The sequence below is a fragment of the Paenibacillus sp. CR_12 genome, assembly GCF_041953985.1.
Taxonomy (GTDB): Bacteria; Bacillota; Bacilli; order Paenibacillales; family Paenibacillaceae; genus Paenibacillus_AQ; species Paenibacillus_AQ lautus_A.
This window is the reverse complement of record NZ_JAVFHO010000001.1, coordinates 806,974-854,858: the sequence shown is the minus strand read 5'-3', so window position 1 is coordinate 854,858 and position 47,885 is coordinate 806,974. Positions and strand designations below refer to the sequence as shown.

Genomic DNA, 47,885 nt, shown 5'->3' with positions numbered 1-47,885 from the left:
AATGATTCCCGAGAATCTGATCCTTACGCTGACGGAGTCCAGAAGCAAAGTGCCGTTTCCTCCCATTTTCGAAGCGCTGCTCATGGAGACGACGATCGAGCTGCTACGGGAGGCCGGGGCCAGGCTGCCTACCAAGATTGGGCAGACTATCGGTATCGTAGGCGGCATCGTCATCGGCCAGGCGGCAGTGCAAGCCGGATTAACCAGTAATATTCTGATCATCTCCGTCGCCTCTTCGGCCATCGCTTCCTTTGTCATCCCGAACTATGTTATGAGCGCATCTTTTCGATTGTTCCGTTTCGGGCTTATCGTAATGGCCGGTTTGTGGGGGAATATGGGACTAGCGCTTGGCTTGGCCTATATGGTCATTCACTTAAGCGGCTTGACGAGTGTCGGCTCCTCCTATCTAACACCCATCGCACCATTCGAGCCGTATGACTGGAAAGACGTATTTCTAAGACTTCCCTTTTCCACGTTGGCCAAGCGGCCTACCCAAGTCAAAGCCAAAAACAAGGTCAAATTAAAAATGAAAAGGTGAGGCAACTTGAAGGAAAAACTATCCCAATTTCACACTGCGATCCTCATCTACATGATTCAAACGGGGGTCTACGTATTCAGCATTACGCAGGTGGAGGCCCAATATTTTGGCACAAACGGATGGCTCATTACGATCCCGGCATCCATCCTGGTCTGTCTGAACATTTATCAGATGTACTGGGTGTACCGGCTGGGCGAAGGACAGTCGATATTCGACATATTGGAGAAAAGCATCCCCAAATTCATACTAGCCCCCTTCTATCTGGCGATCAGTACGGTATGGGCTTTGATCGGCTGCCTCGTCGCCAAGCAGTACGTGCTGATCTTTCAGATGTTTGCGTTCCCGACAACGAACCCGATGGTATTTAAGATAGCGATAGATGTCCTTGCTTTCATGCTGCTGACCAAGGGATTGTACAATATCTCCAAAGCTTCCACGGTCTTTTTTTGGTGTACCATTTGGATGAGTTTGCTTCTGCTGTATTATGCAGGGGAGTTTCGAATCGAAAGGTTAACGCCCTATATATTTAAAGACAGTTCTAACATGTTGGAAGGATTCTTTCAAATCTATTTGGCATACTTGGGTTATGAGTTATGCATACTCTTGTTTCCCTATACCGATAAGAAAACCAAGTTGTTCAGGGCTGTCATCTACGGGAATTTGATACGCACGGTATCCTATACCATCTTGGGTTTTGTTTCGTTCGGCGTCGTTGGCACCGATATGTTGAAGATCATGCTGTTCCCGTTACTGGATTTGCTGGCGTATATCAAACTTCCGTTTATCGAGCGAATCGAGAATCTATTCTACGGTTTCTTCCTGTTTACGACCCTCATTACGCTGGTGCTTTATTTCTGGGCAGCGGGCGAAAGCACCCAAAGAGTCTTTCCGAAGATCAAGATCAATGTCCACTATTTCTTTATCATTCTTGCAGCACTGCTGATATCCTACATACCCTCCGTATTGAATCGAATCCGGGAGTGGCTTCTGATTCTGGGTTACATCCAAATCGGGTTTGCTTACATCATGCCGTTGATACTAATTATGCTACTGCTGTGGCAGCGCAGAAAAAGGCAGCGTGATGCGCAATGTTAAAAAAATATGCATGCTTGTTCCTACTCTTATGCATCCTTCCTCTAGCAGGCTGCGGCGATCAACGCATCCTGGAAGATCTGGGGTTCATCCAGACGACCAGTTATGACTTGCTGCCGGATGGCAATTTATCGATATCGGTCTCCATTCCGCAAGCGGACCCGGAAACTACCTCTAAGCGGGAAGTGCTGACGGCAACGGCCAAGAGCAGCAAAGAAGCGAAGATGATTATGTCCAGACAAACCGGCATGCTGCTGGTAAGCGGGCAATTGCGGAACGTCATGTTCGGACTTTCGATGGCGGAACAGGGGCTGCACGGACATCTGGATACCTTGTACAGGGATCCTTCCATATCATCTCAAGTAAAAATAAGCGTGGTTGAAGGAAATGCCGGCGAACTGTTAATAGACGATTACAAGCAGCATCCGCGAACAGGGCGGTATATCGACATGCTGCTTGAAAAGGAGGCGCTCGGTCAGACCATTCCCAAGGTAACGCTGTTCAACTTTGCCAGGGATTATTTCGATCAGGGCGTAGATCCGGTTGCTCCAATAATTAAGAAGCATGACAAGAACTACATTACGACGAACGGAATTGCTTTATTTAAAGATGATCGCTATGTTGCTAAGATCGAGCCGCAGGATGCATTGATTTTCTCCTTTCTGAAGGGTAAGTTCAGAGAAGGTCAACTTAACATTGATCTATCGGAGGATCCAAAAGACAAGAAAGAAGTCGTCATGTTCAGTTCATTGATCAGCTCACGAAAAGTCAAGGTCGTGCACGGAGACCAGGGCATTGACAAAGTGATGTTTTACGTCAAGGTTTCCGGGTCCGTACTGGAATACATCGGCGATGCCAGGTTAAGCAATGACCGCGAACGGCATGAGCTGGAGCAGCGAATCAGCCAATATATCACGAAAAAAGGAAATGCCATGATCTCGATCATGAAACAGCATCAGATAGACAGCCTCGGAATCGGCAGGTACGTCCGTAACCGGATTGGCTATGAGCAATGGAAAAAGATGGACTGGCGGCAAGAATTGCAAAAGCTGCAGGTCGAATGCGTGATTGACGTTCATATCAAAGATTACGGGAAATTTAGATAAAACTTGGAAAGACCCCAATCGGGGTCTTTTTGTTGCCTAAAGTAATCGATTCCTTATGAGGTTTCGTTAAAACTCGTGAGCTATATGTTATGTATTATAACATTAATATTGACTATTTCTTTTTCTAATGCTACATTTATCCAAAATAAACACCTTTGCGCAGCAAGTCAATCGATGTCAAACCTTATTTATGTTATGAATATTAACACATCTGAATGCAAAAGGAGTGGCTAAGATGCATTTAACTTACCAGGAGAGAGACAAATTAATGCTTTTTCTGGCAATGGAATTAGCGCAAAAACGACTAGCCCGCGGGTTGAAATTAAACTACCCGGAGGCGGCCGCACTCATTTCAGGTTTTGTTGTCGAAGGTGCTCGTGATGGTAAGTCCGTAGCCGAATTAATGGAGGAAGCCCGCCATGTGCTGTCAGCGGATCAAGTGATGGACGGCGTCGCCCATCTCCTCAGGGAAGTTCAAGTCGAAGCTACCTTCGTGGATGGCACCAAGCTGGTCAGCGTTCATGACCCGATTCAAGGCGCTCCGGCCCCTTCAGGCATTGTTGCAGGTGAATACGACCTGCGAGACGAGCCGATTCAGCTGGTGCCGGACCGGCCCCGCATTACGCGTGAGGTTACAAATAGCGGCGACCGTCCGATTCAAGTAGGATCGCACTTCCATTTTTACGAATGCAATCCCGCCTTGTTATTCGACCGGAACGGAACGCAAGGATACAGGCTCGATATCGCCTCCGGTTTGTCGACAAGATTCGAGCCCGGGGAAATCACGAAGGTGACACTTGTTCAAATTGGCGGGAGCCAGGAGATTCATGGTTTTGCAGGTCTGACGAACGGAAAAACCAATGGGATGGTGAGCTTATGACAACAATCGATCGCGCGACCTATGCCAGCATGTATGGACCTACGACAGGGGATCGGGTAAGGCTTGCCGACACCTCCCTCTGGCTTGAGATAGAGAAGGATTATACCGTTTATGGGGATGAATGCGTCTTCGGCGGCGGTAAAGTGATACGTGACGGCATGGGACAGCATCCGCTCGCGACCCGCGCGGAAGGGGCACTGGATCTGGTCATTACGAATGCCATCATTGTGGATACCTGGGGAATCGTGAAAGCGGACATCGGGATTAAGGACGGGTACATCAGCGGCATCGGAAAAGCAGGTAATCCGCTTATGATGGATGGTGTCACCGACGGCATGATCATCGGCGTGGGCACGGAAGTCATCTCCGGAGAGAACTTGATCGTAACGGCCGGCGGCGTGGATTCGCATGTGCATTTCATCAGTCCGCAGCAAGTCGAAATCGCGCTCCAGAGCGGAATCACTACATTCGTTGGGGGAGGCACCGGTCCCGCAACGGGCACATTGGCAACCAATTGTACGTCGGGGGTATGGAATCTGCAGCGAATGCTGCAAGCGACCGATGCACTGCCGATCAATATGGTATTTCTGGGACGAGGAAACAGCAGTCGTCCGGAAGCGCTGGCCGAACAAGTCCATGCCGGGGCGGCTGGACTCAAAATCCACGAAGATTGGGGCAGCACGCCCTACGTCATCGACAAGTGCCTGAGCGTTGCCGAAGAACTGGATGTGCAGGTCAACATCCATACCGACACGTTGAACGAAGCAGGTTATGTTGAAGACAGCCTGCGCTCCTTTAACGACCGGGCGATTCATACCTACCATACCGAAGGTGCGGGAGGCGGTCATGCACCGGATCTGCTGCGGGTTGCCTCCATGCCGAATGTCCTCCCCTCCTCGACCAGTCCAACCATGCCATATACAGTGAATACGGTTGACGAGCATCTGGATATGCTGATGATCTGCCATCATCTGGATTCGCGTATTCCCGAGGATGTTGCCTTCGCCGCGTCACGGATTCGTGCGGAGACGATCGGGGCGGAAGATATTTTGCATGACATCGGGGCGATCAGCATGACCAGTTCCGATTCGCAGGCAATGGGACGGGTTGGTGAGGTCGCTATCCGTACATGGCAAACGGCCGACAAAATGAAACAGCAGCGCGGTCCGCTCGGGCCGGATTCCAAATCGGACAATTTCCGCATCAAGCGATATATCGCCAAATATACCATTAACCCGGCCATGACGCATGGGATATCCGATTATGTCGGTTCCGTCGAGGTAGGAAAAATGGCCGATCTCGTACTTTGGAAACCCGCCTTCTTCGGAGCTAAACCGGAGATCGTGCTGAAGAGCGGCATGATTGTCCATGCCGTCATGGGAGATCCCAACGCTTCCATCGCTACACCGCAGCCGTATATGTATCGGCCGATGTTCGGCAGCTATGGCGGCGCTCAGGCAGCGCTATGCGCCACCTTCGTTTCCCAAGCGTCCCTGCAATTAGGGACGCTGGATCCATTAGGATTGCGTAAGCAGCTCCTGCCTGTAAGGAACTGCCGAACCGTGAGAAAGGCGGATCTTGTCCACAATGGAGAGACGCCGGAAATCATGGTCGATCCGGCGACCTACGCCGTAACCGTTAACGGCGAGAAGCTGACAAGCGCCCCATCGTCTCATCTGCCGTTATCCCAACGTTATTTCCTGGTATAATGGCCAAAGATCCATGCAAGCGTAATTAAGTATACCTGCGATAATCCACATATAAACGAACAACCATGAGCAGCTCGGCTTGCCGCTCATGGTTGTTCGTTTTATTCATAGCTTCTCAGCAGCGCATGCGAGCATGCCGTCTGAAGATCCCTCCAGCAGCGATTGATTTCGGAATCTTCCATGGCAGCAGATAAACCGAACAGCGGAAACAGCTGTTGGCCGCAGAATAACGCAGCTTGGGCTGTTTCGATGCTTTGGGCCGTTACATGTGCCTCCGTGGCATCCGATAAGGCACCGTTAGCCATCAGCTCTGCCCACGACTTTTCTACCCACTTATAAAAATCAGCAATCGATAGATGCAATGCCGCTTTATTCTCATTCAGCTTTCCGATCACATGGGAGGAACTCCCCCGCTTGACCGCAAGCGATTCCGCAGCTTCAAGGAAATGCTCCGCGATCCCGACTGCAACACCGGCAAAGGATGCTTGAGCAAACGGAAGAAACGGATAACGATAAATCGGCTCGTTCTCATACCCTTTCGTTTCCGTAAGCGAGAATGTCATCTCATACGGAACGAATGCCTCAACAGCGGATATGGTGTGGCTCCCTGTTGCCCGAAGGCCAAAGGCATTCCAATCCTGCTGGATTTCGATCTGGTCAGGATTCATGATAAAGGACCGGATCTCGGGTTCGACTGGATCCGCAGTCGGCTCGCCAGGGGCATCTTGTAGCGTGGAATCCTGTTCGACAACTGCGTTGGCCGTAAAGGTCGTGGCATAGGTAGACCCGCTGCAATACTTCCAGCTGCCAGTCACGATATAACCGCCGTCCACCTGTCTGGCGGTACCTGTCGGCATGCCGCTGCCCGCAATCACCGCTTCACGGCGCGCAAACACTCGGCGGCTGATATCCGAGCTCATCAGCGCGGCAAAGAATCCTCCGCCTGCTCCTATCGTAACCAGCCATCCCAGGTTGCCGTCGATGCGGGCACTTTCTTGGAAGATGCGCGTTGCATCCGGCAGAGGGGTCATCCTTCCTTCCAGCTCGTCGGGAACAAACAGGTGAAACAAACGATGATCATATATGGTTTTCAGCACGTCGGGAGTTACTTGTCTATGCTTGTCCATCCCAAGCGCTTGTTCTCTTATGGTTTGAATCTCTTGCTCCGTAAATACCATGTCTCCACCGCTTTCCGTGATCATTTCTCTTTCAGAATGATCGTCTGCTCTTTATGAAATCATAATCTATGAATGTATTAATCTATTCTTTAGGAGCCGTTTCCTCGATCTGGATTAACGCCTTTTCAAGGGAGCGCATCAAAGACACTCGTTGTATCCTATGATCCTCATAAGTGCTCAACAGTTGATCGATTTCAGTTTGCATGCTGCCCTTTACGGCATCCGAGCCGGACAATTCAGATAATCCTAGGCTTTCTGCATCTAACTGCCGCAATTCCTCCATGAAGCCTGTCTCCGTAAGATTCATTTCCATCATCTCACTTAACAGCGACTTCAGCTTCGCAGCCTTAGCCAGGCGTTGTTCATGACTCCACTGCTCCTTTGGACTCGATGCATCCACAAGCGAGACGCTGTAGTGCCGCATGGCATCCAGCTCGTCTGTGTAAGCTAAAGCACCTGTCTGAATCAGATGACGTATGCGGTACTCGATGAAAAAGTCGGAAACGGTTAATTCCCCCTGTCCGATGACCTCGCCAATGACCCGAGCGGATTTCTTGAAGAATCCATGCCTGGCTTCAAGGCGGTATACGGTTTTCAGAATTTCTTCATCGTAGTACGACTCTGGAACGGTGCACAGCATATCACCTTGAAGCACCCGAAGGAACCCGCCTTCGCTCAAAAGGCGCTCCCAGTCTGCGCGATAACCAGCCTGCTCTTGCAGCGACAATGGGACCAGCTCGGCTGCGTCCAGAACATGCTGAAGCTGATTCGCGTTCATTTCAAATGTTCCTTTGAACCATTGATTTGGATTTTGCTGATGAAGCACGCTTGTCGCATTCACCAATCTTACCTCAGAATGATCCGGCATTAAGGTCAACAATCTTCGCAGGCCCAGCTGTTCCGCCGCGGAATCGCCGGCCCAGATCAGGCATGGCATTTCTTTCATCTGCTGAGGCAAGGTCAGCCACGCGAACGCTGCCTGCAGCATCGTTAATTTCCTGTCTTCCGCATGCGCGGTGCTATAACGTTCCTCAAACCACTGCTTTCGGACGGAGAACGAACGGGCGAAAGCATGATCGTTCGGAAGCGGTCCGGCCATGAGATTATCGCCTAATGTCACTACGATTTCACCGGGTTTCGACAGCAGCATGATCCTGAGCGATCCGGCCGTCGACTCATCAAAGGCAATATGGATTCGCGATACGTTCCCTCGATGAATCGGTGATTCCCGCAGGTAGGCTTCATTCCCCATCGCCCATTCTTTATCGAACGCCTCAAGGAAGAGCTCCAGACTTTGATGCTTACCATCTGCAAGCAGCTTGGCCGATTCGGTATTCATCCGGTCCTTCAGCTTCAAGAGCTTTTCAGAGAAATGGTTAATGGCCGTGCTCTTTCCCTTTCGATATTCCTTCAGGGTCATATGCTCGCGGAGTGGAACAGACGGATCGTACATACTCTGTCCTTTCCATCCGGAATATGCGAAAGTACGAGCGATTCCGATAACCCCCATCGCATCAAGCCGATCCGCATCTTGGACAATTTGGCCTTCCAACGTTTGCATAGCACTCCCTGTTCCGCCTGAGAATGACATCGTACCGATGATCCCCAGCACACGCTCCTGATCAGATGCTTCTACGCCGGCTTGCTCCAACCAATGGCGAACCCGCTCGTATCCTGCTTCTTTTGATTCGTTCAATTTCTCGTCGGCTACGTCGTGGAGGACTGCCGATAACTCACATATGTATACGTTGGCGCCTTCAAGATGAGCCAGTATCCGGGCGATGCGGGTGACACGCTGAACGTGCCACCAGTCGTGGCCGCTTGCATCCCCTTCGTGTACGGCGCGAGCAAAGTCTTGGGCTTGCCGAATGATATGACTCTGAGTCGATTTCATTTGATTCTATCTCTCCTATCCCGGGTTCCGGTCTATAAGCTCTATTATTCCCGATTTAACTAAACGCCGCAACATGGAGTAAGTTATCGGCATTTGTATCCCCCATGCCAATGGGGGCATATGATAAACAGAACTGTGTTGATGACCCATTACAACCGTATAGAGTCACCTTCGGTTAGGATACAGAAAGGAACATGATAGCCATGCTGGTGTTTATTCTACCTGGATTATATCCTCATTTAAGCGAGAACACCGTATCCTCGGTTTTGCGTGTTTTTTCAAATGCCCGTCCTATCGTGATTCAAAACGAACGGGAGTCCGCAGCAATAATGAACGAATCGCTGTCCGATAACCTGAATACGCCATGGTTCATGACGCTCTGTGCCGGAGATACTGTACAGCCTATGGCGAAGAACGAAATCGAACGATGGCTGCAAACTTGCGCTGACGGCTCCGCTGGCTTTATACTGACTTCCGCAACCAAAACAGACCAGCCAATAGCATTACACAAAAGACCTGATCCAAACTTCCATACTCCCCGCGGCCCCCTGTTATGGCGTACGAGCATCGTGATGAATGGACAGACACCGGGTTTTTCGAGCAATGATCAGCTGCCGTTCCAGAAATACGTGTTGATCGATAAGCAGATCCAGCTAACCAGCCACCATGAATGGAAGGAAGTAGATTCGGACGGGATCTTATACTATCATCGCGCTGCCCCTCCCTGGATGAAGGAAGCAGAGGAATGGAACGCAATCTCTCCGCTTCTTCATGCTCCATCCCGCGTTCAGGCTATAAATGAAAACCAAATCCCTCCTATAGTTACCATTGCGCTGTGCACATTTAACGATGGTGAATACTTGCCGTGGGCTATTCGCTCCGTATTGTCACAGACGATCACAGATTGGGAGCTGATCATAGTTGATGATCATTCAAGTGATGATACTCCAAGCATCCTGGCGGGATTACCGATAGATAAGCGTATAAATAAAGTGAGACTACATCAAAATCTGGGTAAGGCTCATGCCCTGAACTTAGCGCTTCAATTGGCAAGGGGGGCCTGGTTTCTTGAGCTGGATGCCGATGATTGGCTGTCGCCAGATATTCTGGAAGTTCTTCTACATGAAGCAAACAGGGAACCGAATGTTGGTGTATTGTATGCGAATCATTTTGAATGGGTCGAGCGTTTGAATAAACAGCTCATTTACCAGGGGGTCCGAACTGGACCTTCCCGTTTGTCCGCGGAGCGACTCCTCGTAGAAGCTATGGCAGTAGCCCCAAGAATGTTCAATATCTCTGTAATCAAGCAGCTAGGAGGATGGAACACCTCAGTCCCGTTCGAAGGGCGTCTATACGAAGATATCGAGATGTTATCCAAGGTTTCAAGCTTCCATCCGGTTTACATTCCTCAACCGCTGTATCATAGAAGAATTAGGAGCTCAAGCATGACGCATCGGCATCTTAATCACTATGAGAAATGGAAGAACTCGATGAGCGATGTTTTGAAATAGTTATTGCAAAGTTCCCAATCTCAAATAAAAACTAAGGAAGTATGCGAACTAATGAAATATTATCATTGATGATGGTGACCTGCCTTGATGCTGGCAAATAGTTTGAGCTTACAACCTGAACTGTGATCAACCCGCCTGCTGCCGATAATAACTGTCCTTGAAGGAACTGATTGGCCTGGATAACCTCCACTGTCCTGCCAAGGAAAGTTGCCAGTATTTCCGAAAAATCCATCCACTCTTCCCTCCCTGTCCATCATTATTCAATAGATAAAACACTGCTCAACGGTATTATGGCAATACTTCCGTTAGGCTCCGAGATTTGAATATAATTGTCTCCAATAGACACCAATGAACCGAAAATCGAACCAGCCGGAGTTTCGATGGTTATTCGAGTATTCAGACGCGATCTTAAATAAGCAATGACATTATTCCAATCCGCATACCCATAATCCTCCACTTGTTTCTGAAGAGCGTTTACCCGTATGGTAAGTCGTCTGAGCTGTAATTTGATTTGAGATATGCTATGAATCAATCTTCGACGCAACCGGTTTAGCTTGCTCAGAACCGTTATCGGCTTTTTAGCACGCTTATGTTTTCTCTTGCCAACAATGAATTTGCAATCTTTTTGATGGCTTCGGTTCCAATATCTCCTCACACTAGCTGCCTCCCTCCATATAGTCACTGGTACAATATGTATAAATCCATCCAATGGAAACCTGAATAGCCAAAGATAAGAAAAGGGCCTACAACTATAGATCCGTATAAATTGTTGCAAGATATTTCAATGCGGGAATCATACATACCCATTTTGATAAAACCAATGCCGGATGGTGTTCTGCCCATACAGATACATGGGGTGATACATACTTTGTTAAAGAGACAATCACACACGAGAGAGGAGGCTACTCTTGAATAAAATCACAAACAACCGGCGCAGATCTTCCACGAATCGCACGAGTCCCCGTCAGATTAAGCTTCGTAAATCAAACTATAAATTGTACAAAAAGAAACGGTCAGTTCAGCCGGTACCTCCGATTTTCCTATCACATACAACTCATCAACAATCCGTCACCCCTTTTGAATACGAGGCTGCCCCTGTCCATGCTGGGCCCCGGGTAACGGAGATTTTTGCACCCGGGATAGCGCCGTTATACGACATTATTCGTTTTCCCGTCATTGATTGGCAATTCAGATGGCAGCGGCCGCAGCAATTATCCGAACAGTTCGCTCAACAGGGACATCGTGTTTTCTATGTAACCACGGAGATCATCGGTTTGCGCAAGGAAGAGGCTTCCAAAGAAGAGGTAGGACGTTTTGTCTCGATTAAGAACATCGATCGAAACGTATGGCTCGTTACTTTGTGCGCGCATAAACCTCTAAATCTATATAAAGATGAGATGAGCAGCTGGGATATCCAGTACCTAAAATGGTCTATAGAGCACGTACGAGACAAATTCGGGATATCCCAAGTGGTATCGATTGTCGATTTACCGTTCTGGACTCCTCTTGTCACGGCCATGGAGCAACATCATATCGTGTATGATTGCATGGATCATCATGCGGGTTTCTCGACCAATGATCCTGCCATGCTCCATCAGGAGGAACGCCTGCTTCGGGTGGCCGGGCTTGTCGTAACGTCCTCACAGCATTTGTACGATTGGGCTATGGAACATAATCCATCCACGGTCCTTATCCGCAATGCCGCTGATATCTCTCATTTTTTAAAACCGCCTGAACAATCGTTGACGGAGCTGAAGTCCTTAAAGCAGCCGATTATCGGTTATTACGGGGCGATATCCGACTGGTTCGATATACGCCTGATCGAAACAGTGGCCAGAAACAGACCCGAATGGACATTCGTTCTGATTGGACACACCTTTGGTTGTGATACCACTGACGTCGAGAAGCTGGACAACGTCGTACTTTTGGGCGAGAAGCCCTATCATGAGCTGCCAATCTATTTACATCGATTCCAAGTTGCATTAATTCCTTTCATGAAGAATATGCTCACCAAGGCTACAAATCCTGTCAAACTGTACGAATATCTTGCGGCTGGAAAACCAGTCGTATCTACCGACCTGCCAGAGGTTGAAGCCGTTGCTTCCGATATGGTCTCCATTGCAGATACGCCGGATAAATTCGAACGGGCAATTCATGAAGCACTTCAGGAATCCGGTACCGAGCAGATCAAACGAAGGCAAGAATTCGCCCGTCATAATAACTGGGTTCAAAGATACCAGGTTCTAAACGACTACATTACACAGCATCTGTTTCCTAAGGTTAGCGTCATTATTGTCGTTCACAATAAATGGTCTTACACCGAGCAATGTCTCCGCAGTTTGCTGCAAAAGGGACATTATCCAAACCTGGAAGTTGTTGTCGTCGATAATGCCTCGACGGATCAAACTTCTTTTCACCTTAAAGCTCTTAACAACCCGCTGGTTAAAGTTATTTCGTCTCCGGAAAATCTTGGTTTTTCCGCAGGGAACACACTCGGATGCCTGGAATCAACAGGTGAGTATATGATTTTGCTTAACAACGATACGCTAGTACCTGATGGCAGCTGGATTACCCGATTGCTCCGGCCATTTCACGAAGACCCGCAAATCGGAATGACGGGCCCGATGTCCAATTATGTGGGTAATGATCAAGCGTTGGATCATTTCATCGGCGACGCGGTATACGGTGCCGATGTTCGTTGGTTGCATGATTTCTATGAGCTGTACCATGAGAAAATCAGATATACCGATTTGCTTGGATTCTTCTGTGTTGCCATGAAGCGTAGTGTATGGGATAAGGTTGGTTCCCTTGATCCGGCCTATGGAATTGGCATGTTCGAGGATGATGATTACTGTGAACGGGTGCGCAATGCAGGTTACCGTCTGGCTATCGTCGAAGATGCTTTTGTATATCATTACGGCAGTGCCACCATTAAAGAGCTGAGGCCCCAAGCATACGATTCGTTGTGGGAAAAGAACAAGGCATACTACGAGCAGAAATGGAACAAAACCTGGAGATTGCCGAAAGGTCCTCACAGCCTGTTTCATTTGGCGGATCATCCGCAGGAAATCGCCAATCGGATTCATGTGACAGGGAAGAAGTTCGCTCTGGTTCTGGGTGATAAAGTATGGGATGCCCACTCCAAACGCTGGCAGAAAATCGTCATGGGATTGACGGAGGATAAGAACTTGTATGTCATCGTATATGCGCATGAATACCACGGCAACCCGATAATCGGAACTCGCAAGGTGGGTCCAAGACTGTATTTCACAAACCGGATCGATTTATTCTCTCAAGTCACATTTGATCATGTAATATACTGCGGTTCAACCGATGTTTACCCCTACCTGCGTTCCGACCATTTTGTAGCGGATTCGCTTTGTTATCATGATCATCGGCTCAAAGCTCTTCAATCCAACTTGCCCGATATCAAGGTGTTTGGGGATGCTCTTGTGACTCATACCGTACGTAATGTCATGTCTCTTACAAGGGATATATCGACCGTATAGTATAAAACGGAACTCCCTAAATAACTGGAGAATAAAAACCCATCCATGCTTCTGAAGTTCGTTCAGAAGCATGGTCATGGCGTTTAATTTGAATGAGGCTCTTTTTCCATTTTCTTTAAGTAACGCCGAATGACTTCTGGATGACGACCTTGAAAGGGAGTTGTGGTTATCTCGTATTCCGAATGCTTAAAACTCCAATCTGGCACGCCTTCGTTTTCAAGTAAATTAACGTCTTTTCTCCGGTTGTCATTAAATTTGATCTTACGTCCCAAAGCATAATGATAATGGTATATATTCACATCGCTTCGCCCTCTTGGAATACTCCATATGCTCTGCCCTTCTGCCGCCTCAAGCGTGCAATGATGCTTCTCATCACGATAACGAATCCCTTTATTCGCCCTCCACATTCTCGTTATATCATTTGACCATCGCTCATCCCCTGGGCTATTCACTCGAATGGTCCACGGATCTCCCCAAAAGTTGACGAACGGGAACTGGTATATATCCACGTCAGCGTTGGCCATAAGCTCCGGCAGCGCTTCTTGAAAACGATCATCCATCAATTCATCGATATCCAGATTCATAATCCAGTCTCCCTGAGCTTGATCGATCAGGAAATTACGTACTTGGGATTCATTCCAATCATCGGTGTAAGGCATTCCATTCTGCTGCAAACGAAACAACCGGATTGGATAACGATCCTGCAGACGCTCAATATGCTTCAAAGTGCCATCCGTGCTTCCTCCATCGACCATAATGATTTCATGAGCAAAACGGCTCACGCTTTCGATATATAAAGGGACGAACGTTTCTTCATTCAAAACCGGTACAATGACCGACAGCTTCATGGAATATCCTCTCCTTCCTGTTCTGGCCCTACGCTTAACCTCTGCCGATCAGTTTGCGCATAGACTGAACATCCCCCCTTGCCTCCTTGTATTGTTTGTACAAGGCATAGTTGGTTTCATAATGGGGATTGCCTTCTGGTCCAACAAACGGGTGCCAAAAGTGCACCATTTCACCTTCCAATCGAACGTGGGTACCGATAAGGGTGTCCATTGCGTATGCGAAGGCCTCATCCTCCCCGCCCCAGCCGATAAACCGTTCATCATATCCCCCCACCGCATCAAACGCATTTCGTTTTAATGCATTCAACCCTCCCAGGTAATAAGCGCTGTTCTCATCTCTATTTCCCAGTATCGTTGGGATCGGCCAATCCGCTGTTTGAGACAGGATCATTTGCGAGATGTCCTCCGGCAGCCGTAATATACGACTGAACGGGATAACCCATTGACGATCATTCACGTAAGATATCGTTTCCAGCACGAGGTTGGGATCATATACGATATCACAGTCGGCAATCATGAATACATCTCTGGTGGCTTGGCGGGCTGCGCGGTTAATGGCTTTCGACCTGCTGAATGGATTACCGGAGACCTCACCGATGCATACTTCTATGCCCGGCATCGTCCGTGAGTAGAAATCCAGCGCCCACCTGAGCGCAGCATCCCTCGGCCCGCCTTGATCCGACTGGTAGGGAATCAGAACGGAAACTTGGTCAAACATCTTTTTCTTCCTCCTCACCTGCAGAGCTTGACTAAATTTGAAACAAAACGCGGAGCCATCGGCTCATCGCATGGTCGATCCTCCAACCTGACTCTATATGACTCCTGCACCTTAACCCGATTTCTCGAAGTTCATCCGTCCGACTTCTCCAATGGTTAATCTTGTGTATAAAATCTTCGGGAGAGTCACTATCCAATATCAGTCCATGGGCAGCCGGGTGAGCTGCATCTTTTGCATTACCGACATTCGTGGAAAGAACGGGAACCCCGCAAGCATACGCTTCCAGCACAGTAGCCCCGCTTCCTTCATTGGCTCCCGTGTTCAACAACAAGTTCAACTTATGATAAAAACCCGGCATGCTTTCGTAAGTGTGAGCACCGGAAGTTTCGATAAAAGCGATTCCTTCGTCACTCTTGAAATGCTCTTTAATCCGCATATACAAAGTATTGTAGTTTTTAGAGGTTTTCGAGGGATCTCCGGCCCATCCGATCACGAATGGAGCATTGTCTATTCGAGCCATAGGCAATGGCTGAAACAATTTGTCATCCACGAAATGACCGATATACTCCACAGATGTGTTCGGCGCTACAGCCTGCAAGATGGAGGCCAGTCTCCGATTTATAGCGCCCAGCTTTCCGATTCTAGGAAGGACCAGCCTGAGAAAGTCAGGATCGGGAACGAGTTCATCCTTCCATTCCCTATAGGTTTCGTAGTGTTTACTGAAGTAATAATAGGAGACGGCTGCCGCTGAATCGATGCGGATATTCTTGAAAACGCAATAAGCCGCAATGCCAAGACACATGGCGGATATGTGATCATATTGGTGATTCAACTCTCCACTGCTTTTGTGTTCAAGATAGAGATCCAATTCGCTCATAGACATGAGGTCCAACGATGGATGATATTGCTGAATAACCTTGGCATTCTTACCCAGGATCCACCAGGGCACGTCATAGATCAGCAAGTGCCTTCCCATAATGTCGACCTCCTTATCCGCTCGTAATAGAGTATATTCGACTCCTCCTCGACAAGTTTGCAGGACCATGCAAAATGATGAATACGTCCATCATTAACAATAAAAAGCTGCCCATGGCGTAGAATGAAACCTACACTAAAGGCAGCCGTATAATTCCAATGAATTTGACTGATAACTAAACTTTTTTATCGATAATATGTTCATTGGCACGGATCTCTTGAATTTCTTTTCTCAATGCTCTCATCTCTTGAAGCATGGCATCCATTCTAATGATGATTTTGGATGAATTGATGGCGTAACGAATAACAATGATGGAAACTACGATACTTATCACAATCATGAAAATCTCTACAAAATCCATTTAATCAAGAACCTCCGTATTATGATGGCTGAATGAATTCCTTAAGCAAGCCCTGCATCATGGCAAAAATCAGTTCGGAATCCTGCAGCTTATTCTCCTTTATCCCGTGCCAGCAGTCCGTGACGCTCATACGTACCACGTCAATGCGCTCGTATCCCTCGAGCTGCTGGCCGGATTGGCTTATTACCTCATCGGTATAATAGACATGAGCGATCTCGTTGCACCTCCAGGACGCCGGGTACAGCTTGCCTAGGTAGTGAAGCTCACCGCAGATGAAGCCTGTTTCCTCCAGCATTTCACGTCGAGCCGCCGATTCCAGGTCCTCTTCCTCGCCTACGCCGCCGCCAGGCAGCTGAATAACGTAATCATCCACGGCCGCTCGGTATTGACGGATCAGCAGCAGCTGATCGCCATCCTTTGCCAGAACAACAACGGACACATAATTTTCCTTGGTATAATACACTTTGCCTGACGTTTCCTCGTAAATCGATATTCCGTTATGGCGGATCAATAACTCGCTATTTACCATACGGGCAGGTGCTCCTTTTCAAGACGGTTGGTCATTTCCTCCCGTCGAATTCTTCTTTCAGGATGGAGAATAAATAGGAATCATGATAACGGCCCTTAAACCATAAGTGCTGCCGTAGATGCCCCTCCTGCTTCATCCCGATGTGACGCATGACGCTAGCAGACCCGACGTTTCCCGGCCGACAGGTGGCATAGATCCGGTTGACTCCCAGTTCCTCGAAGCCGAAGCGGCACATGACCCTAGCGGCCTCGGTAGCATAACCCTGCCGCCAATAAGCGGGATTCAGACAGTATCCAAGCTCTGCATTCGTATCGGATCGATGAAGCCCCACGCCTCCGATCAATTGGCCGCCATCCTTTAATACGATCGCCAGCTCGTAGCTGTCACGGGGGCTCTGCTCTATCATTCGGCGGATTTCCCCTACATACTTCCATGTATCTTCTTCCGTATTGGGTCCCCACATCGTATACTCGGTCACTCTTGGATCTGAAGCATAGGCATGAATACTCGCAAAATCCTCATCCCGGAAATCGCGGATCGTCAGTCTAGGGGACTCTAACTGCATAGGTACCTCACTCCTTCATGAAGCCTCCGGCACAGGCGGAGGTGATTTTTTCCAATTATACCACGCTGTATGTCGCAGATAAAAAAAGAAGCCGGGCAGCCTATCCCCCAAGCTTCTTTCAATATCTCACATTAAGAAATTCCTTCCACTTTCTTCTCCCTGTCATGCGTTTTGAACTTATGAATATAACGGGAAAGCACGCCATGTCGCGGAGAGGACAGAAAGCTGATGATAAATACGATTCCGGTTGCGAATGCCATGGATCCCGAAATGGAGGTGTCCAGCCATACCGCGATATAATAGCCCATAAATGCCGATATGACGCCAAAGGCCCCGCTTAGCGCCAGCATGATGGAGAGTTTATCGGTCCATAGATAAGCAGCCGCGGCAGGCGTTATTAACATAGCCACCACCATGATCGCCCCCACGGCATCAAAGGAGGCCACCGTTGTGATGGAGACGAGCGACATGAACACATAATGCATAAGCACGACGGGAATGCCGATGCTGGCCGCAAGTGCCGGATCAAAGGAGGTGATTTTCCATTCTTTATAGAATGCCAGGATCACGATAAGCACGACCAAGAGAACGGCTGCCAGCATAAAGGTCGCTTTCGGTACCTCGCCTAGAAGCGGAACGTGCATCACATCCCATGGCACAAACGTGATTTCGCCCATGAGCGCATGCTTTGTATCCAGATGGGCGTTGCCAACCTGGGTCGCAATCAGGATGACGCCGATGGCAAACAAGGTTGTGAAAACAACGCCGATGGATGCGTCCTGCTGTACGCCCCGGGAATGAAACCATTGAACCAGTACCGCCGTCAGCAGGCCGGCTATGATCGCACCGACCAGCATATGCGGACCGCTGAGTTCTCGGGTGACGATAAACGCCGTGACGATGCCGAGCAGCACGGTGTGGCTGATGGCATCGGCCATCATCGCCATTCGGCGCAGAATCAGGAACACGCCGACGATGCCGCAGGACAATCCGACGAGCGAGGCTGTGAGTAAGATCCATGCGGTATAAGTCATTGATTGCTCCCCCTCTCGGAAATCCGGGGACCAAGAACGGTTTGACTGCCCGCGTCCCTATGCTCTTTTTTCTGGGAGCGGAGCTGCAGAGCCTGAATCAGAAGACCCTTCTCTGCGCCGAAGACCAGAGAGATCGTGAACAACACGGAGGAAGCTACAACGATGAAGGGCCCTGTAGGCCATCCTTTTCCCAGAGTGCTCACGAGTGTACCGACGAACCCGGCGCCGCCTCCAAATACAGCCGACAGAATGACCATCATTTTGAAGGATTGTGTCCAGTATCTTGCACTGACGGACGGAATGATCAGCATGGCCGCCATCAATATGACGCCGACGGCCTGAATGCCGATGACGATGACGAGAACGAGCACTCCCATATAGAGGGTATTCATCAGTCTGCCGTTCAGCCCTAACCCCCGGGCAAAATCGGGATCAAACAGAAATAACTTCCATTCTTTAAAACCAATCGAGACAACGAGAATGACCAGAACAGCCAGGATTAGCATCGTAACCACATCCTTGCGAACCATGGATGCCGCCTGCCCGAAAATAAAGTTATCCAGTCCGCTTTGATTCCCGCCGCCCGTACGGTTCACGATCGTCAGCAGCATAATGCCCAAACCGAAAAACACGGATAGTATCATGCCCATCGCCGTATCCTCTTTAATGCGGCTGGAAGTCCGAATCCACTGGATCATCCAGGCCCCGATTAAAGCACTGGCGGCTGCCCCGAGAATCATGACCAGCAGGTTCTTGCTTCCCGTCAAAGCGAATGCGATCACGACACCCGGCAGCGCCGCGTGAGACAATGCATCGCTCATCAGGCTTTGCCGCTTCCAATAGGCAAGACAGCCGATCATGCCGGCTGCCATGCCCAGGATTAACGTGCTTAACAGTACCCACTGTGTGTTCGGCGACAATAATGAATTGAGCATGCTTTACGCCTCCTTCATCCAGCGAAGCGAACCGCCGTATGCGCGGTAAACTTGATCCTTCGTGAAGACGTCTTCCGTCTTCCCGTGCGCAATGACCGTACGGTTCAACAGCAGCACATGGTCGAAATAATCTTCAACCGTCTGCAGATCATGATGGACCACCATCACGGTTTTGCCCGCCTTTTTCAGATCCTTCAGGGTTGTCATAATCGCCCGCTCGGTTGCGGCATCGACTCCAGCTAACGGCTCATCCATGAAATAGAGATCGGCATCCTGAACGAGCGCCCTTGCGAGAAATACGCGCTGCTGCTGTCCGCCGGAGAGCTGACTGATCTGCCGGTCGGCAAAGTCTGCCATGCCCATCTGATCAAGCGATGCCATCGCCTTATCCTTATGGCTCTTGTTTGGCCGTTTCAGCCACCCTACCCGTCCGTACAAACCCATCATGACGACATCCAATGCATCGGTCGGGAAATCCCAGTCCACGGACCCCCGCTGCGGCACATAGCCGACGCGGGTTTTCGTTTGGCTTAAGCTGGACCCGAAGAAGGAAACATTCCCCGACAGCTTCGGATGAAGCTCCAGCATGACCTTCAGCAAGGTGGATTTGCCGGCACCGTTCGGCCCGACAATGCTGGTTAGCGAGCCCTGCTCCACGCTGAAGGACACGTTGTGAAGCACTTTATTTTTTCGATACGATGCATGGAGATCTTGAACTTCAAGTACAGACATCTTATTCACCACTTCCTGTTAACGCATGATAGATTGTTTCGACATTATGACGGTACATTCCGATATAAGTGCCTTCCGTCGTTCCCGTCTCGCCCATGGCATCGGAGAAGAGCTCGCCTCCAAGCTTAATATTTAGTCCTTTCTTGGCAGCTCCTTCAATGACGGCATTGATCGATGCCGGGTTGACGCTGGACTCGACGAATACGGCAGGCACCTTGTGTTCCAGCAGTAGGTCGATCGTGCCGTTAATATCCGAGAGGCCGATTTCATCCTCAGTGCTCAGGCCTTGAAGGCCGACGACTTCCAGACCATGCATACGGCCGAAATACCCAAAGGCATCATGAGCGGTAACCATGACCCGCTGCTCTTCCGGTATTTGCCCCAGCTTATCTTTTGCCTCCGCTTTCAGCTCATCCAATTGCGCAAAATACTTCTGCTTGTTCTCTTCAAAATAGTCGGCATCGGCGGGAGACAGCGACTTCAGCTCTTCCACTGCAGAGTCCAAGGAGGTCTTCCATAGATCGATATCAAACCATACGTGGGGATCGGTCGCCTGCGTGTCATCCTGAAGCAACCGATCCTTCGGGATGGCGTCCGCTATCGCCAGCACGGGTTTGTTTTTTCCGATCTGTTCGAAGATTTCCGTCATATTGCCTTCCAGATGAAGTCCGCTATAGAAAATAACATCCCCGCTATCCAACTTCTTGATATCGCCTTGTGTGGCATTATATAAATGCGGATCGACGCCAGGTCCCATCAAGCTCAGCACCTCCACCCGATCTCCTCCGATGACGGAGATGGGTTCCGCAATCTGTCCAATAGTGGTTACCACGCGTATTTTCTTGTCGGCCTGCTCGGTTGCCGCTCCGCTCTGCTTCGCTTCTCCCGATGCGCATGCGGATAATACCAGCAACAAACCCAGAATGGCTGCCCCCATGAATATCCTGCCTCTACTAGTCCTCTTGTTCTTCATCTTCTTCTCCTCCACTCCAAATAAATAATGAGTCGACCATTCTAATGTAAATGAAAACCTCGTCCTGCCGTCGTACAATTGTTTTGCATTAATGCAACTTTAATTCCTATGTACAAAAAATAATCCATCTTTAGGTTTTTGTCAATGTTATTTTATAAATTCGTACACGCGGTATCTCATTTCATTTCTTCAAAAGCTTGATTTAATCCATAATATCCGAGCAATCAGGATCTATTTTTCGCATAGGCAAAATATTTAGCTGTATTTAAATATTTTAATAGGTCAGGATTTCATTCATGTTCAATGCACAAAAAAAGACGACTTCTCGTCAAGAGAAATCGTCTTTTTTTCATATGGTTTGATCAATCACAACCCTTGGGTTATCCAAAAAACCGAATGTGCGCAAACTTGGTTTTTAAACGGTCGAATTTCTTCCTGCTATTGCTGCGGTTATCGGGCAATAGCTTCACATCGGCCAAAGCACCGATGGTTTCTACCACCTCGTCGATTGACAGATGATCGGTATCGATATGACGCTGGAACACTTCATTCGAGAATCCGCTCATGCACCGATCGATTTGCTGCGCTGCCCACGAATTCGCACCTTCCCCTCGGCTCCGCAATCGTCTTAGCAGGACTTCCTTGGAAGCACACAAGGTGAAATGCCGGACAACAACGCCATCCCGTCTCAGGCTCCCAACGATTTCATCGAAATATGACGCGTTTGATATGGTCATCGGAGCAATGATCAATTGATCGGATTCCTGGTCCATATACTTGAACATGGAGTAGTTAAACTCCCTCCACATCGGATAATGCTGAAAATCATCGCGTGTGGCATCCTTCGGAAGATTATCGCGAATGAAATAACCTGCATTCTCCGGATCGTACACGCACGAGTTCGGTATTCTTCGCTGCAGCTCATGCGCAGCCTGGGTTTTGCCCGAGCCGAATGCACCGTTCACCCAAATAATCATAGATGAAAGTACCCCTTCCTTAACAGGGTTTTGCTTGTATCACATGTCGTCTCTTATGTAAAATTATGCTTTTCTCAGAAAGTCCGGCAATCGAGTCAACGTTTTTCCGTGATCGCGGACAAATCCATATTGTTCGTATAGACCATGGGCATCCCGCGTCGACAAGATGCCGAATAAATTTCGGTAGTCATCGCTGGTGGTAATCGTTTCGATTAACTTCTTTCCTATGCCATGCCCACGGTAAGACTCATCCACAAACACATCGCATAACCAATACACGGTTGCGTCGTCGGTCACGACCCTGGCAAATCCGATCTGCCGGTTGTCGATATAGGCGCCAAAACATGTTGAGCCCTCTAGCGATTTCTTAATTTTTTCATCGGAGCGTTCGTTAGCCCAATAGCTTTGACGCAAAAAATGTACAATGGCATCCATATCCAGGAGGGAAGGGTCGCTGCTTATCAAAATCCGCTTCAGATCGATGTCCATCATCACACCGTCAGTTCCTTTTACCGGAGCCAAATGCAATCACGTAATTGTCCGGATCCTTGATCGCAAAATCCTTCCACACGCCCCAGTCTGCTTCCATGAGCACAGGCTCTTGTACCACTTCTGCCCCGCGAGAGGTTAGTTCTTCATACAACTCGTCTAATTCGCGGTGCGTATCCACATAGGCGTATGTATCCCAAGGCGTCTGTTGATCCTGGCCTGGCGGATTCGGGTTAACGTCCGTCATCGTTGCCGCCTGAATCAGTTTGAAACCTAGCGCAAAATCATCCCTGACCGCCCAAACATCGTTCACTTCACAACCGAGCACCTCTTCATAAAACTGCTTGGATCGGGAAAGATCGGATACCAATCGAACTTGAACTGAGAATTGAATCCTGCTCATAAGATCATCTCCGGCTACTTTTCCTTCCATAATACAATCGTCCGACTCGCTTAACAAGAACTTTTCGTAAGTGCTGAATGCTAAGAATAAAATTCGATGGCAGGGTTGCCTGCATACGTGGTTTCCGAATATTCGCCCGCCTTATATTCCGAGATGATCGTTGTCCAGAAGTTTTGCGCCGGCAGATTTTTTTCCAACCAAGCGATGCTCCACTTCCCCCTGAACCATTCGAATACTTGGAATGCCGCCTGTTTGCCGATACCCTGCTTGCGGTATTTCTTAAGAATAAAAAATTCTGCCATGGAGTAACCGGGATCTGAAAGATCTGATGCTTCTAATTCCCTCACCAACACAAATCCGGCAAGCTTCCCGGATACTTTGACAAAGTAAGGGTGGCGTCCCTCTTCGGTCCAGTAATGGTCTACATACTTATAATCGTAAAGACCGTACTCGTTAACGTCATTATCGCTGTCATCCTCATACGGACTCATATCGTATTGATATAACTCCATGAGGCTGCGCAATACGCTCTTCTGTTCATATGAAATCCTTGCAAGTTTCACATTCTCACCTCTCATGCCATCTCAGCATTTTTATAATTTTAACGAAACACCCTATTCCACATTCTATGTAACCATCCTGCCAGTTATATGTGAAGACGGCAATGGTCATACCATCTTCTGGTCATAGACTAGCAATTTCCCTCTATTGCTGAGCCATTCAATAGCTTGTAAAATATAACAGTTAATATATCACACATAGTTAAGGAGAGAAACCCATGACGACAGTCCAACAGCAAGCGGCCAAGCGAGCCATGATCGAATGGCTTGCAAATGAACGAGAGCTTGGACATAAGCCCAGAAAAATCGAATTAGCCGGAGAATTCAATCTCCATGGCATGCATTACTACATATTTAAATATAAGAAATCCATGCTTGGTAAATGGCTGGTTGGCGTGTGCGGCGGTTATGAACATGCCTCGGACACCGAGCATTGCGGTCATGTATTCAGTGAGATGCGGCCTTATCATCCTGCCACCGCGGAGGAGGAAGCGATATCCATGGTCAATATGATCCGGGAGTATTGGATGCAACAGGCGGCGCAGTATGAATCGGCGGAGAATCCAGAGGATGACGCGGCAGACAACCAAACGTCATCCGGCATATTCAACGGCTTCGTTCTGTTGAACTCGCCAGAATGCGATTTGGAGCAGATCCAAGCCAATCTTCTGCGCGATTGGAGCATCTCCTGCTCCCCGGAAGACGGCAGCGCCGAAGAGGAGAAGGAAGGCATGCTGGTCTTTGAGGCGGAGGGCTGCATGATTGCAGTCAGCTTCATCAATGCCCCGGTGCCGGATGGCGAGGCCGAGCATTACGCTCAAGGGAACTACCTGTGGCCCGAGGCCGCCGAGGTCACCCAAACCCATGTTGCCCAGCTTATTCTGGCCGTGCTGAAGCGCTCCGCGTCTCCGCTGGATAGCGGAAAAGTGTACGCCAAACTGGCGGCCAGCTGCCTGAAGCTGCCGAATGCCGTCGGGCTCTACTCGTCCGGCACCGTATTTCAGCCTGAGTTCTATATCGATATGGCCGAAACGATGAAGACCGAAGATCTGTTTCCCCTGTTAAATCTCTTATATTTTGGTTTAGTTGGCACCGAAACCGGAATCAACGGATATACCTATGGGCTCAGAGCCTTCGGCAAGGATGAGATCGAGGTGCTGGACAGCCAGGCGACCCCTGCCGAGCTCCGTGAATTCCTGGTGGACATTGCTTTATACATCGTGGAGCAGGACGTCACGCTAAGGGACGGGGAAACCATCGGCTTCTCCGCGGAACAGAAGCTTCCGATTACCCGCTCCGAGGGCGTGTATCTTCCTGATGACACTCTTAAAATCAAGTACTGAGATTATCGAATCAACTCTCCGACAAAGCACGCCTAGCCATCGATATGGACTTGGCGTGCTTTTTATATTTTCCCACGACTACGACTTTGTTGACGGCTTCCACTCCATTGACGGAATTTGCAACTGGCATACGCTGGACGGCCGCTATCATTTTGCCAAATTGCTCGATTTTGCTATAATAAAAATTGCATTAAATCTATATTTAATGTAATTTCTGTTCTAAACGATTGGACGGGTGTGAAGCGATGAACTATACCGAAGTTTTTGAGCACTATGAGCGGGAAATGAAGCTGTTTCTCTCCTATATGAAGGATCGCGAATACGCCAAGGATACACAACAGGCCTATCTTCATGATATCAAGCACTTTCTGAACAGCCTTGAAGGGAAACCCATTACGGATATCACAGACATTGATGTGATGTATTATCTGACGCAGGTGCGGGAAAGCGGTGCCGGCGCACGATATCGAAATCGCTGCCAGTCCGCCATCCGTCTCTTCTACAAAGTCATGATCCGTTTCAAATTGGCGAGCACCAATCCTGCCATGGATATCGAAAAAGCCAAGGTGGAGAAAAACCGTCAGCCTACTTATCTTCAAAAGCCGATTCTGGATGCTTGCCTGAGCGGGATTGAAGGAAGATATAAAATTCGAGACGTGACCATCATTGCGCTTATGGCTTATGCAGGTCTTCGGGTTAGCGAGATCGTGAAGCTGAATGTATCGGACTTTGATCTGGAGAACTCCAGCATCGGAGTGCTGGGTAAAGGAAATAAATGGAGATACATCCCCCTCCCCGCCGAATTGAACAAGCTGCTGCAAATGTACCTGGAAGAACGGATGGCACCCAGAAGCTCAAAGGATAACGCCTTCTTCGTATCGCAGTTTCGGCGCAGAATCAGTAAACGCATGGTGCAGACGATAGCCGAGAAGACGTTTGAGGCGATGACCGAGCAGTTTCCGCAGTTATCCGGGCAATCTCTATCCGCTCATAAGTTAAGACACTCCTTTGCCACCGAGCTGCTGCGCAACGGAGCTGATCTGCGTGCTGTGCAGGAGCTCCTCGGACACGAGGATATATCCACCACGCAGATTTATACCCATGTGCTGGATGAGACTAAAGAGCGCGCCATGAACAAAATCCGACCGGCGATCCCCCTTCTCTTCACACCCAAGCCGTGACAAAGGACACGGTTTGCAAGCACTCAACCTGTAACATAGTCACCGCTCATGTTCCTTCTGCAAGTGAAAACGGCAGCAACCATGCTGCCAAAGGAAGTTCGGATTCCCAAGTCCCGTATGCACGCGAAAAAGCCCCCATTCACTAGGGGGCTTTCCTGCAAATATGATGATCCTGTTACGCCTGAATGAACAGGCTGAACTCCTGGCCATTTTTGACCGGTTCCTGTGCCATGGTGTAGCCGTGCTTGACGACTTCCTCCGGCACGTTCCGAAACGCGGACGGACAGTCTGAAATGACCTGAAGCATTTGTCCTTTTTTCATATCACGCAGCGTTTCGAGTGTATAGATGACCGGGTAAGGACAAGATTCCCCCCGGAGATCCAGAATAAAATCAACGGACATGGGTTGCATCCCCTTTCTTGAATCCTACGCCGAAGCGGTAGTTTTTTTGCCAGTACGCGGCGACAGCGAATCCGACCCCGAGTACGATGAGCGTAACCGTTAAAGCAGCCGCCGGACCCATGGCGGTGATCAGGTTGACAGGCGAGCCGCTCTTCACAAGCAGATCGTATACCCCCATGTGATCCCAAGCGTATGCTAATGCGGTAGCTCCTACAATGTTACCGATAAACACAGGCAAGAAGACAACCTGTCCTTCCATCAAACGGTACATCATGCCGGTTTCGCAGCCGCCGGCCATGACGATGCCCAGACCGAACAGCAGTCCGCCAATCAAGGTGCTGGGAGCGGCAATTTTCGTAATCGGCTCTAATCCGTACACAAGAATAATGACCAGCGTGGCGACGGAACTGACTGCCATGCCCAAAGTGATCGCTTTGGTCATCGTGGCCCGGCCGCTGATCCACAGATCACGAAAAGCGGAAGTGAAACAGATCTGCCCTCGTTCAATCAAGATGCCGAACGCTGCGCCGAATAGGGCGGCGGTCCCCAGCATGGTGCGGCCCGTTGCATAGAAGCAGACAATCAGCGCGAGGTAAGTCAGACCGAGTACCGCCCCAAAGAGCGGTTGCCGGTTTTTACCCTGTTTAACGCTCGGCAGGCTGCCGCCTTTTTTCAGCACGGGCTTGCCTTTCCACCACCTTGTGTTGACCAGCTTGGCACCCAGGAAAGTGCCTGCCCCCGTAGCCACGATGAAGATCCAGGCATGAAGCGAGAACTGAGGCACACCGGTAAAAAAGGCAGCGAGGTTGCAGCCCAGGGCCAGTCGGGCTCCGAAACCCGCGATGATGCCTCCGGCAAACCCCTGTACATACCGCCGCTTCTGTCTCGGCATGCGGATCTTGAAATTGCCGCTTAGCAGAATCGTAATCAGGGCTCCGATGAACATGCCCCAGACGATCCATCCGTCGGTCCGCGTCCAGGTCGTGCCGTTCATATGGACAAGGTCGAAGTACGCCCAGCCGGAAACATCCACCCCCACGAATTCCAGAAGATGCCCGCCCAGACGGGTGAACTCACCGGTTACGGCCCAAACCGTATGGGTGATACCGAAATAGACGGCGCTGAGAATACCGGCCATAGCCATAACCAGATAGGGGCTCCAGTAGTTCCCGAACCATGTTGAATATAATTTTTTCACCTTGCTCAATAACTCCTCTACCAGAAAATTCACGATCCTGATCGATCATAAAACCCACAAATTTCATTTTACTATAAAATCCTCGCTGCGGGAGGGAAAGATTCAACAAAAAAAGCCGCGAAATTCGCGGCTTCATTTGCTTGCAAATGGCGAGTTTAACAAGCTCGTACAGGTTCACAGCGGCGGGTGTTCCACTCCCATTTGAATCCACCCTTCCTTTGAAGGACCATATACCGCCGGGATCTTCAATCCCGCTTGTCGCATCAGAACGGTAACCTGTCCCCGATGGTGGACAATATGCTTGATCAATCCCATGAAGATGGTAGCATTGGATTCCTGACGACCGAAAGCATTCTGAACCTGCGTTAACGTCTCATCCGTCCATTGTTCTTCAACTGCTTTTGCTGCGTCGGAACTTAGAAGCCTAAACGTCTCCGCGATTTCCTTCGCCGCGGGTACTTCTGCTGAATTTGGTATCTGCTCGATGACAAGGCCAAATTCAGACAAATATTCAGGAATATTCGTTACGAAGTGCCATGCAATCCTTCCGAGCGTCCTCCCTTCAGGATATACTTGCTGCTGTAAGGATTCATCCGTCAAACTGTCTAAAATCCTTTGCGTTAGAGCGGCTTCGTCCTTCCATTCCGTGAGGAAATCGGCAACGGTTCTATACATGATAACCCCATCCCTCCTTGAGAAACTCGTTCTCTGCTTGGTAAAATCGGTTACACGTTCCTTCCCCCCGAGAGAGGAAATCGGATGACGTGCTCAGATCAATCATAATCGCTAATAGTGACAAGTATTGTCATCAATAGATGAATTTATTTCGCGATCTTTGGAAGCGAGACATTGGCTTCGACGATCACTTTCCAATTGTGATTGCAAGAAGCCGTTATGAACCCACGTCCTGATATATACTCCTCTACTAACTCTGCGGTATCGATGAGAATCTCGCGAATCACTTTCTTGCCCCGGAACATGACGTAGTCTCCTCCTCCGCTTGCCCGGTAGCTGTTCATGACCACATCCAGCTCCTTCTCGTCCGGGAGGTCTACTCCGTTGTATTTCAGATTGATCACCCTGGATCCCGGAGGCTCCGCAATGTTTAGCGTATATTCAATGCCTTCCCACATTGATTTTGCTTGGCATGGATCTTCAAACCCCCTCCATGATTAAAAAAACCTCGTATCCGTGAAGGATACGAGGTTTTTAAGTTATTCCTTGTTGACCAGCAGATAGAGTATCTTCTACTTTTCCACGTATTCCATAGTAAATTCATATCCAGCGCTTCTATAATAGAGACTGCCGAGTCATCATTTTATCAACCAATGTTAATTCCTCCAGCTTACATCGCCTTTGAAACTTAAAGTAACGCAGCGATCGTTTATGAAAAAATAATCAAAAACCCGAACCTTTTTTCGATAGAGAGACAATATAGGGTGTAAGCTGCTTACCCAGGAGGGCCCTCTGAATGCAAAGTGAATATATGTTCCAATTACTCAAACAAATGAAAGACGGTGATCAACAGGCATTTCATGCGATGTATGATGCCACCTATCAGGACGTCTACCGGACCGTTTCCTTTCTGGTGGATCATCCGCAGGACCGGGAAGATGTCATGAATGAGATTTATATGCAAATGTGGACGTCGCTGGCCAATTACGATACGAACCGACCTTTCCATTTCTGGCTGCATGGCCTCGTCATCCGTCAAGTGCAAAGATTTCGAGTCAAGCGCTGGCGGAGATTCCGAATTTTCGAGCGCATTCGTGCCTTCGCCCGGGAAGAGTCGCATTGGGATCAACCTTCGGTGTTAATGGACGGGACGAACCAAATGATATCGCAGGCCATCCACAAACTGACGGATAAACAGCGAACGGTCATTATCCTCCGCTTTTTTCACGACTATACGCTGGAGGAGATTGCGACCCTACTCGATATTCCGCTGGGTACCGTCAAGTCCAGATGTCATGCGGGCATCCAGGCACTTCGAAAAAACATATGGAATCTCCCCCCGGAAAGGATGGAAAAGATCAATGACTATTGAACGCAAAATCCGAGAGCATCTGCGCAAAGAAGCAGAAACGTTGGATTGCCCTCAAGCCATTACCAACCGAATCGAGCAATCCTATACACAATATTTGCAAAGACAAAGGAGCGGAAAAACCATGAAAAAACGTTTTATAGCTGGAATAGTAGCAACGGCGATTTTGATTCCAACCGCAGCATTTGCTGCACCTACCTTGATTGAAATGCTGACCAGAACGCCGATGACCGCTGAACAAGTCAAGACGGATGAGATTGGCAAAGCTACCCTTGAGAAGCTGTACCGCGCATTTCCCGAAACCAAAAAGTTTGAGATCATCGATGCAAGCACCGTTCAAGGTGTCCAAACCAGCATCATCCTTCAGGAAAAAGGAGGAACCGGCAAAAAGATAGCCCTTCATACCAACAGTGTGACGGGTGAGATCGAACACGTGATTCAAGAGAATTGGGAGCCTAAGGAGAAGCCGCTGACGGCTTTAACCGAACAGGAAATCAAGTCGAAGGCCGATCATCTGATCCATGCATTATACGGCAGCATCGAAGCGTACGAGTTTGCTATGGAGCCAATGGAGAACCCGGATCAGAAAACGTTGATGCTGAATTACATCCAAAAGGGATCAACAGCCCCCTTCTACCAGGTACTGGTTCAGGACCATTCCATCAGTCTTTCGCTGATTGGAGGTGAAACGTCGTCCTCAGACGATAAAGTAGAAGGTTTCTTCACTACGGATGGCAAGCCTGATTATTTTGCAGATGCCTTTTTGAATGACGACAAACTTTTTTCCTTACTCAACATGGGCCCGATTGAACTAAAGCAAGAATTAGCTAAAGGTAAATCCGTAGTGGAGATTGCAGCATCCAAAAATGTCTCGAAGCAGCAGGTTGTGGATGTCATTGCACAATCACAGGTTGACTTGCAAATCCAAAGTGAAGCGAATGGCGAACTTCCTGCCAACAACCTTTCAAATGATCAAATGTTAAAAGCTATTGAACCGAAAGTATTGCAAGTTATCGAATACAAATCGGCAACGCCTTCAAAGAAATAACTCATTGATCCAACAAAAAGCCGGATTCCTTCATAGAAGGAAAGCCCGGCTTTTTCATTGAATCCATTCTATGCACATTTTCGTTAAAGGGCTTGCCCCTCCTTTACTTCTTCGATAAATTCGCTAAAGGTTTCTGCAATGTCTTTGTACTCGGTATGATGCAAATAATGCTCTCCTTCAAGGGGTATTACTTTTCCGTAGTCAGAATCCTTTACCTGCTCTTCATGCAATGGAATCCAGGTTGGAAAGTCTGGATTATCCGCTTGTACAAAGAGAAGAAGCGGAAGATCTTTAGGGAAGGTTAAATCCTGAGCCCCTTTAAAATTAGAAGGAATATGCTCCATCTCGTTAAAAATCGTGGCGGTTAACGCGTTTTTATTCGTAATCAATCTCATTTGTTCTTTGGTATGGTCATCAAATGCTAGTGCAGCATAGGGATCGGGACCGAGCTTCATCATCAATCGCATAAGACCTGATTTTTTAAGAAACGCGAACTTTTTCATTGGGAATTTAACGTCCATGCCTGGTTGTGTCGGAACACTGCTATCAATGCCGACAAATGCGTTTACCTCGTTTGGATATTTGCTCACATAATCAATTCCGTAAATGCCTGCAATGGAATGGCCCATGAGCGTATAACGGTTAATATTAAGCTGCTGTAGAGCTTCATGGACTTCACTTACGATGTTCTCCGTGGTTCGTTCTTTATCGGTTCCATCACTTAAGCCATAACCAAAAGGTTCAACGGCAACAACTCTATAAAATGGAGATAATTCATCGATCAGCAGCTTAAAATCAAGAGCGGGTGCTGCTGTTCCGGCACCTGGAAGGAGTACAATCGTTTCTTCGTCTTCTCCTTGAATATATACATTCATGTTTTTGCCATCGACAGATACCTGTTGGCCATAGGGCTCTATTCGCTTCGCTTCGGAATGGCTGCTGATCACATTGCTGATATACACAATGCCCAGAAAAAGAAAGATGGCAATAACGATTGCTCCAATGATTTTTAGCAATATACTTCGTGCTTTCTCGGATTTCTTCCCGTTCCTCGTATTCACTTTCTCAGTTTGTGTCACGCTCATCTTCTCCTGTCCTGATCGGTTGGTTAGGCTTCCTCCATGTGCCGCTAATGAAATCTTAACCAATGAAGATGTACTCCCCGTAACGACAATATGAACGGAGTATGAACTGGCAAAAAAAACTACGGTCTCACATGCAAGGAAGTTTGCGCATGAGCCGTAGCTATGAGAATAATGTAGGCTATGAATCTAATGAGTCCGCCAGCAATATAATGGCATGGATGACGGCGAATAAATAATCTGCTATGGATTATGGAGCGTTGCTGCATCACGTATTAAATATTCCGCAATCTCGGTGGAGATATGTTTCCCTTTTTGTGCATGGACTTCTGAAATGAAACTGCTTAGGTTTTGTTTTTGCAATTTTTTCAGCAGACTGTTAGCAATCCCTTTGTTGTTGATTGTTCCCTCGTCTGCAAAACGTTGAACCAGTTCCTCAAGAGAGGCATAACTTGTTTTCACTTGAAAGTCTACGGATTGTGTAGATGTATTCCCTGCTATGTCCACAGCCTTTATCGTAAATGTATGTGTACCCAGCTCAAATTTGTATAAAGGAATACCCATTAGATCCGTTATGACCTTCCCATCCAACATGACTTCGGTTTTTGCTTGGTCGATACCTGAAAGCGTGTCTGCCATTTCAAATTCGGGTTGAAACACACCCGTGTTAAATTCGGAGGATGCGACTTGGTTTATCGTAATCTCCGGAGCCGTCCAATCCACCGTAATATGGCTGGAGGCTTGAAAATCACCGTCGTCCGTCGTAGCCGTGATGACAGCCCTTCCTTCCCCTTCTGCTGTCACGATGCCATGATCGTCTACCGTTGCCACCTGGTCTTGATTCGTGCTCCATGTCACATTTTTATTGGTTGCATGATCAGGCAAAACCGTTGCTCGGAGCCCTACGCTTCGGCCGGAAGAGGAATTAAACACGAGCTCCGGTTTGTCAAGCGTAATTCCGGTAACGGGGACGTTATCAGAGGTATGCTCAACGACGAGTTCATTTAATGCAATGTTTCCCCATATCCGATTCCCGTCATTCACCTTTAATCGAAGTTTATTGGCGTTTACCGTTGGAAAAGAAACGCTCTGACGCTCTTTGGTGCTGTCATTAAACTCCCATTCGATCGATGCGTCAGATAAAGCCGTTACCCAGCGGCTACCGTCGAAATACTCCACGTCAAAATTAGTGATGCCTTGCCCGATTCCAAAAAACGTAACTAACGTAACCTTGTTGACCGGTACGCTATGATTGCCGTAGTCAAGGGTAATATAACCTGGGAAGGCAATATCACCGGTACTTCCCCATGCAGAGTTCAAATTGTTGTCGATGATGCTGGTAATGGTGCCTGCCCCCGTAGCAAAGGTTGTGGTGACCATATCTTTGGACAGTTCGGGATTGTTATACAATTCAAGCTCGTTCAGTGCGATTCGCCCCGATTGGTTAGCACCGTCATGGACCTTCAATCTGATTTTAGAGAATCGAGTAAGTGGAAATTCCACGGATTTGATCTCGTTTGCCCCCGTGTTCAGATCCCAAGTCAGATTAATATTTGTACGCAGGGGAATCCATCCCGAACCATTGCTGTATTCAAGATCAAAGTTCGTGATTCCCCATTCTTGCCCGTATCTAGTATTTAACTTCAATTGGTTGGCGATCAGCGTTTGCTCGCCGAAATCGAGCGTGATATCGTTCGGAAATGAAGGCGTAATGCCGGTTTCCCATGCCGTGTCGTATTCATTATCGATGATATGTTCGATCGGACCTGAAGAGGACGATTCAAATGTCGTACTAGCAGCTGCCTGCGTAGCCAGATTGTCAACAGGTGTGCTGGCTGGCCGTTTCGGAACGATGACGATCGGATCAGGCATGTTCCCGGCTGGTGGCACACTGCCCTCGTATTCGTGGGCACCGATATCGGGAGCGCCATTATATATCGGGTTGCCGAAATAATCCCGCCCTCCGTTATCGCTTACACGAATGCCTGCTCCAATGAGTGGCGAATTCGCTTGCAATTGATACCCATGTACTGTATCCATGCCATTCCCGCCGCTACCGGGATCAACGAATCTCGGATCGTCCGTTATCTTATGGGCATCGGCCTGAACGAGTGTGTTCCCTCCGTAATATGCGTTGTAGTCAAACGTCTGGCCCGTCAAATCCCATCCCTTATCGCCGACGCTGTAGTACACATTATTATAGTTATAAATGTTGCGCGGAGCACCCGAAGCCTTGGTGAAGTAATCGCTCATGACCGGGTTGCCGGATGATTTTCCTACGTATATCGTATTATTGTAGTTATAGACGTTATCAATGGAACCGCTGTATCGGAATATGCTTTTTCTGTCGTTTTGGCTAATGTTGTATCTAACGATGGTATTGATTGTGTAGTACGTGTCGTTTACGAACAGCATAAAGCCGCCAGCGTTATCATGACTGTAATTGTACTGAACCAACGAATTGATGTTTCCTGCATCCACGTCGAAGCCATGCCCGTCTTCCGCGCCGTTCACACTGGCAAACGATTCGTTGAATTGAACGAGATTATTGTCCGCATACGCCCACCAAATGGAAGCGTTGGTTGCCAAATACGTAGCTTGTTGAACGGTGTTGCGCTCGACTACCGCTCCATCGGTGACATTCCACGCGATGCCGCCTGTTGCTGCTCTGATGACCGTATTATTGGATATTTTCACTTGGGTAGACGGCGTCCAGGGCCCGTATGGTTTAGGCACCCAAGGCCATAAATCGCCCATTCCGTAGCGCAAGATACAATTGGAGCCAATGTATATACCATAGGCATCCACGTCCGTCAGTATATTACCGTCAATGAAAACATCGTTAAAAGCGCTGGGTGTCATCGACCCAACCGAATCGAAAATAATCCCCCCGGAGCGTGTGGTATACGATCCATCGACATCATGGATGTTCATGTTTTTGATATAGATGTGATTCAATAAACCAGCTTCCTCATTCAAGATATAAACACCGCGCCTTTGGCCCCGCGGATTCTCCCAATCTCGATCAAAAGGCAGCGGCGAGCTGTTTGTTACCTCCAGGTTGTTGATTTCCCAGTACTCCTGGTTTTTCAAAAATACGGCTTCCAGTTCGGACGTAATTCCTGCGATTAATGGTTTGCTTCCGGAACCGTACATATCGATAATGATCGGATTTCCGCTTGAACCTGAACCTTTAGGCCACAGTCTGCCGTTCCAACTCTCCCCGGCTTTGAACAAGATTTTGTCGCCTGGGGCAAAGGTAGTCGCGTTCACTTTATCCAACGATCTCCATGCAGAGGCTTGACTTGTGCCGTTATTCCCATCATCTCCCCCTGTGCTGTCCACATAATAAGTGGTTCCCGCAGCTAAAGCGGTCGACGGTGAAACGGTAACCCAATTGCAAACGAAAGCAAAAATCGAAACCATACAGATAAGCTTTTTGAAAAACGATTGGCTCAATCCTCTTCATTCCTTTCATTGTTATATATGTAATGCCAAATCGGCGATTACATCAGGAAATTTCTATACAACTCCTCATTCAATACAACCTTCGCATCGGTTAACCGTTCACGTACGTACTCCTCAAATTGGGTATCGATATAGTCCTTTAACACTTGTTCTCTTATACCGTCAAATGCCAGATACTTGGAACCTAACTGATCTTTCTCCATGCACTGCATGAGATAGAAGCGACCGTTCTCTTCAATAATGTCGCTTACCTCCCCTGGAAAAAGGTCAGCCGAAGCTTGCGCTACCGGACTTCTGACCTTGTGCCTGTAACTATCCAAGTTATAGACCTCCTCCGTAACCCGGTCATCTTGTTTAATGTCCTTTACGGCTTGCTCAAAAGAAATCCCGGATGAGATTTTCTCCCTGGCCTTCTCAATCTTCCGTTTCACCTGCGTTTTGAGAAGTGTATCGACATTCCGATTGGCATCCAGAAAAGATAACGATAATTGGCGTACCTTCACCGTTGCGGGTGCATGGTACAACCTTCTCTTATTCGCCTCGTAAAACGTGATCAGCTGTTGTTCACTCGGCTTCCAGTCATGTTCCATCAGATGGTTCTTGACCGATAAGGCCGTATTCGCCATCATGTATTCATAATAGGCGTCCTCCGTATATTGAGCAGGACCGAAAATTACCTGATGATTCTTGATGGCTTGTTGCCTTCTTTGGTTTTCAAGGTTGAAGTTTTGCATAAAACCGGCGTAACTGATATCGGGGAGCACTCCCTGCTCTTTGGCAAGGATCTGTCGAATTTTCTGATCGATGCTATCTTCGAGCGCCTTCTTCTTGATCAACTCAAGCGGAATCTCGTTACCTCCGTATGGCGTAGTCCAAAATACGGCCGACGGTGCAGCATCATATTTTTCATGGAAATACTTGATGATACCTGCTCGATTGGCATCGATGGCTCTTTGAAATTCGCTTACATGAATCTCTACTCCGTCAACTGTCGCGATATAAGCGTCTTCATGATGTGTTTGTGTAAATGCAGGCTTTGCGATTAAAAGGATCGTCACCACGATCAAGATGAAGAGTCCGGCTATGGACAGCCATTTCAGACTGCAAAATTTATGTACCATCAAACCCATCAGCACCCTCGTCATTAGATTTTTAATGAAGACGATTCTATCAAGGCATCTCCAAATTATGTATAATTCATTATAATTTCCATAAGTAAGCGCTATCAATTTCTCCTTTTTTACATTCCTTTCACTTTCTTTACTTGTTCCACGCATAAAAAAGCGGCAGAGGATTCTTTCCTCTGCCGCCTTCTCTTTCTAATTTAGGTTTTCTTGTTTGCAGCCATGCGGCTCGCAACCGGATCATGACACCATGTCCGGCTTGTTCGATTGCCGTGAAGTTGGAGCCCGTCATCCTTCAATTATCCGACTCTGCTCTCTTTTTTGAATTTCATGATGGACCAGACAACCAATAGCAGCAGAACGGCCAGACATACGCTGATGCTGACCCGGTTCTGACCGTCAATAAGAAACAGGACCGCAATCACTGACAAGCAGAGGGCAGTTACCCCGGTTATGTAGGGGAACCCCCATACCTTAAAGCTGGGCTGCTTCGGATAAGCTTTGCGCAGTTTCAGCTGCGAGAAACAAATGCAGATCCATACCAGCACAACGACAAAGCCAGGGACCGCCATCAAAACCCGAAACAGCTGGTCCTGCGCGATCAGTCCAAGCAAGGAACCCGCTAATAGTATGATTGCACAGAGTTTCAACGTATTAAGCGGTATGCCTTTGTTCGTGGTTTTGGCCAGGCTCTTTGGCGCCTCTCCGGCGGCTGCCATGGAATAAATCATGCGCGTCGCGCCATAGATGCCGGAATTGGCTGCCGACAGCACGGCCGTCACGAGAATAAAATTCATGATGTGGGCCGTTCCCTGAAGCCCGGTAGCCGACAGCACTTGAACAAAAGGACTCGCCTCTCCGCCGAGCTGGTTCCACGGAATCAATCCGCATATAATCAGAATCGGCAGCGTGAAGAACAAAATCACCCGTAAAATAAAATTGCGCACGACTTTCGGCAGGATTTTGTCCGCATCCTCGGTTTCTGTCAATGTGAGGCCGATCAGCTCGGAGCCGCCGTACGAAAAGGTAACGACCAGCAAGGCGGAAAAGATGGCAAACCATCCGTTTGGCAGGAACCCGCCGTGCGCTGTGAAATTGTGAAGGAACGGAGCATCGGAGCTCGGAATCACTCCAAACATCAGTAAGCTCCCGAGTACGATAAAGATCATAATCATGGCGATTTTGATGCCCGCAAGCCAGAATTCCACTTCGCCAAAGCTCCCCACGCTCATCATATTGATGAGAATAATGAGCGCTGCGCTTGCCAGGCTCAGCATCCACAGCGGTACGTCGGGAAACCAGTACTGCAGAAAGCTGCCTGCCGCAATCACTTCGATCACGCAAACCGACAGCCACATAAAACAATACATCCAGCCCATGACAAAGGATACCCGCTCTCCGAACGCTTGCCGAACAAAGTCCTTCATGTTTCGCCCCGGATATACCGTAGCCATCTCCGTCATGGCACCCATGACGACCAACAGCAGCAGTCCCGCAAAGATATAAGAGAAAATCACGCCAGGCCCGGCGAGACCGATCGTCTCGGCGCTTCCCTTAAATATGCCGGTGCCGATGACGCCGCCCATAGCCATAAAGCTGATATGCCTTGGCCTCAATTTCTTCTGTAGTGAATCTCCATCTTGTATTGCCATATGCATATCCTCCTGATGACGATCGTATAAACCCAATGATTAGTATAACCTTTTCGGTAAAGGAAGCAAAAAGAAATTATTAGTTTACATAATATATATTACGGCAACTATTCATTCTCTGAATCCAATTCATGAATTTTGGAGACTAGGTCTTCCGAATTGGTACGGAACGTTTGGTTCGAATCGGTCCAGGCCGATTTCAGAAAATAGGACGCATGAAACCGCCATCCTTGATGATCCGGATTAAAATCCAATTGCATCTCACGCCCCGGCCTTCCCCGGTACACTCTCGAACCGGGTTTGCGCCAGCTGCCGATTTGGGTGATCCTGTCCGGATTCTGGCCCGTGATATATGTAAACCGATTATTGTAGGGGATGTCCTTCAAATAGAATTTGGGACACCCCACGGCAAACACCTGAACTTTCTGCAATCCAAACTTCTCTTTCATATATAATCCTGTCCGGTAGGCAACTACGCCTCCAGCACTGTGCCCGATCAGGATCAGGCGGTCGGAGCCTGCGGCATGGTCGCGGAGGATCTCCGCAGCGTTGATTACTCTAAGGGAGCGCTCACGCGCCAGATCATAGCCGACTTGAGTAAGCTGCCGGGCCAACAGACGGAATAAAGCGGCCCCCTCCCTGCCGTTGGCCATCCCGTAAGGAAAGATCATCACAATTTTGGCATTTGGGTATCTTCGGGCTATCTCGCTGGCTGCGTCTTCAAAGTTATTCCGATAGATCAGGACACCGGCAAAAAAACAAACGACCGTACTGCAATCCAGGGAACAGGTACTATGGGGGGATACAAATGCTTCTGTCATGTTTCTAAAAGCCCCTCCTAGATCGTTTCAAAATTCCTTGTACAATATAATAAACCCTCATGATTACCATGCATCCGTATCTGCATTGTATCATGAGGGTCCTGCTTTCTTTCAATCGGTTCGTCTTATTTTTTGGCAGCCAACCATTGGGACAGTACATTAATTTCGTCTTCCGTCAGCTTGCCTTGGAACGCCGGCATTCCATTGCGCCCATTCGTGATTATGCCCGCAATTTGGCTGGCATCGTATTTGGATCCTACGTTTTGCAGGCTGGGAAAGCTTCCGCCTCCGCCTAAGTCGGTAGCATGGCAAGCCATGCAGTTGGCATTGTACAGCGTCATGGCTTCATCGTTGGTTGCATTCCCGCCGGTTGCTCCTTCCGGAGCTTGTCCGCCGTTTTCTGCAGGAGCCGGAGCAGGCTCGGATGTATTATTGCCACCGCATGCTACCGCTGCAAAAGCAAAAGTTGTCAATAGCAGTACAATCAGTAACCCTTTTTTGAACATTTCTGAAACTGCCTCCTTTTGTATAATGCAAGCTATACTAACAGCCCGCCTTTTTTGCTGTATTCCAGAATTCCCTCCGCTGTGCGATAAGCAAGAGCACCTACAGTCCCGGTCGGATTATAGCCGCTATTATGCGGGAACGCGGATGCGCCTACCACAAATAAATTTTCCATATCCCACATTTGCATGTAGTTGTTGACGGCCGAATTGCCAGGGTTCTCTCCCATAATCACCCCGCCGGTGTTATGAGTCGATTGGTATGTCGTAATTTCGTAAGGTCCCAGTTCTTTCAATTTCATAATGTTCTGGCCTCCCATCTCCTGCACGATCTCCGCGCAGCGATCGGAAAGATACCTGGCCAACTGGCGGTCCTGCTCTTCGAAATCAAACGTGATTCGAATCAACGGGTCTCCGAATGCGTCCTTATAGGTTGGATCCAAATCCAGATAGTGATGCCGGAAAGGCATTGATGAGCCCTGAGAGCCTACGGACAGCACGCTGTTTGCATACTTCAAGGAATTCGCCTTGAACTCTTTTCCCCAACGCGGTGATTCCTCCGGAACCGGATTGTTTTGAATGGGTCTTTGTCCGGTTATGGTGTGGGCAATATTCCCCCCATGAATGAACTTCAAGTCCGAGTGATCAAAATTGTCGCCGTTAAAATCGTCCAGACCCATACCTAGGCTTCCCGCACCGGCAAACAAATTGAATTTATCCTCAAAAAATCCGGCGGCATTCCCCTTGATCACCTGATAGGCATAGTTTTTGCCAATCACGCCCGACCCGCTGGACGAGTCGTATGGTTTGCCGATTTTAGAGAGGAGCATCAAACGGGTATTGTTAAATACGTATCCCGTGGATACTACGATATCCGCCGGTTGTTCGATTTCCTCTCCGGTCGTGAGGTCCGTATACATGACGCCCGTTGCCTTACCGCCCTTATGCAGAATTCTTCGAACATAAGAATGGGTTCGGATTTCGAACTTTCCGGTTTTTTTCGCAACAGGAATCACGGTAACGACAGGATCCGCTTTCGCTCCGTATTCGCAGCCAAACCGCTCGCAGTATCCGCAATACTGGCATGCGGCTCGTGATATGCCATCCGGATTCGTGTAGCTTTCTGACAGATTGGCAGAAGGAACCGTATACGGATTGAGTTTCAGGTTTTTCGCAGCATCCGCAAACATCTTCATGGATGGCGTGTGGAGCATGGGCGGTGTAGGGTACGGGTTCGAACGTTTCCCTGCCAAGGGGTTTTCCTCGCCGGAAATGCCGGTTGTCTTCTCGAACTTATCAAAATACGGCTCGAGCTGATCGTAGGTGATGCCCCAGTCCTGGATCGTCATTTCCGGCGGTATTTTATCTTTCCCATAACGTTCTTCCGTCATGCTCCGGATTTTAAAATCGTAGGGCAGGAAGCGGAACGTTTGCCCGTTCCAGTGCACGCCGGCTCCTCCCAGTCCCTCCCCTAACAGAAACGATCCGTACTGCCTCATCGGAAGTGCACGTATTTTTTCGGTGCTGCGAAAGGTAATCGTTTCTTTGGAAAGGTCCTGCATTAAATCGTACCGAAGCGCGTAACGGAGCTCATCGTGAGCCATGTAGTAGTCTTCCGTTACCCTTTCTTTACCTCTTTCCAAACCGACGACGGATAAACCCTTCTTGGTCAATTCCGAGGCGATAATCCCGCCAGCCCAGCCGACGCCGATAATGACAACATCCGTTTTCGGTAATTTTTTGGCCATTTGTGTACTCCTTTCGCTATGGATGAGCTGTTATAGGTGGTCCTTTAAACTCTTCGGCGGGATGACGGTGAAATTCTTCTCAATAATATTCGTGTAAACCATTTGGTTACCCGGATATTGGCGCATCGTCCAGCCTTGCATATTTTTATTGCCGCCGTATAGGGGATCGCTGTAAACCCCTTCCAATGTGCTGCTGCGAAGCAGGTTGAAGAACCCGCTGGCCGAGATCGTAGTCAATTTGACCTCGTCGTTCTGAAAGGCGGTTAACACGGCATCCTGTTCCTCCGGCGCCAGGCTCGGGAAGTCTTTTTGATACTTTTTCTGACTGTAGTTCTGAATCTCGCGGAGACCGATATAGAATATCTCTCGCCGTCTTAATCGGCCTTGATAGCCTTGCGTTTTCTCTCCAACATAGAAAGGGGGCTGCATATAATCTCTTGCATTGAAGCCCCAATCACCGGCCAGCTGGTGGTCGATGAAAAATGCAGCGCCTAACTCTTTGGCTCCAGGACCATTGTCATCCGCAGGAAAAATGCGCTCTACGGCTGCCTCCGTAATCCTGTATTGTTCCTGGTTAAAGAACATTAATGCTTGGTTGTAGTTGTTTTCATTCTGGGCAGGCGCCGGTGCTGCAGGCGGAGTTTTCTGCTTTGGCAGAAGATATCCGAGTACACCGCCCAGCACGACACCTCCCACGGCATAACCGGAGTTTCTCAGGAACTTCCGCCGTGACATCGTCTGCGAGCCGTCAGGCTTCGCTGGTTTGGTTTGTTGTTGGTCTTGTTCGCTCAAACTTTCAGCACCCCTACTCTTCATCATTTTGAATAATGGGTATTGTCCCCATCAAAATTTCATTCATACATTATTCTCCATCCGGGCATGATAAAATTACTACCGATATGGAGGCGAATGCTCATGAGACCATTTTGGAGCAGGTGGAAAGGTCCCCTCCTGGGATCCGTACTGCTTCTTTCATTAACAGCCTGCTTGAATCAAACAGACAATCAACAAAACGCGCAGTCCACCCAGCCAGGTAATGCCGACACCGTTCACCTGCACAGTGCCGATGTGATTCCGAGCTATCATGGGCCGAAAACCGAAACAACCAACGTCCAAGGCAAAACCACAAGCGGTATGGGCATGTCCGTCTACAGCATGATCGGTTCATCCAGCCTGCATGAAGGCGGCGTCTCTTCCCACGTACAGTCAAGACTCGCAGGTCAAGGCATTGACGGAGTGAAGGCTTTTGTCCTGAATGACACGATTGTCCTGGCACGCGCAGAATCAAAGGTTTCTTCCAACCACTATGACAGCATGCAGAAGAAGGTGTTAAGTCAGACGGAAGGAATGTCGGGCAAAGGTGAGCCGAACGAAGGTGTAATGGGAGTCAAGGCCGTGGACAACGATAATATGTCGCAAGCCAAAGAGCAAGTGAAGAAGATGTTTAATGAAGAAGTGCAAATTCTAACGGTGACCAATCCGCAAGCCCCTGCGCTGATAGACCGCATTGCCACGAAGCTGCATGATTCGCCGCGCGACGAGTCGATAGCCAGGGATATTTCGGAGCTGCTTCGGATGGCTTCGGATAAAAAATAGCTAAAGGAGTTGAGCATATGCCACTAGGAAACATCGGCGTGACAGGATTGATTCTCATCTTGTTGATCGCCTTGATTATCTTCGGCCCTTCGAAGCTGCCTGAACTAGGACGGGCCTTCGGCCGAACGCTCAGCGAATTCAAGAACTCCACGCGGGAACTGGTTTCAGCGGAAGATATCCAAGACGGAGATAAATTGAAATGACCGAGCAGGGACAGGAGCAGGAGCTGCATCTATTAGAGCACTTAACGGAGCTCCGCAAGCGGATCCTCATCACATTGGGCACCTTCTTGGTGGCCCTTTGTGCTGCTTTTCTATATGTGGAGCCGCTGTATGAAATGCTGACTCGCGACGTTGAAGGGCAGCTCCAAGTGCTGGGACCGACGGATGTGATATGGGTATACTTCATGATCGCCGGCGTGATCGCCCTTGCGGTGACGATGCCGGTAGCCGGCTTTCAAGTATGGCGATTTGTCGTCCCCGGTCTGAGCACCGTGGAACGCCGGGCTTCTTTGGCGTATATCCCCGCAATCGGGGGGCTCTTCCTCGCAGGTCTGGCCTTTGGCTACTTTATCGTATACCCTATGGTCCTGTCCTTCCTGGATTCGCTCTCGAATCATTTCATTACGGCTTATACCGCCGAAAAATACTTCCGCTTCATGATCAATATGACCGTACCGTTCGGCGTTCTGTTCGAAATGCCGGTTGTCATCATGTTCTTAACGTCGATCGGCATTCTGAATCCGCTGCGCTTATCGAAAATGCGGAAAATTGCCTATTTGCTGCTGACGGTTGCAGCCGTCACCATAACGCCGCCGGATTTTGTGTCGGATATTCTCGTCATCGTGCCGCTGTTCCTCTTATATGAGATCAGCATCGGTCTGTCTCGCATGGTGTACCACAAAAGGCTGAACAAGCTGGAGCTCATAAGCGAGTAACACCTTTGTTATTGCAAAACAACAAAAAAGCTTGGAGATCTCCTATTGGGATCCCAAGCTTTTGTCGTTTGAAGCCAACATTGTTATTTCATGAACGTTAGAAAATGGTCGGAACCATTCCCCCATCCATACGAATAGGAGAGCCTCTAAACGCGGAAGCATAAGGACTGCATAAAAATGTTGCCAATCTGCCAATCTCAATAGGCCTAATGAATCGTTGAATTTCAGATTGTGGCAGGTTTGCGGCCATGAATGCCTTCTCTTTTTCCGAAAAGGTCATATCTTCATTCGCGTATATACCCTCGATAATATGCTGCACGTTCTCGGAGAGAGTCGGTCCCGGCATGATCGTATTGATGGTAACTTCGGTTCCTCTCGTTAATTTGGACAAGCTTTTGGCCAAGGATAACAGCATGGATTTTGTCATGCAATACTGCGGCATTTGTCCGGAAGGCATCACGGCTTCTTCGCTCGCCATAAAGATAATGCGGCCAAAATCATTCTTCAGCATGCCAGGCAAATAAAATTTGGTTAATCCGTTTGCAGCAAGCACATTGGTACGGAAGTACGTCTCCCATACTTCATCGTCAACGTCCTCGTACGACATGATTTCGTATATCCCCATATTGTTAACCAAAATATCAACATGAGGGTATTTTACGAATAGAGCCTCCCGTTGACCGATATCCACCAAATCGGCGGTTGCCTTTTGCGGAGAGGTATTCGGAAATTTCGATTTTATTTCTTGTACGGTTCGTTCAACCTCTTCATCATTTCGTCCGTTAATGAGAACATGGGCTCCCTCTCTGGCAAGTTCCATGGCAATCGCTTTGCCTATCCCTTTCGTAGAGCCTGTAACCAACGCTGTTTTATTGTTTAATTCCATATCCATAATATAAACATTTCTCCTTTGCAATCTGGATCATGATTATATTACCTTGAATGGATAGACGGGTAACTAGCCTATGGCGCCAAAGTTCTTGCTTCTCGCGCCATTTGCAGCGCGCCAATTCGAAGGGGTATCGCCTTCCCACATGCGGAACGCGCGGTAGAATGAGTTCTGGTCTGCATAACCAATCAAAAACGCCACTTCTTTAATATCGATAGAAGGGTCTGCCAAGTACTCGATCGCCTGCTCATGTCTGGCTTGTGTCAACAGCTGCTTGTAGCTCGTGTTTTCATCTGTCAGCTTGCGCTGCAGGGTACGGTCGCTCATCCCCATTTCTTTCGCGACAACGTGAATGTCGTGGCGCCCTCCCATGAGGCAGCGTTTCAAGATCCATTTGACCATATCGGAAACGGAACGGCTGTTTCGCCGTTCATCAAGCGATCGGTCCAGGGCGGGAGTCAGGATCTCCAGCAGCTCTTCATTGTAAGAAATAAAGGGACGGTCCAGATCTTGTCGAAGCAGCGAGAGCCGATTGCGTGCTGCGCCAAACCGGATTCGGCAGCCAAAATAAGCTTCAAGAGTCTCTACATCGCCCATAGGCTCGGAAAATTCCACGAGTCTTGCCCTCAACGGTTGACCTGTCCCCCGGCGTCCGAGCTCAAGCAGATATGCCAGCGTGATTCCGACCAGCATCGGCGGACCGGTCTGCAGGCTGTTCCCCCACTCCAGATCAATCGTGCAGAGCTCGCCCTCCTCGGTGATACGCAAACCTTCAGGCGGGCAAAGCTGCTTGTACCGGGACATTCGATATAAAGCCTCGCGATAGTCACGAGCGTGGTAAGTCGCTAAGACGGTAGGCGGGTACTTCGCCGTTTCAAAGACGGTTGCAAGCTCGACGATGCCTTTGGCCAGATCACCCACGAGATCGGAATACGCCTGCCAAATCGCGAAGTATTGGGCGGTGGTGACTTCCGCTCCAGTGATGATCGCAAGCGGCAAGCGCGCTTTGCGAGCCACGTCCTCAGCGGCAATCCCCATTTGTCTTAATCCTGTCCAAAATCCCGGAGGGAGTTTAATCCGGGCGGACACATGAGACTTCATATCTATAGAACTACTATTCATCATCGGATACACAAGTCACTTTGCTGGACGGTCTTTAACCACTCCCTGGCCAACAACTGGTGTCCCGCTGCCGTAGGATGAACACCGTCCCATAACCAGTATTCCGCCGTAACGTTTTGGGCTGATTGGTTGAATACTTCCTGCAAAGGAACAAAAAGCGTGAGATATTCCTCTGCCAGCTGCCGAACGATTGAACCGTGGTTTCTTCCCCAATTGCCGTCGGTTATCGAATCACCTTGAAATAATATGGTTTTTCTCTGATTCTCCATAGTCGCTATCTCCAATCTTAAATAATGAGATTGTTTAGCTATTGTACCTAAATTCCCTCTACCTTGACCAGTGTATCGGAGGCTGGTTCCTAGATTTAACAACTGAGGTTGAATTGTTATACATTATTGTTAGTTGTTTGAATAACTCACTAAAGAGAGCCCCAAGAGGTTTCGCTTCTCGACATCTGATTAAAAGAACCTCCAATTATAATAGCAAATAAAGAAGTCGCCGATTCTGGCGACTTCTTACGTAATATGATATAAGGATACAGGAATGGCTATGGCAGCTGCCGATATTCTTCCTCCAGAATCGACATTACAATCATATCATGGAATGTTCCGTCCCAATATAGCGAGTCTCGCAGGGTACCTTCCCGTTTGAAACCAAGCTTCTCGTAGACATGGATGGCCCGGGGATTAAACGCATATACGCCTAACTCGATTCGGTGCAAACGTAAACTTTCGAAACCATAACGCAGCATAAGCTTCAAGGCCTCCGTGCCGTATCCTTTATTGCTGTGCCGACCGGAGATTGATATGCGGATATTGCCGCTGCGATTGTTGAGGTCGATTTCGTTCAGGACCACTTCTCCGATTAATTCGTCCGATTCCTTCTCCGCAATCATCATATCCAGGCGATCCTCATGGGCGTATCCGATGTTATGAATCCAAGCCGCAATCGAATCCTTGGTGAACGTCTGCTGTGTTCCCGTTAATCGGTTAGACTCCGCATCCTGCAATAATTCGAAGTATACATCAAATTCATCTTCCCTTACGGGACGGAGCACAATGCGGTCCCCTTCGATCCGTGTTTCAAGCCTTTTTTTCATTACCTTACGCCTCCAAGTTTTTTTCCACTTATTCGAGAGATCCAAGCTAACTATAAAGTACCATGGATTCGCCGATCTGTGCAGACGATAAAACACTTATAGTTAAACTAACCTGCCTCGCAAATTCACAAAAGCGATGAGATCGGACGGGTTAACGGTTTCCGAGAAGTGAGACGATAGCCGGTTCGATCTCGAGCGGTTCGCCCAAAGAATATTAAACCAGATTTAGGGAACTTTAGATCGTATGAATCTTGTCAAAGTGAGCTGATCCCGTGGCTTTTTTTAAACGAACAAAGCAACCACCATCGAATACGGCCCTGCTTCAGCATAATGGACAAACGAAGCAAACCGCCGAAGCCTCTCGTCTATCCGACCGCTTGGATCAGAATTTACATAGAATCCGGGAACAAACCGGCCATAGCCGGGATATCATCATTCGCACCCTAAGTCATATGCTTGGAAGCGATCATACCCTAGCCGTTATTTATATCGATGGATTGGTTGATACGCTCACCATCAATCACTCGATCATGCAATCCTTAACCTCAAAGGATTACGACGAAGAGCTGCATACCTCTGACCCTGCAGAAATCTTGTCCATTATCAAAAACCGGTTCTTATCCATTGGCAGCATCAGCGATTTGGAGCATATGGAGCCATTGATCTCCGCCATCCTTGAAGGCAATACTGTCATTCTCATCGACGGATCCTCTCATGGCGTTATCGCCAGCTCTATTGGAGGAGAAGAACGCGGAGTAGAAGAGCCTCAATCCCAGACCGTCGTTCGGGGCCCGAAGGAAGGTTTCACCGAAAATATCCGCACGAATACCGCCTTGATCCGTCGGAAGATTAAAAGCCCGAACCTCTGGATCGTGGATCGTAAGATTGGCCGCATCACCCAAACGGATGTTGCCGTTATGTATTTGAATGGCATCGCCAATGATAAGATCGTACAAGAAATATTGAATCGTTTAGACCGGATCGATACCGACAGCATCCTGGAGAGCGGGTATATCGAAGAGTTTATACAAGATACAACGTTCACCCCCTTTCCTACCATCACCAATACGGAGCGCCCCGATGCTATCGCAGGTGCGATCCTGGAAGGGA

Annotated in this window: 48 protein-coding genes (1 of these 48 running past the window's edge); 15 read left to right on the top strand and 33 right to left on the bottom strand. The window is 48.6% G+C overall.

What is annotated here, in order from left to right:
• The 5 genes from RB297_RS03790 to ureC form a co-directional block, all read left to right on the top strand.
• Positions 1 to 538, top strand: a 538-nt coding sequence (locus tag RB297_RS03790) for a spore germination protein (protein WP_375119773.1), incomplete at its 5' end; no start/stop codon positions are given.
• 6 nt (positions 539 to 544) lie between these two features.
• Entirely contained in the window at positions 545 to 1,633 is a 1,089-nt protein-coding gene (locus RB297_RS03785; RefSeq protein ID WP_096773652.1) for a GerAB/ArcD/ProY family transporter, read from the top strand.
• Positions 1,627 to 2,736, top strand: coding sequence for a Ger(x)C family spore germination protein (locus tag RB297_RS03780; protein ID WP_096773651.1), 1,110 nt, complete (start codon positions 1,627 to 1,629; stop codon positions 2,734 to 2,736). The genes RB297_RS03785 and RB297_RS03780 overlap by 7 nt, the downstream gene beginning before the upstream one ends.
• A gap of 235 nt (positions 2,737 to 2,971) precedes the next feature.
• The gene (gene ureA / locus RB297_RS03775; RefSeq protein WP_096773650.1) at positions 2,972 to 3,616 is read left to right on the top strand and encodes an urease subunit gamma; all 645 of its coding nucleotides are present in this window, start codon (positions 2,972 to 2,974) and stop codon (positions 3,614 to 3,616) included.
• Positions 3,613 to 5,325 (top strand): urease subunit alpha, encoded by a 1,713-nt coding sequence (gene ureC / locus RB297_RS03770; RefSeq protein ID WP_375119772.1) that lies wholly within the window; start codon positions 3,613 to 3,615, stop codon positions 5,323 to 5,325. Before ureA ends, ureC begins: the two co-directional genes overlap by 4 nt.
• Before the next feature lie 101 nt (positions 5,326 to 5,426).
• On the opposite strand, the gene RB297_RS03765 is transcribed toward ureC, so the two are convergent.
• Together RB297_RS03765 and RB297_RS03760 are read right to left on the bottom strand one after the other, a co-directional pair.
• Entirely contained in the window at positions 5,427 to 6,503 is a 1,077-nt protein-coding gene (locus tag RB297_RS03765) for an acyl-CoA dehydrogenase family protein (protein WP_369682783.1), read from the bottom strand.
• 82 nt (positions 6,504 to 6,585) lie between these two features.
• Positions 6,586 to 8,397 (bottom strand): DUF3658 domain-containing protein, encoded by a 1,812-nt coding sequence (locus RB297_RS03760; RefSeq protein ID WP_375119771.1) that lies wholly within the window; start codon positions 8,395 to 8,397, stop codon positions 6,586 to 6,588.
• A gap of 194 nt (positions 8,398 to 8,591) precedes the next feature.
• Here RB297_RS03760 and RB297_RS03755 point away from each other — a divergent pair, with 194 nt between their 5' ends.
• Positions 8,592 to 9,908, top strand: coding sequence for a glycosyltransferase family 2 protein (locus RB297_RS03755; RefSeq protein ID WP_375119770.1), 1,317 nt, complete (start codon positions 8,592 to 8,594; stop codon positions 9,906 to 9,908).
• Between the two features lie 31 nt (positions 9,909 to 9,939).
• Here RB297_RS03755 and RB297_RS03750 read toward each other — a convergent pair whose 3' ends face one another.
• Positions 9,940 to 10,140 carry a hypothetical protein gene (locus tag RB297_RS03750; protein WP_096773646.1) on the bottom strand — a complete coding sequence of 67 codons (201 nt, stop codon included), beginning with the start codon at positions 10,138 to 10,140 and terminating at the stop codon, positions 9,940 to 9,942.
• 676 nt (positions 10,141 to 10,816) lie between these two features.
• Here RB297_RS03750 and RB297_RS03745 point away from each other — a divergent pair.
• Positions 10,817 to 13,417, top strand: a complete 2,601-nt coding sequence (locus RB297_RS03745) for a glycosyltransferase (protein ID WP_375119769.1) — start codon at positions 10,817 to 10,819, stop codon at positions 13,415 to 13,417.
• Between the two features lie 83 nt (positions 13,418 to 13,500).
• Here RB297_RS03745 and RB297_RS03740 read toward each other — a convergent pair whose 3' ends face one another.
• From RB297_RS03740 to RB297_RS03675, 14 genes are all read right to left on the bottom strand, one after another.
• A complete protein-coding gene (locus RB297_RS03740) occupies positions 13,501 to 14,265 on the bottom strand; it encodes a glycosyltransferase (RefSeq protein WP_213578556.1) in 765 nt (254 codons plus the stop codon).
• Positions 14,266 to 14,299: 34 nt separating this feature from the next.
• A complete protein-coding gene (locus RB297_RS03735) occupies positions 14,300 to 14,983 on the bottom strand; it encodes a galactosyltransferase-related protein (protein ID WP_375119768.1) in 684 nt (227 codons plus the stop codon).
• Positions 14,984 to 15,014: 31 nt separating this feature from the next.
• Positions 15,015 to 15,959 (bottom strand): glycosyltransferase, encoded by a 945-nt coding sequence (locus RB297_RS03730; protein ID WP_096773641.1) that lies wholly within the window; start codon positions 15,957 to 15,959, stop codon positions 15,015 to 15,017.
• A gap of 175 nt (positions 15,960 to 16,134) precedes the next feature.
• Positions 16,135 to 16,320 carry a hypothetical protein gene (locus RB297_RS03725; protein ID WP_096773640.1) on the bottom strand — a complete coding sequence of 62 codons (186 nt, stop codon included), beginning with the start codon at positions 16,318 to 16,320 and terminating at the stop codon, positions 16,135 to 16,137.
• Positions 16,321 to 16,339: 19 nt separating this feature from the next.
• Entirely contained in the window at positions 16,340 to 16,849 is a 510-nt protein-coding gene (locus RB297_RS03720) for an NUDIX hydrolase (protein WP_096773639.1), read from the bottom strand.
• Between the two features lie 31 nt (positions 16,850 to 16,880).
• Positions 16,881 to 17,414 carry a GNAT family N-acetyltransferase gene (locus RB297_RS03715; RefSeq protein WP_036663096.1) on the bottom strand — a complete coding sequence of 178 codons (534 nt, stop codon included), beginning with the start codon at positions 17,412 to 17,414 and terminating at the stop codon, positions 16,881 to 16,883.
• Positions 17,415 to 17,545: 131 nt separating this feature from the next.
• On the bottom strand, positions 17,546 to 18,448 hold the full coding sequence (locus RB297_RS03710) for a metal ABC transporter permease (protein ID WP_375119767.1): 903 nt from the start codon (positions 18,446 to 18,448) through the stop codon (positions 17,546 to 17,548).
• Positions 18,445 to 19,383, bottom strand: a complete 939-nt coding sequence (locus RB297_RS03705; protein ID WP_096773637.1) for a metal ABC transporter permease — start codon at positions 19,381 to 19,383, stop codon at positions 18,445 to 18,447. Before RB297_RS03705 ends, RB297_RS03710 begins: the two co-directional genes overlap by 4 nt.
• 3 nt (positions 19,384 to 19,386) lie before the next feature.
• Positions 19,387 to 20,115 (bottom strand): metal ABC transporter ATP-binding protein, encoded by a 729-nt coding sequence (locus tag RB297_RS03700; RefSeq protein ID WP_096773636.1) that lies wholly within the window; start codon positions 20,113 to 20,115, stop codon positions 19,387 to 19,389.
• A gap of 1 nt (position 20,116) precedes the next feature.
• Positions 20,117 to 21,088 carry a metal ABC transporter solute-binding protein, Zn/Mn family gene (locus RB297_RS03695; protein WP_096773635.1) on the bottom strand — a complete coding sequence of 324 codons (972 nt, stop codon included), beginning with the start codon at positions 21,086 to 21,088 and terminating at the stop codon, positions 20,117 to 20,119.
• A gap of 380 nt (positions 21,089 to 21,468) precedes the next feature.
• Positions 21,469 to 22,065: an AAA family ATPase gene (locus RB297_RS03690; RefSeq protein WP_375119766.1), complete on the bottom strand. Its 597-nt coding sequence runs from the start codon at positions 22,063 to 22,065 to the stop codon at positions 21,469 to 21,471.
• A 63-nt stretch (positions 22,066 to 22,128) separates the two neighbouring features.
• Positions 22,129 to 22,554, bottom strand: coding sequence for a GNAT family N-acetyltransferase (locus tag RB297_RS03685; protein WP_036663621.1), 426 nt, complete (start codon positions 22,552 to 22,554; stop codon positions 22,129 to 22,131).
• 10 nt (positions 22,555 to 22,564) lie between these two features.
• Positions 22,565 to 22,957: a VOC family protein gene (locus RB297_RS03680; protein ID WP_145036252.1), complete on the bottom strand. Its 393-nt coding sequence runs from the start codon at positions 22,955 to 22,957 to the stop codon at positions 22,565 to 22,567.
• An 80-nt stretch (positions 22,958 to 23,037) separates the two neighbouring features.
• Positions 23,038 to 23,520: a GNAT family N-acetyltransferase gene (locus tag RB297_RS03675; RefSeq protein WP_096773633.1), complete on the bottom strand. Its 483-nt coding sequence runs from the start codon at positions 23,518 to 23,520 to the stop codon at positions 23,038 to 23,040.
• Positions 23,521 to 23,735: 215 nt separating this feature from the next.
• Between RB297_RS03675 and RB297_RS03670 the strand changes: the two genes are divergently transcribed.
• The gene (locus tag RB297_RS03670) at positions 23,736 to 24,860 is read left to right on the top strand and encodes a DUF4261 domain-containing protein (protein ID WP_375119765.1); all 1,125 of its coding nucleotides are present in this window, start codon (positions 23,736 to 23,738) and stop codon (positions 24,858 to 24,860) included.
• Between the two features lie 245 nt (positions 24,861 to 25,105).
• On the top strand, positions 25,106 to 26,041 hold the full coding sequence (locus RB297_RS03665; protein ID WP_096773632.1) for a tyrosine-type recombinase/integrase: 936 nt from the start codon (positions 25,106 to 25,108) through the stop codon (positions 26,039 to 26,041).
• Between the two features lie 175 nt (positions 26,042 to 26,216).
• Here RB297_RS03665 and yedF read toward each other — a convergent pair whose 3' ends face one another.
• The 4 genes from yedF to RB297_RS03645 all read right to left on the bottom strand — a co-directional run bounded on the left by yedF (position 26,217) and on the right by RB297_RS03645 (position 28,721).
• Positions 26,217 to 26,444: a sulfurtransferase-like selenium metabolism protein YedF gene (gene yedF, locus RB297_RS03660; protein ID WP_375119764.1), complete on the bottom strand. Its 228-nt coding sequence runs from the start codon at positions 26,442 to 26,444 to the stop codon at positions 26,217 to 26,219.
• Positions 26,434 to 27,588 carry a selenium metabolism membrane protein YedE/FdhT gene (yedE, locus tag RB297_RS03655; protein WP_255250530.1) on the bottom strand — a complete coding sequence of 385 codons (1,155 nt, stop codon included), beginning with the start codon at positions 27,586 to 27,588 and terminating at the stop codon, positions 26,434 to 26,436. The genes yedF and yedE overlap by 11 nt, the downstream gene beginning before the upstream one ends.
• 228 nt (positions 27,589 to 27,816) lie before the next feature.
• Positions 27,817 to 28,317 carry a DinB family protein gene (locus tag RB297_RS03650; protein WP_375119763.1) on the bottom strand — a complete coding sequence of 167 codons (501 nt, stop codon included), beginning with the start codon at positions 28,315 to 28,317 and terminating at the stop codon, positions 27,817 to 27,819.
• 146 nt (positions 28,318 to 28,463) lie between these two features.
• Positions 28,464 to 28,721: a hypothetical protein gene (locus tag RB297_RS03645; RefSeq protein WP_375119762.1), complete on the bottom strand. Its 258-nt coding sequence runs from the start codon at positions 28,719 to 28,721 to the stop codon at positions 28,464 to 28,466.
• Positions 28,722 to 29,113: 392 nt separating this feature from the next.
• Here RB297_RS03645 and RB297_RS03640 point away from each other — a divergent pair, with 392 nt between their 5' ends.
• Entirely contained in the window at positions 29,114 to 29,689 is a 576-nt protein-coding gene (locus tag RB297_RS03640) for a sigma-70 family RNA polymerase sigma factor (protein ID WP_096773628.1), read from the top strand.
• A complete protein-coding gene (locus RB297_RS03635) occupies positions 29,679 to 30,734 on the top strand; it encodes a hypothetical protein (protein ID WP_176502394.1) in 1,056 nt (351 codons plus the stop codon). The genes RB297_RS03640 and RB297_RS03635 overlap by 11 nt, the downstream gene beginning before the upstream one ends.
• A gap of 83 nt (positions 30,735 to 30,817) precedes the next feature.
• Here RB297_RS03635 and RB297_RS03630 read toward each other — a convergent pair whose 3' ends face one another.
• From RB297_RS03630 to RB297_RS03595, 8 genes are all read right to left on the bottom strand, one after another.
• Complete coding sequence (locus RB297_RS03630; RefSeq protein WP_375119761.1) at positions 30,818 to 31,813, bottom strand: alpha/beta hydrolase; 996 nt, start codon at positions 31,811 to 31,813, stop codon at positions 30,818 to 30,820.
• A 246-nt stretch (positions 31,814 to 32,059) separates the two neighbouring features.
• Positions 32,060 to 35,275: an Ig-like domain-containing protein gene (locus tag RB297_RS03625; protein ID WP_375119760.1), complete on the bottom strand. Its 3,216-nt coding sequence runs from the start codon at positions 35,273 to 35,275 to the stop codon at positions 32,060 to 32,062.
• Positions 35,276 to 35,322: 47 nt separating this feature from the next.
• Complete coding sequence (locus tag RB297_RS03620; protein WP_375119790.1) at positions 35,323 to 36,405, bottom strand: peptidylprolyl isomerase; 1,083 nt, start codon at positions 36,403 to 36,405, stop codon at positions 35,323 to 35,325.
• Between the two features lie 302 nt (positions 36,406 to 36,707).
• Positions 36,708 to 38,060, bottom strand: a complete 1,353-nt coding sequence (locus RB297_RS03615; protein WP_213578524.1) for an amino acid permease — start codon at positions 38,058 to 38,060, stop codon at positions 36,708 to 36,710.
• Positions 38,061 to 38,167: 107 nt separating this feature from the next.
• Positions 38,168 to 38,881 (bottom strand): lipase family protein, encoded by a 714-nt coding sequence (locus RB297_RS03610; RefSeq protein ID WP_375119759.1) that lies wholly within the window; start codon positions 38,879 to 38,881, stop codon positions 38,168 to 38,170.
• Between the two features lie 125 nt (positions 38,882 to 39,006).
• Positions 39,007 to 39,387, bottom strand: a complete 381-nt coding sequence (locus RB297_RS03605) for a c-type cytochrome (RefSeq protein ID WP_096773622.1) — start codon at positions 39,385 to 39,387, stop codon at positions 39,007 to 39,009.
• A 32-nt stretch (positions 39,388 to 39,419) separates the two neighbouring features.
• Positions 39,420 to 41,132 (bottom strand): GMC family oxidoreductase, encoded by a 1,713-nt coding sequence (locus RB297_RS03600; protein ID WP_096773621.1) that lies wholly within the window; start codon positions 41,130 to 41,132, stop codon positions 39,420 to 39,422.
• A 30-nt stretch (positions 41,133 to 41,162) separates the two neighbouring features.
• Complete coding sequence (locus tag RB297_RS03595) at positions 41,163 to 41,924, bottom strand: gluconate 2-dehydrogenase subunit 3 family protein (protein WP_375119758.1); 762 nt, start codon at positions 41,922 to 41,924, stop codon at positions 41,163 to 41,165.
• Between the two features lie 123 nt (positions 41,925 to 42,047).
• On the opposite strand from RB297_RS03595, the gene RB297_RS03590 reads away from it, so the two are divergent.
• The 3 genes from RB297_RS03590 to tatC are packed head-to-tail and all read left to right on the top strand — an operon-like array spanning position 42,048 to position 43,665.
• Positions 42,048 to 42,728, top strand: coding sequence for a hypothetical protein (locus tag RB297_RS03590; RefSeq protein WP_096773620.1), 681 nt, complete (start codon positions 42,048 to 42,050; stop codon positions 42,726 to 42,728).
• 17 nt (positions 42,729 to 42,745) lie between these two features.
• Positions 42,746 to 42,931: a twin-arginine translocase TatA/TatE family subunit gene (tatA, locus tag RB297_RS03585; protein WP_015735144.1), complete on the top strand. Its 186-nt coding sequence runs from the start codon at positions 42,746 to 42,748 to the stop codon at positions 42,929 to 42,931.
• Positions 42,928 to 43,665: a twin-arginine translocase subunit TatC gene (tatC, locus tag RB297_RS03580; RefSeq protein ID WP_096773619.1), complete on the top strand. Its 738-nt coding sequence runs from the start codon at positions 42,928 to 42,930 to the stop codon at positions 43,663 to 43,665. The genes tatA and tatC overlap by 4 nt, the downstream gene beginning before the upstream one ends.
• Before the next feature lie 97 nt (positions 43,666 to 43,762).
• Here tatC and RB297_RS03575 read toward each other — a convergent pair whose 3' ends face one another.
• The 4 genes from RB297_RS03575 to RB297_RS03560 form a co-directional block, all read right to left on the bottom strand.
• Complete coding sequence (locus tag RB297_RS03575; protein WP_096773618.1) at positions 43,763 to 44,557, bottom strand: SDR family NAD(P)-dependent oxidoreductase; 795 nt, start codon at positions 44,555 to 44,557, stop codon at positions 43,763 to 43,765.
• Between the two features lie 66 nt (positions 44,558 to 44,623).
• Positions 44,624 to 45,655, bottom strand: a complete 1,032-nt coding sequence (locus tag RB297_RS03570) for an AraC family transcriptional regulator (protein WP_096773617.1) — start codon at positions 45,653 to 45,655, stop codon at positions 44,624 to 44,626.
• A gap of 20 nt (positions 45,656 to 45,675) precedes the next feature.
• Positions 45,676 to 45,945 (bottom strand): SGNH/GDSL hydrolase family protein, encoded by a 270-nt coding sequence (locus RB297_RS03565; protein ID WP_375119757.1) that lies wholly within the window; start codon positions 45,943 to 45,945, stop codon positions 45,676 to 45,678.
• Between the two features lie 278 nt (positions 45,946 to 46,223).
• Positions 46,224 to 46,775, bottom strand: a complete 552-nt coding sequence (locus RB297_RS03560) for a GNAT family N-acetyltransferase (protein ID WP_096773615.1) — start codon at positions 46,773 to 46,775, stop codon at positions 46,224 to 46,226.
• A gap of 272 nt (positions 46,776 to 47,047) precedes the next feature.
• On the opposite strand from RB297_RS03560, the gene RB297_RS03555 reads away from it, so the two are divergent.
• Positions 47,048 to 47,885 carry the 5' portion of a spore germination protein gene (locus tag RB297_RS03555; protein ID WP_096773614.1) on the top strand. 761 nt of this gene lie beyond the right edge of the window, so 838 of the gene's 1,599 nt are visible here — the first part of the coding sequence; its start codon is at positions 47,048 to 47,050; its stop codon lies off the right edge, out of view.

Excerpts from the sequence above, each read along its gene's own strand:
- RB297_RS03560 (WP_096773615.1), bottom strand. The coding sequence starts at position 46,775 with ATGAAAAAAAGGCTTGAAACACGGATCGAAGGGGACCGCATTGTGCTC.
- RB297_RS03755 (WP_375119770.1), top strand. The coding sequence starts at position 8,592 with ATGATAGCCATGCTGGTGTTTATTCTACCTGGATTATATCCTCATTTA.
- RB297_RS03720 (WP_096773639.1), bottom strand. The coding sequence starts at position 16,849 with ATGGTAAATAGCGAGTTATTGATCCGCCATAACGGAATATCGATTTAC.
- RB297_RS03605 (WP_096773622.1), bottom strand. The coding sequence starts at position 39,387 with ATGTTCAAAAAAGGGTTACTGATTGTACTGCTATTGACAACTTTTGCT.
- RB297_RS03565 (WP_375119757.1), bottom strand. The coding sequence starts at position 45,945 with ATGGAGAATCAGAGAAAAACCATATTATTTCAAGGTGATTCGATAACC.
- ureA (WP_096773650.1), top strand. The coding sequence starts at position 2,972 with ATGCATTTAACTTACCAGGAGAGAGACAAATTAATGCTTTTTCTGGCA.
- RB297_RS03650 (WP_375119763.1), bottom strand. The coding sequence starts at position 28,317 with ATGTATAGAACCGTTGCCGATTTCCTCACGGAATGGAAGGACGAAGCC.
- RB297_RS03730 (WP_096773641.1), bottom strand. The coding sequence starts at position 15,959 with ATGGGAAGGCACTTGCTGATCTATGACGTGCCCTGGTGGATCCTGGGT.
- yedF (WP_375119764.1), bottom strand. The coding sequence starts at position 26,444 with ATGTCCGTTGATTTTATTCTGGATCTCCGGGGGGAATCTTGTCCTTAC.
- RB297_RS03765 (WP_369682783.1), bottom strand. The coding sequence starts at position 6,503 with ATGGTATTTACGGAGCAAGAGATTCAAACCATAAGAGAACAAGCGCTT.
- RB297_RS03760 (WP_375119771.1), bottom strand. The coding sequence starts at position 8,397 with ATGAAATCGACTCAGAGTCATATCATTCGGCAAGCCCAAGACTTTGCT.
- RB297_RS03695 (WP_096773635.1), bottom strand. The coding sequence starts at position 21,088 with ATGAAGAACAAGAGGACTAGTAGAGGCAGGATATTCATGGGGGCAGCC.
- RB297_RS03685 (WP_036663621.1), bottom strand. The coding sequence starts at position 22,554 with ATGGACATCGATCTGAAGCGGATTTTGATAAGCAGCGACCCTTCCCTC.
- RB297_RS03640 (WP_096773628.1), top strand. The coding sequence starts at position 29,114 with ATGCAAAGTGAATATATGTTCCAATTACTCAAACAAATGAAAGACGGT.
- RB297_RS03715 (WP_036663096.1), bottom strand. The coding sequence starts at position 17,414 with ATGCAGTTAGAGTCCCCTAGACTGACGATCCGCGATTTCCGGGATGAG.
- RB297_RS03750 (WP_096773646.1), bottom strand. The coding sequence starts at position 10,140 with ATGGATTTTTCGGAAATACTGGCAACTTTCCTTGGCAGGACAGTGGAG.
- RB297_RS03680 (WP_145036252.1), bottom strand. The coding sequence starts at position 22,957 with ATGAGCAGGATTCAATTCTCAGTTCAAGTTCGATTGGTATCCGATCTT.
- RB297_RS03705 (WP_096773637.1), bottom strand. The coding sequence starts at position 19,383 with ATGCTCAATTCATTATTGTCGCCGAACACACAGTGGGTACTGTTAAGC.
- yedE (WP_255250530.1), bottom strand. The coding sequence starts at position 27,588 with ATGGCTATGGCCGGTATTCTCAGCGCCGTCTATTTCGGTATCACCCAT.
- RB297_RS03615 (WP_213578524.1), bottom strand. The coding sequence starts at position 38,060 with ATGGCAATACAAGATGGAGATTCACTACAGAAGAAATTGAGGCCAAGG.
- RB297_RS03575 (WP_096773618.1), bottom strand. The coding sequence starts at position 44,557 with ATGGATATGGAATTAAACAATAAAACAGCGTTGGTTACAGGCTCTACG.
- RB297_RS03665 (WP_096773632.1), top strand. The coding sequence starts at position 25,106 with ATGAACTATACCGAAGTTTTTGAGCACTATGAGCGGGAAATGAAGCTG.
- RB297_RS03610 (WP_375119759.1), bottom strand. The coding sequence starts at position 38,881 with ATGACAGAAGCATTTGTATCCCCCCATAGTACCTGTTCCCTGGATTGC.
- tatC (WP_096773619.1), top strand. The coding sequence starts at position 42,928 with ATGACCGAGCAGGGACAGGAGCAGGAGCTGCATCTATTAGAGCACTTA.
- RB297_RS03590 (WP_096773620.1), top strand. The coding sequence starts at position 42,048 with ATGAGACCATTTTGGAGCAGGTGGAAAGGTCCCCTCCTGGGATCCGTA.
- RB297_RS03700 (WP_096773636.1), bottom strand. The coding sequence starts at position 20,115 with ATGTCTGTACTTGAAGTTCAAGATCTCCATGCATCGTATCGAAAAAAT.
- RB297_RS03780 (WP_096773651.1), top strand. The coding sequence starts at position 1,627 with ATGTTAAAAAAATATGCATGCTTGTTCCTACTCTTATGCATCCTTCCT.
- RB297_RS03635 (WP_176502394.1), top strand. The coding sequence starts at position 29,679 with ATGACTATTGAACGCAAAATCCGAGAGCATCTGCGCAAAGAAGCAGAA.
- RB297_RS03710 (WP_375119767.1), bottom strand. The coding sequence starts at position 18,448 with ATGACTTATACCGCATGGATCTTACTCACAGCCTCGCTCGTCGGATTG.
- ureC (WP_375119772.1), top strand. The coding sequence starts at position 3,613 with ATGACAACAATCGATCGCGCGACCTATGCCAGCATGTATGGACCTACG.
- RB297_RS03570 (WP_096773617.1), bottom strand. The coding sequence starts at position 45,655 with ATGAAGTCTCATGTGTCCGCCCGGATTAAACTCCCTCCGGGATTTTGG.
- RB297_RS03600 (WP_096773621.1), bottom strand. The coding sequence starts at position 41,132 with ATGGCCAAAAAATTACCGAAAACGGATGTTGTCATTATCGGCGTCGGC.
- RB297_RS03735 (WP_375119768.1), bottom strand. The coding sequence starts at position 14,983 with ATGTTTGACCAAGTTTCCGTTCTGATTCCCTACCAGTCGGATCAAGGC.
- tatA (WP_015735144.1), top strand. The coding sequence starts at position 42,746 with ATGCCACTAGGAAACATCGGCGTGACAGGATTGATTCTCATCTTGTTG.
- RB297_RS03725 (WP_096773640.1), bottom strand. The coding sequence starts at position 16,320 with ATGGATTTTGTAGAGATTTTCATGATTGTGATAAGTATCGTAGTTTCC.
- RB297_RS03620 (WP_375119790.1), bottom strand. The coding sequence starts at position 36,405 with ATGGTACATAAATTTTGCAGTCTGAAATGGCTGTCCATAGCCGGACTC.
- RB297_RS03690 (WP_375119766.1), bottom strand. The coding sequence starts at position 22,065 with ATGATTATTTGGGTGAACGGTGCATTCGGCTCGGGCAAAACCCAGGCT.
- RB297_RS03670 (WP_375119765.1), top strand. The coding sequence starts at position 23,736 with ATGACGACAGTCCAACAGCAAGCGGCCAAGCGAGCCATGATCGAATGG.
- RB297_RS03740 (WP_213578556.1), bottom strand. The coding sequence starts at position 14,265 with ATGAAGCTGTCGGTCATTGTACCGGTTTTGAATGAAGAAACGTTCGTC.